This window comes from Paenibacillus taichungensis (genome assembly GCF_013359905.1).
GTDB lineage: Bacteria > Bacillota > Bacilli > Paenibacillales > Paenibacillaceae > Paenibacillus > Paenibacillus taichungensis.
Genome location: NZ_JABMCC010000112.1, coordinates 1 through 57,671, shown reverse-complemented (window position 1 = coordinate 57,671; position 57,671 = coordinate 1). Strand labels below are relative to the sequence as shown.

Below are 57,671 nucleotides of genomic sequence, written 5' to 3'. Positions count from 1 at the left end.
ATGCGAATGGAACTAATTTGATCGGAGGCGTATATGTTTGTTTTCTACTTTTCTTGCTTGCATCATCTTTTTGATCACGTTAGTGCTCGTCATCTGGCAGCCTAAAAACCTGTCCATAGGGTGGTCTGCTTGCGGCGGAGCCATTCTGGCGTTACTTGTAGGCGTAGTTCATTTCCAGGATGTATGGGATGTTACGCAAATGGTATGGAACGCCACGCTTGCTTTTGTGGCCATTATTATCATCTCATTGATTTTGGATCGTATCGGTTTCTTCGAATGGGCAGCTTTACATATGGCCAAGGCAGCTCATGGCAGAGGGGTTCGGATGTTTGTATATGTCTCCATCTTAGGAGCTGTAGTTTCTGCTTTCTTTGCCAATGACGGGGGAGCACTGATTCTGACCCCAATTGTTCTGGCTATGGTCCGCGCACTGAATTTTGATGAGAAAAAAGTGTTTCCCTTCATTATTGCCAGCGGATTTATTGCGGATACAACTTCATTACCACTGGTTGTAAGTAACCTGGTAAACATCGTATCTGCCGATTTCTTCGGTATTACGTTCATGGAGTATGTAGGCAGAATGTTTATTCCGAATCTGTTTTCACTGGCTGCAAGTATCGGTGTATTGTATCTCTTTTTCAGGAAAAGCATTCCCAAACGGTTTGATGCCAGTGAACTGAAAGCACCTGTAACAGTGATCAAAGATCTGAAGATGTTCCGGTTGTCATGGATTGTACTTGGTATCCTGCTCGTCGGTTACTTTGGCAGTGAATTTGTTGGTGTGCCTGTATCTATTGTGGCAGGAGTCGTGGCTATATTCTTCCTGATTATGGCTTCTCGAAGCTCTGCTGTACCGACTAAAGTAGTCGTTAAGGAAGCGCCTTGGGCAATCGTATTCTTCTCTATTGGTATGTATGTCGTGGTCTATGGCTTGCGTAACGTGGGTCTGACGGATCTGCTGGCCGTAGCCATCCAGGCCGTTGCAGATCAAGGATTGTTTGTCGCAACGGTTGGTATGGGCTTTATTGCTGCGATCATTTCATCTCTGATGAACAATATGCCTACGGTTTTAATTGACGCACTCGCCATTGATGCAACAACGGCTACGGGAACCGTTCGGGAGGCATTGATCTACGCCAATATTATTGGTTCCGATCTAGGTCCCAAGATTACACCGATTGGTTCACTGGCAACACTGCTCTGGCTTCATGTGCTCAGCACCAAAGGCGTCAAGATTTCATGGGGCACCTACTTTAAGACAGGTATCATTATCACAGTTCCGACTTTACTCATTACGCTAGTGGGTCTATATCTGTGGTTAAGCATTCTATAAATTCAAACAACAAGGAGAAGATGATGAACATGAGCAAAAAAATACTTTATTTCCTATGCACAGGCAATTCGTGTCGGAGCCAAATGGCTGAAGGTTGGGCTAAGAAGTACCTGAGTGAGGACTGGAACATTTATAGCGCAGGAATCGAAGCACACGGTTTGAATCCAAAAGCTGTGGAAGCGATGAACGAAGTAGGTATTGATATTTCGAGCCAAACTTCGGACATCATTGACTCCGAGCTACTGAACAGTGCAGATTTCGTCGTCACATTATGCGGGGATGCGGCAGATAAATGTCCAATGACCCCTCCACAAGTGAAGCGAGAACACTGGGGATTCGATGATCCCGCGAAAGCGCAAGGTACAGAAGAAGAGAAATGGGCTGTATTCCAAAGGGTTCGTGACCAGATTGGGGAACGGATACAGACATTTGCTGAAACTGGAAAATAACACGAAAAGCCGGGAGTAACTTTTCCCGGCTTTTCGTGTTTGAAAGGAATATTTGAAATGAAAATAATATGGATTTACTCAATATGCGAATCACATAACGGATATTCTACGGAGAAAAGTTAAGGTTTATGTCATATTTCTAATGATTGTTCGGTTTTTCTTCCTCTTTCTCGGTATGATATAAAGTGTTCCATCCTCACCATATTCCGCGTAAGCTATATCTTTAATATTGTCATATCCCTGCTTTTGCATCTCGATTCTTACCTTATCCGTATCCATTTCCTTTCCTTTCATCGACATCTTCAGCAATTCCCCTTTATCAATCACTGTAATAGCAAAACTATCGGAAGGTGTTTCGAGTCCCAAATCTTGGGCAGATGGTGGTTCATATTCAGGTTTGCGAAGGACGGACAGAGACCCATCTATTTCTAAAACGGCATGTTTGACCTCTTGAAGCGAAAAAACACTCTGCTTTCGAAGCATGGAGAGTAATTGTTTATACTCAATATCATATTTCTTGAGCAAGCTCTGATTTACCTCTCCATTATCAATTAAAAGAGCAACCCGTCCTTCTGCTACATAGCCGAATTTTACAAATCGGGTGGTTACTTTCTCAAAAAGGTAAGAGAGGGCACTCCAGACTGCCAATGCATATATAAGTTGAGATATGTTTACCTGATCATCGTAAAGCGTATTTCCTACAATTTCACTGAGTACTAAGGAAGATAGGAAGTCTAGTGGTGTAAGTTGGCTGAGCGTTTTTCTACCAGTTATAAAAGTGATGGCCCATAGCCCAAAAAAGCTAATTACTAGCTTGATAGTTAATTCCATAAACATAATTACCTAGCCTCCCAAGTGAACAGATCATTGATGAATATATACCCGGTCGATTAGATTGAAAACATACATAACATGTAAGTTTAGAGGAGAGAAAAAATGGAGCCTGCTATCTTAACGATAGTAGGCTCCATTTTTATTATATATTCTTTAATTTAGTTTCTTATTTTGGCTGCGTTCTGTTTTGATCAATTGCTTGTCATTAATTTACTGCGGGTTTTGTTTTAGTTTTACCCTGCTGATTTTTTAAAGCCTCGACAGGTTCATCTTTGACTTCCGCTCGTTTAATGAAGAAAACTAATATTAATGCGACAATATTAATGCCAAGAGCGATATAGAATGAATATTGGATTCCGGCTAATAACGCTTCTTGGGTTAATAAAGCTTTATTGGCTGCTGTCAAAGTTGTTGGATCAACACCAGTCATTAAATCTTCAGCTTTTGTTTTTGTCACCGAATTCATAATCGTAATCAGAATAGCCGTACCAATTGAACCGGACACTTGCTGAGCTGTATTGTTGACAGCTGTACCATGTGGATTTAAGCGTGTTGGTAATTGATTCAGGCCGTTAGTCATAATAGGCATCATCACCATTGCCATACCAAACATACGCAGAGTGTACACAAGGATAATATAAGTGTGAGTCGAGTCGATTTGCAGGTTTGCCAACATGTACGTTGAGATCGCTGTAATCGTAAGCCCGATTATGCCAAGAACACGTGGGCCATATTTATCAAACAGTTTACCTGTAATAGGTGACATAATCCCCATGATTATCGCACCTGGCAACATCATTAAACCTGAATCAAGTGGTGTAATACCCCTTACGTTTTGTACGTATGCCGGTGTTAAAATCATTCCGGAAAACATCGCTACTGCGTTTACAATCGCAATAACAGAGCCAAGGGCAAACATCGGATACTTGTAAACTCGTAAATCCAATAATGGTGTTTCCATTTTCAATTGACGGACAACGAAGGTGATCAGGGCAATAGCTCCGACGATTAAAGTGATTAAGACAACTTGATCTGTCCAGCCATCTGAACTTGCAGAGCTGAACCCATATAACAAACCACCAAAACCGATGGAAGATAATATGATCGAGAAATAGTCCAGTGTTGCATTTTTGTTTTGCTGCATTACATTTTTGGATTTCCAAATTCCTAACAGTAAACTAATGACGGCTAACGGTAAAATCATTTCGAAAAGTAAACGCCAGTCATAATATTCTACAATGAAACCTGATAATGTTGGCCCGATTGCCGGGGCGGTAATCATAACTAACCCGAAAATACCCATTGCTGTTCCGCGTTTTTCTCGTGGGAAACTTACCAGCATAATATTCATTAACAGTGGTCCCATTACTGAAGAGCCTGCTGCTTGAACCATTCTTCCTGTAAGCAATAAACCAAAGTTTGGGGCAACGGCTGCTATGGCTGTACCTAAAGTGAAAATGGTCATGGAAGTAATGAACAAACTTCTATTGGAGAAACGTGTTAATAAAAATGCTGACGCCGGAATTAATATACCACTGACCAGCATATAACCCGTAGACAACCACTGGATCGTGGAATAATCTTTAATGTTCAAATCCACCATGATGGATGGCAGCGCTACATTTAAGAGCGAGTTATTTAGAAATGAAACAAATGCACCGATAAAAAGAATCGCAATCATTAAATATGGTGGTTTTTTTTCGTGTAAAGCTGAATCCATATATGTCTTTTCTCCTTTTTTGACACTTCATTTAATCCCTTAGCTCGTTTAAATATATGTGTATAAATATTTCTATCTATTAAATTTTTTTAAATCCTCTTTTTAGCAATTCCATTTGCTCACCATAATTTTTTAAAGCTTCTTCATAGGTTAAATCCTTTACGAACACTTGAATCAGGTTATCAAAGGTTACAGCTATAATGATTTTTAAAATATGCTGCAATTCTCGTTCCCCTTGTATATTCAAAGTTTCCGTATTCATTAACCCAATGATAGGTAAAAGATGGTTATCCCGATTTTCTTCATAGATGTTCTTCGTAAATGTTTTTTCCGTTTTATAATTCATATTTAAAAAGGCATTTCTAAAAAAGTTTTTGTGTTCTTGATTGGTGTGATTCTGAATCATAAATTGAAATGAATCAATAAAAGCTTCGAATACATCTCCGTTTTTCTCCTTTAAAGCTGCAATAAATCGGTCACTATTTTTTTGTGAGGATTGGTTCAACAGATAATAATATAGGTCCTCTTTTTCCTCGAAGTATTGATAAAAACTTCCTCTAGAGATCCCCGCGTCTTTGATGATATTGGCAATGGATGCTTCGTGTAATGGAACTCGAGAAAATTCCCTTTTGGCACATTGAATTAACGTGTCCTGTTTATCTTTCGATAAGTGAAAAAATGTTTTTTTTGGCAAATATGATCCTCCAATCTTAATAAGTGACACCGTGTCACAATTGCTCGTTAATGAATTATATATGACACCAATGTCATACGTCAACAATAAAATGACACCGTGTCATATGTTGAAAAGGCACCCATGATGCATGGGCTCGGAATCCGACGTTTCGTATAAAAATTCAATCTGGAACTGGAAACACCGCAATAATCAGCTATTCCCACATTGAGCAGGAGTAAGAGTTAACGGCTACGAGTGGGGATTAAAGCCCGCATTTTCGTAACTAGCGTGGACGCCTACAATTCCTATTTTTTTGAAATTATGAAGGTATTTCAATAAAGTTGAAGAATACCCTATTAGAGATAGAATATAAATTTTTAAAAGGGGAATGAAATGATTAAACGGCTTACTAAGAATATACCGATATGGTTTCTTTTTGTCGGGATCGTGGTATTTATTCTACTGTGTATTAACTTTTTTGAAATGAATACTAGAATTAATATGCTTGCATTGGCAATTTTGAGTATTGCTAATACATTTCGATTGTGGAAGAGTGAACGTCAGTCAGCAATGATGTTTCTATTGCTGGGTGTTCTGTGTACGTTCTTTCTTCTCAGATCTTTAATTTTATATTGATTCCGAAGAACGTGAATCATTTATTCATGATATAAGGCCAATTACAAAAGCCGATAAACACCACAGATCTGTGTGTTTATCGGCTTTTCTTAAATGTCTTGATAGTACTGGATCTAATAGTATTTGATACGACATTCTACTGATTCTAAGTGGAAGTTAAACAGGGGAATGAAAATATTTTGACATCTCAATTTAAATATCGTAATATTACGATATAACGATTCAGGAGGGGTATTTTTGAATACAGAAGCTTTTGATAGCACTAATTTAAAACAGTTCGATGAACCTGCTAATTTACTGAAAGCTTTATCTCATCCAATTCGCCTGTGCATTGTGCGCGGGTTGATGCGAAAAAAGAAATGTAACGTTTCATACATGCAGGAGTGTCTGGACCTTCCCCAATCAACAGTGTCTCAGCATTTGCAGAAGCTGCGTAGTGCAGGTATTGTAGCGACTGAGCGCAATGGCCTTGAAGTAAATTACGTGCTTGCCGACCAACGGATTGAACAAATAATACCTATTTTGTTTGGAGAGGAAGATTGTGAATCATGAGTAAAAAAGTACTGATTGTGGGCGGAGTAGCGGGTGGTGCATCAGCAGCTGCCCGTCTGCGCCGTCTGGATGAACATGCCGAAATTATCATATTCGAAAAAGGACCCTATATATCGTTTGCCAATTGCGGCTTACCTTATTATATTGGTGGCTCGATCGAGGATCGAGAGCGTTTGCTAGTACAAACTCCCAAAGGTATGGCTGATCGCTTTAATATTGATGTACGTACTCGAAGTGAGATCATCGCTATTGATCCGCATACTCGTACAGTTCAGGTACAAAGCCAGGAGCGCGGTCAATATGAAGAAAGCTATGACGAATTAATTTTGTCACCGGGTGCCAAGCCAATCATTCCCGATCTGCCGGGTACGGATAATCCACTGATTTATACAGTGCGCAGCATTCCAGATATTGATCGGATCAAGAAGCAAATAAATTCATATAACAACGCATCATCAATTGTTATTGGTGGAGGATTTATTGGTGTTGAAATGGCAGAAAATTTGAAGGAAGCCGGATTGGATGTAACGTTAGTAGAGGGCAATGGTCAGCTGCTCACTCCATTTGATGCTGAACTGGCCGCAGCATTGGCACAGGAAATGGAGCAAAATGGGGTAAAGCTGCTGTTTTCCCAACGTGTTCAGGGCTTTCAGGAACTTGAGCAGGGAATTGGTGTTGAGCTTGCAGATGGTCGTATTCTGACAGCTGACCTGGTTATTCTTGCGATAGGAGTAACTCCAGATACAGCTTTTCTGAGAAATAGCGGAGTTTCCCTAGGAACACGTGGACATATTATGGTCAACGAAGCACTCGAAAGCAGTGTGCCACATATTTATGCTGTTGGCGATGCAATCGAAGTAACTGAAACCATTCATGGCACAAAGACAGCTATTCCGCTTGCTGGACCTGCCAACAAACAGGGACGCATTGTTGCAGATCGAATTGCTGGACTAAGTTCCATCTACAAAGGAACACAAGGGACAGCCATTATTAAAGTGTTTGGAATGACCGGGGCAGCTACAGGCAGTAATGAGAAAACACTAAAACGTCTCGGCATCGAATATCGAACTATAATCGTGCATCCTGCATCTCATGCATCGTATTATCCGGGTTCCAGCGCGATTACTCTTAAACTGCTGTTTACACCGACAGGTAAAATTTTAGGCGCACAAGCAGTTGGTTATGACGGTGTGGATAAACGGATTGATGACATTGCTGTAGCCATTCATTTTGGGGGCCACATCAGTGATCTGACAGAGCTCGAGTTGAGTTACGCGCCACCGTATTCTTCTGCGAAAGATCCAGTTAATATGGCTGGTTATGCAGCTGAAAATATTACGGCTGGACGTGTTGAAACGTTCACCTATGATCAGCTATCTGAACGCCAGCTGGAGCAATCGATATTGTTGGATGTACGCAGTGAGCTGGAGCATCGCAATGGGAATATTCCGGACTCCATAAATATTTCAGTGGATGAGCTTCGTCAGCGGTTAGATGAATTAGACCCAACCAAAGATATTTGGGTATACTGCCAGGTTGGTTTACGAGGATATACAGCTTCGCAGATTTTGCGTCAGCATGGCTTTGATGTGAAAAATCTGAGCGGAGGTTATAAGACATACCGCCAAGCACAATTTCAGCCTGCTCCAATTCCTATCAGAAACGATGAAAATAATGACGGGCAGGATCAGAACAATAATCCGATACATGCTGTAAAGGAAACAGAGCGCTCCACTCCAATCTCTGCAGAGCCACAACGTATCGATAATGAGTTGAACGTGTGCGGTTTAAGTTGTCCCGGTCCGCTGATACAACTCAAGCAGAAAATGGATCAACTATCGAATGGAGAGACCCTGCGGGTGAAAGCTTCCGATCCAGGATTTTATGAAGATGTGAAAGCATGGACAACGATGTCTGGTTCCTCACTTCTACACTTGGAACGATCCAAAGGCGGTACTATTGAAGCGGTAATTGCCAAGAATACTGCGCAGACCGCATCTTCAGCTATGGAAACTCCTAAAGAGGAGCCTGCGAGCACGATGGTTGTCTTCAGTGGTGATCTAGATAAAGCGATTGCTTCTCTGATTATTGCAAATGGGGCAGCAGCAAGTGGACGTAAAGTAACCATGTTCTTCACTTTCTGGGGATTAAATATTATTCGTAAGCATCAGCCACAGCCTGTATCCAAAACAATGATCGGCCGCATGTTTGACATGATGTTACCGCGCGGCAGCCACAAGCTTGGCATGTCCAAAATGAATATGCTCGGAGTTGGACCAAAGATTATCCGCGGCGTTATGAAGAATAACAATGTTGCTTCTTTGGAAGAACTGATGCAGACCGCAACTGAGCAGGGAGTTGAGTTTGTCGCTTGCCAGATGTCCATGGATTTAATGGGGATTCAGCGTGAAGAATTAATGGATTCGGTTAACATCGGTGGAGTGGGTTACTATCTGGGGCAGGCAGCTCATGCAAATCATAATCTGTTTATATAAATCGGTTTGTTAGTAAACCATTCAGCTGTTCAGTCACATGTGTTATCTTAAAAAGCAAAAGTCCCTTCATTGCTGAAGGGGCTTAGTTTCATTTATTACAATGTCCATTCGATGAAACGTAGTTGGCTATTTATGCGGACTCAGTCCCGCCAGTATCTACTTCACTTTTAGGTTCCATCAACATGATATGACATTCCTTTTCGGCGGAGGGTTTGATCTCGAGTCCCTTCGGGACAATAAACATCTCATCCTTGGAAATCCTCACCTGACCATCACGAAAATCAATGATCATCTCACCCTCAATCACGAAGAATAACTTATCGGTTTCGGGATGAACATGCCATTCATAATCCCCGTCAATTTTAACGATCTTAAATTCATGGTCATTCAATTCACCAATTAGTTGGGGTGACCAATTATCTTTTATTTTAGATAGTTCTTCGCTTAGTTTAATCGCTTGATAATGGATAGTAAGCCCTCCTTATTTTTCACCTTCGATATAATGCTGTATACGCAACTCAAGCCATGATGATGTTTTTCTTGGTCTCCCATAAGTATACTGATTTAATTTTGGCTTTAAAATGGATGCCTGTTGAAGTTAACATGGATTATTGATGAACTTTTGTCGATATTCAGTAGGAGAAAAGCCAAATTGTTTCTTGAACACTTTACTGAAATAAAAGGGGTCAGCAATTCCAACCGTTTGTGCAATTTGCTGTACGGGCACATCACTTGTAAATAGCATATTTTGCGCCCTGTTGAGACGGTGTTTTAATAGATATTCTGCCGGTCCCATGCCTGCATGTTTTCTGAATATGTAAGAAAGTCGATTTCGATTAACGTTATATTGTTCTGCGAGTGATGTTATGGTAAGGCCATGATAGTAGTATTCATGAATATAATTAGATACCCGTTCGAATAAAGCCTGTGATTCACTACTCATTTGTCTATTTGCCACACTTATTAAGGCTTCGTTCAGCACATCGCGAAAAAGCATTTCAGTCTGAAACATTGAAATGCCGCCACCCTGATTGTACACATGCCAAAGCTGCATAATTAGTTCGATAAGACGAGGGGATTGTCCCGTTGATAATTCAAAATGCTGATGGGAAAAGCTTGACTCTTCTAATTCTGAGCTGCATATCCGGTATAAAACAAGGATATATTCCCAATTGGAGTTATCAAACGTTTTTTCATCCAATTTCATTTTTGCCCCACCATGCACCACTTTTCCTGGCGAAAGGATATAAGGCGTATCATTAAATTGAAATTGTATCTTTCCTGTAAGGGGAAATACAAATCCAGGAAAGGAATCGGTATAGTCAGCGTGAGTCACTCCTGGATTTGTAGCATATCGATATATTCCCTCTACTTGAAAAGGAATATGTGCAAAATGTTGTGCTAACTGATTCACGTCTATTTTCACGTTGTGTACCTCATTTCGATAGTATCTCACTTCACATTATTGATAACAATTCTCATTGTCAACCTGTTTAAACAATAGTTTGATTAAGCTAACGAGCAGGTGAATTTTTCTTTGTGGATAGATGGTATATGTTAATCTTTAGTAAGATAATGACTAATAGAAAATATAAAGGGAGATCGATGTTGAAACTTTAGCTTATGCGAACTATAGCTAAATAAAATGAAGAAGGCAGACGATCAAACGTGATCGTCTGCCTTCTTTGGGTTCAACGTTCTAATTACATGAAATTCAAAAGTTTTGTCTTTAGGAAAAGACTTATCTTAATAATTTTCTCCCCGATAATAGCGCTCCAGTTTATGGTCCAAATGAACGAGCTGCGCTTTTTTCTCCTCAATATCTTCCAGCAACTTTTGCCTTTGATCTTGAATCAGTTTGGTTCTTTCCGGCAAGGTTGAGGTTCCTTCATTTACTTTGTCATAATACGTTTTGATATCCTCCACACTCATCCCGGTTTCGCGAAGACATTTGATAAAAACCAGCCAGTTCAGATCATCTTCGGAGTAAAGACGGTTATTCTGCTCACTTCGCGCAGCAGGCGTCAACAGTCCCTTTCTTTCGTAAAAGCGTATCGCGCCAATATTGATACCGACTTTTTTCGCTACTTCTCCAATCGTTAACATGCTAACCCTCATTTATCGAAATTTATGGTTGACCTACACTAAGTGTAGCATAGTAACTTATACATTGTTAATGAAATCAAATTAGAGAAAAGAGGATTCACATGAAGAAGACCGCTTTTGTAACTGGAGCAAATAAAGGTATCGGATTCGAAATTGTTAAGCAATTAGGTCAAGCCGGCTGGAAAGTCCTCCTTGGTTCACGTAGCGCTGAACGGGGCGAAGCGGCTGTTTCCGAGTTAACTTCCGAGGGGTTAGACATAGAATTTGTGCAAATCGACATGAGTGACTTGAAAAGTATCGAACGGGCAGCTACTACAATTACTAAGGATTATCCGGACTTAACACTTTTGATCAATAATGCGGGTATGCCGGGTGCTTTCTCGGGTTCATTTACGGATACCAAAGAGGAGAATCTGAGGAACGCTTTTGAAGTCAACTTTTTTGGAACCTTTCGTCTGAACCAGCGTTTGTTCCCGTTAATCAAAGATAATGAAGGCACAATCGTTAATGTATCGACCGACATGGCTTCTCTGGATCATATGCAAAATGCTGGATTTGCTTTAAATGCTTTCGATTATAACTCATCCAAAACGGCCAACAATGCTATGACTGTTTCGATGGCTTATGAACTTAAAAGCAGCAGGGCTCAAGTATTTGCGGTAACGCCTGGATTCACATCAACAGACCTTAACGGAAATGCTGAAGGCGGTAAATCAAAAGAGGCAGCTGCTGCGATTATCGTGGGTTATGCGACAGATGGCAAACATCATAACGGCGAATTCTTGAATGAGCAAGGTGTGTACGCCTGGTAATCCACATCTTCAAAACAATGGTATCCAAATGTATTTTGGTTAGAGTAACATTCAACGGCTAATCAAGGAGTGAAATGGCGCGAGTTAATTTGGAAGGACAAGAACTAAGTGTTAGAATGCTTTGTCATTATGTTGTGGTAAAGCTATATACTTGTTAAGTAACAGACATATTAAGCCGGGGCACCCGCTTAGTATGTCTGTTTTTCCGTAATCCTCCAGCTAATTCTTGTTATTTGTAAGCTAATGTTTTATATTGACATAAGAGTAGGTCAAAAATAAAAGAGGTGAGCCGACGAGATGACTCCACGCACGAAAGAACAAAACGAAGAGATCCGGCTGCGGCGTCTGGCGCAAATCCGTAAAGCTGCTGCCGATGTGTTTTTGAATAAAGGGTCTTTACTCGAAATCAGAGATGTGGCCATTGAGGCGGGACTCGGATATGGCACGGTATACCATTATTACAGCAATAAAGGCGATTTACTCCATGATCTGCTGTGGGACGCTTTGGAGCGGGTCGGGGGAGCACCAGTAGCCCCGCACACTTCGACTTCGGGGGAGGAGCCAGCGAATAGGCCCCTCGCCTTTGCTTCTGCGGTAGATACTAGGAACTTAGCTGTCGCGGATTTCCAAAGCGGAAGCCACGAAACGACCGCTTCCGCAGAACTTGGCCCCGTCGCGGCGGCCAGCGTGCGGTTGCTGCAGCTCTGGGCGGAGGACCACGCCCTATACCTGCTGTATAAGCTGGCTCTTGAGGGCTTTACCTCGCTACCTGAAGCACGCTCGACCAAGCTCACGGCTGCTTTTCAGGATGAGGTGCTCGCTCCGTTTGCTGCGCTTATGGACACCGAGCATGCGGCGGACGAGGATGCCGCTTCCGGCGGAAATGTGGCGGAGCAGCCCTATCGGCTGCAGCGCGCGGAAATGCTGCTGGCTGCCTTGGTTGGCTGCGCCTCGCTATCGATGCGTCGCGAAAAGCTGTACGAAGAGGCAAGGGATATCGTCCGGTTCTTAAAATTATAGGATGCCTAAGGAGTGAATAAACACAAGATGATCATTATAAAATCACCTAAGGAAATTGAAGAAATGAAGCCGGCGAGCCAAATCGTTGCGGACTGCTACCGCGAGGTGACCAAACTAATCGAGCCCGGCATTACCACGCTAGAAATCAATGATTTTGTTGCCAGGCACATCACTAAGCTGGGTGGCAAGCAGTTTACGAAAGGCTATAATGGTTTCCCCGCCGAAACTTGCATTTCGATCAACGATGTGGTGGCCCACGGCATTCCTTCGAAACGGGTAATCATGGACGGAGACTTGCTAAAACTCGACATCGTCGTGGAATACGGGGGATGGTTCGGCGATTCGTGTGTGAGCTATGCGGTAGGCAATATTCGGCCGGAAGTGCAAAAATTAATGAAGGTGACAAAGGAATGCTTGGATCTGGGAATTGCTCGGGCTATACCCGGAGGCCGGCTCGGCGACATAACCTCGGCGATTCAAAAGCATGCGGAAGCGCATGGGTACTCGGTGGTACGTGATCTGTTGGCACACGGGATCGGGCGGAGCCTGCATGAGGAACCGACCTATGAGCATATCGGCGTAGCCGGCAAAGGCATTCGATTAAAAGAAGGCATGGTGTTTACGATTGAACCGATGATCAACGAAGGAACGTTCCGTATCACGATCGACGACGATCAGTGGACGGCGAGAACGGCCGACGGCAAGTTGTCGGCACAATATGAGCATACGATCGCAATCACGTCGAATGGACCGCTGATTTTAACGGCTCAGTAATAGTAAATTTACGAAACTAAGAAAACCGCGTTGTTATGCGGTTTTTTTATTATGACTTGGGTATCATGTCCAGGATAGCGCAATTGTTAAGTGTTAATATCATTAGTAATATAGAAGAATACTAGCCATACTTAATACTTAAGTTACATGGGGATTTCTTACAAGGAGGCAACTTGCAATGCATTATGACGTAATTGTAATAGGAGCAGGATCAATGGGGATGGCGGCGGGTTATTTTTTATCCAAGAGTGGGAAGAGTACAGTATTAATCGATTCCTTTAACCCGCCCCATAACAAAGGCAGTCATCACGGAGAGACAAGAATTATTCGACATGCGTATGGTGAAGGTGAAAATTATGTTCCGTTAGCGCTCAAGGCTCAAGAATTATGGAATGACTTAGAGAAAGTGTCGGGAAAACAATTATTTCTCCCTACCGGGGTTATAAACGTGGGTTATGAGAAAACAGATTTTATCCAAAATATTATTTCAAGCTCAAAAACCTATTCATTGCCACTGGAGATTTTAGATTCCATTGAAGTAAATAAGCGCTGGCCTGGCATCAATTTACCGAACAATTACATTGGTTGCTACGAACCAACCTCTGGAGTGCTGAAATGTGAGGAATGCATTGAAGCATATCGAGAACTCGCAGAGCAAAACGGAGCTACCATCATAACCAATAGTAAAGTAATAGAAATCATGGTTCATGATGATAAAAGAGTTACCATCAAGACCGAAGATCATACTTTTAGTGCTAATGCGTTAGTAGTTTCAGCAGGGGCCTGGTCAGGAAGTCTCCTTTCCATGTTGGATCTAAATCTTCCTCTTAATCCTATTAGAAAAACATTTGCCTGGTTTGATACTAAAGATGATTTATATGATCATAAGGAGTTTCCAGCCTTTTCGTTTGAAACATCTCACGGGCATTATTATGGTTTCCCAAGCATCGATGGTTCCGGATTAAAATTAGGCCGACATGATGGAGGAGATACAATCGATCCAGATGAAGCCATCCTGGGATTTGGTGAACTAGAGGAAGACACGACAGATTTAAAACAATTTTTACAACACTATATGCCCTTTGCACAAGAATTGAAGTTCGGTAAAACGTGTATGTATACAATGACTCCTGACGAAGATTTCATTATCGATACACATCCTAACTATCCTAACGTTGCCATTGCATCAGGTTTCTCAGGACATGGCTTTAAATTCAGTAGTGTAGTTGGACAGATTTTAAGTGATTTGATTATATCAGGGAAAACGGAACATAATATTTCTCCATTTTCAATTAATCGATTTTAAGAATCCATTCAAGAGAAAATTTATGTGCTGCCACTCGCATGCAGTCCGAAAACAATCTAGCGATAAAAAGATAAAAAGACCGGTCTTCTTTTAATAGAAGCTCGGTCTTTTTTGCATTTACAGAATATTAACACGATGCAGATACGGATCTGATTTTTTCCGCGTAACATAAGTATTAGATGTGGGAACGGTCCCACATTAAGCAAAACGTTCATAACGTAAGTCATGAAGATAACGGATTAATGAAAGGTGGTGCGGCGCAATGAAGCTGCTGGATCTACAAGGATACGCATCTCCGGAGGATTCCAAAACACATATCCGCATTCCTTTTGAATTGGATGAGGGCTGCGTGAAGCTGAACCTGCGTTTACAATATACGCCGAAGACGCTCGAGAATCGGGAGAAGGCGCTACGGCTGCTCAAGGACAGCTACGATCTATACATTTTGCCGGAAAATCGGGAATACGCAATTGCCAATGCTGACCAGCATCTCCCCCTGAAAAATCTGATCACACTCTCGCTGGACGATGCGCGGGGATACCGAGGGGCGTGCCACCGCCAAGACGAGGTGCAGGATCTATACGTATCGGATCGAGAAGCTTCTCCCGGCCTTATGGCGGGCGAGCTGGTTCCGGGGCCCTGGAGCGTCACATTAAGCCTGCATTGTATCGTGACGGATACATGCGCTTATCGGCTGGAAGTCTGGACGACAGAGGAGGACTCGATATGAAGTGGTTCGCCTGTGAACTACATACACATACGCTGCACAGCGATGGCAGTCAGACACTGGGAGAACTGGCAGCGGGAGCAGCCAATCTGGGCTTCGATGCCATCGCACTGACCGATCACAACACGATGTCCGGCTTGAGCGGCAAAGCGGAAATCGAGCAGAGGTACGGACTACGAATCATCCCCGGTATGGAGTGGACAACTTTTTACGGCCATATGGTGACAATAGGACTGAGCGCTTTTGCCGACTGGCGTCAAGCGAATCGGGATGGAATCGATGAGGGAATACAGAATGTGCATCGCCTCGGTGGAATCGCTGGGCTTGCTCATCCCTTCCGAATCGGCAGTCCGGCCTGTACCGGTTGCTTCTGGGAATACGAGATTGGGAACTGGTCCGCTGTAGATTACATCGAAGTCTGGTCCGGCACGTTCCCTTCCATTCAGACGAACAATCGGCGTGCTTTTGATCTGTGGACTCACAAGCTGAATGAAGGATATCGGATTGCAGCCACTTCAGGCAGGGACTGGCATGCGCAGGGCGAGACAGACGATCCGATCTCTGTTACTTACCTCGGCATCGAGGACGACGCAGTGACGGGGAACGGGGACTCGACAGCTCTTTGGCTCCATGAAGAAACGCTTATCCAAGCGCTGCGGGAAGGGCGTGCGTCCGTAACGATAGGTCCTCTGCTGACCCTGACGCTGGAAGCTGGAGGTGCATTCTATGCAATTGGCTCTACCGTTCCAACGGTAGTCGAGAGAAGGGAAGCTGCAGAGGAGCCGATCCGGGCGAACTTGATGCTGGACTTCTCGGCCCGTGCCGGACTGTGGTCGCTACCTAAGCAGGTTTACAGATTGAAGTTGTGTTCCAATCTGGGCGAGGAGTTTAATCTTGAAGTTCCGTCTTCGTCGGACGAACAGATGATGCAATTTGAAGCCCAACTGAAGGAATCCACTTCAGATGTCCCCCGCAGGTGGATTCGCGCCGAGCTGTGGGGAACTGTACGAGGCGTCCATGTACTGATCGCCTTTACCAACGCGATCTATTTCGAAGAAGGAGGATACCCGCGATGAACAAATTCCCGCTGATCACGGCCCATACTGGCTGCATGGGCCATCCCGATCATTCTTTCGAGTCACTTCAGGCAGCCCTAACACTTGGCGTAGATATTTACGAAGACGATATCCGTTCGACTCAGGACGGCGTGCCGGTGCTCGCCCACGATGACGACATCACTTTGGCAGATGGAAGCTGCGGCAGTCTTGCAGAAATGACACTGAAGGAGTTGAATACCGCTAGACTAGCGCCAATTACGACGCTTCAGGATGTGCTTGAGCAGATACGCGCAGCCGGCAAAATGATGAATCTTGATATCAAAACAGATAGCGCTCTGGAGCCGGTCTCCACTCTGGTGAATCGGATGGGTATGGCGGAGAGGGTGTTTCTCAGTGGCTGCGATTACGGGTCAGCGGTTAAAGCAAGTCGTTACGCTCCAAGCATACGCAGGCTTCTTAATGTGAACAAGCAAAGCTTCGGGAGTCTGAGTTACGGCGAGGCAGTGTTGCAGGCGTGTGAAAATGCTCGCGAAGCCGGCTGCTTTGGGATTAACATGCCGTATCAGGTCGTTCAACCAGAACTTATGGAAGCTGTGCAGCGGAGCGATCTGGCTATCTACGTCTGGACGGTTTCGGAGGCGGACGATATGCGGCGACTTGCACAGTTGGGCGTCGACTCGATAACAACCCGTGATCCGGCGAAGCTGATTGCCGTCCGGGAAGAGACGGATTTTGCAAAGGAGAATAGGGATTGGACAATAAGCTGAATCATAGTTTGCGGGAGCTGGCCCAACTGGCTGGTGTATCGAAATCGACTGCTTCTCGGGTTATCTCCGGGAATGGATATGCAAGTCCTGAAGTTCGGGATCGCGTTCTCAAGGCGGTAGAGCAGCTTCGCTACAAGCCGAGCGCCGTCGCCCGGGCGATGGTTGCCAAGCGCACGTACAACATCGGAGTCATCGTTTTCCGTGACCGGCTTCCGATCGTGTCTCACACGCTGTATGGCAGAATCATTGACGAGATACTGATGTCCGCTGAAGAGATGGGCTACTCAATTTTTCTGAAGACCGATAGGGAAATGTCGCTGCGCTCCACCGATTATATGCTGGAACAGCGGGTGGATGGACTCATCCTGGTCAGTCGGCTGCAGAAGAACGTCATCGATTACGTCAAAAACTTCAATATCCCTTATCTGATGGTGAATGGATCGACGGAAGATCCGGACGTCGTGCATCTCGTGAGCAACGATGAAGCCGGTGGAGAACGGGCGGCACAGCACTTATATGACTGTGGACACCGCAAATTCTTTATCATCGCCGGACCGGGCGAACATCGGAGCCACTCGCTGCGATTGAAGGGCTTCCGAAAACGGCTGGAATCCCTCGGCGTTAGTTCTGAACAGGACGGATTTACCGTTGTCGAGTCATCGGAATCGAGCTTCGACTCCGGTCGGAAGTTGATGGAGGAGCATTATGTGGCGTTCCGGGAGGGACGATACAGCGCTCTGTTCAGTACAAATGACATGCTTGCACTGGGTGCGATGAAGGTGCTGATGGAGCGCGGAGTCCGCGTTCCGGAGGAAGTATCCGTTATGGGCTACGACAATACCGAAGTGGCCGGCATGTACCACCCATCGCTGACTACCGTCAGCGTGGATGCATCTGGTATTGGCCGAGACGCGGTATCGATTCTGGATCGCCTGATTAGCGGCGAGGGGAGCGTACCGCGCCTGATTGAATACGAAAGCGAAGTGATTGTTCGTCAATCGACGAATGGAAGGGAGGACGGAACATGTCTTGGTACTGGAAACACGTAGGTCCGAGAAGAATAATCGAATTTGTGTTGCTGACCGTGTTCGCCATTTTTTTCGCAGGTCCGCTGGTCAACCTGCTAGTGCTTGCCTTTAGTGAAAAGTGGAATTATCCGGATATTCTGCCCCAGGTATGGGGCTTCAAATGGTGGGAGTTCGTACTGGCAAAGGACGATATTGTCTCGTCGATCTCACTGTCGTTCCTTATTGCTACTCTGGTGACCCTGCTGTCCATCGTCGTCTGCATCCCAGCAGCGTATGCCTTCGCAAGACTCCAGTTTCCGCTGAAGCGGATGTTCCTGTTCTCGTTCCTGCTGACGCACGCTTTTCCGAAAATGGGGTTGTATGTTTCCATCGCAGTTCTTTTCTACCGGATTGGACTGATGAATACGCTGCTCGGCGTTGTGCTGATCCATATGATCAATGTGTTGATGTTCATGACCTGGATTCCGACCTCCGCCTTTCGCAACGTGCACCGGGCGCAGGAAGAATCGGCGCGGGACGTTGGGGCAAACCCGTTCAAAGTGTTCCGCAGCATCACCCTGCCAATGGCGATGCCCGGCATCATGGTCGCTTCGATCTTCACGTTCCTCAATTCACTAGACGAAGCACAGGGCACGTTCCTGGTCGGTATTCCCGATTACAAAACAATGCCAATCGTCATGTACTCCATTATTTCCGACTTTCCGAGCAGCGCGGGAGCCGTATTCTCGATCATCCTGACGCTGCCGACTATTATTCTGCTGGTGGCAGCCCAGCGGCTGGTGAGCGCGGACGTGCTGGCGAGCGGTTTTCAAATGAAATAAAAATGTTTCGGTCGATATACCGAAGCAAAGGGAGGCAGAAGAATGCAGTTGTCTGTACGAGAGTTAGCCAAACGCTACAAAACGGGTGACGGGGTCAGCGGCATCAACATCGATATCAAAAAAGGCGAGCTGGTCACCCTTCTTGGTCCCTCCGGGTGCGGGAAAACTACTGTACTCCGAAGCATCGGCGGGTTTCTCGAACCGGACTCCGGTGACATCCTGATCGAGGGCAAGAGTGTCATTCAACTGCCACCGGAGAAACGGCCGACCTCGATGGTGTTCCAGAGCTATAACCTGTGGTCGCATATGTCGGTATATGACAATCTGGCCTTCGGCCTGAAGATCCGCAAAATGCCGAAGGAAGAGATCCGCACAGCGGTCGAGGATGCGCTCAAGCTGGTCCGACTGTCGGGTTTCGAGAAGAAATATCCGGCAGAGCTTTCGGGTGGACAGCAGCAGCGGGTTGCGCTTGCGCGGTCTCTGCTACTGAATCCGGCAGTACTGCTGTTGGACGAGCCTTTCTCGGCGCTGGACGCCAAGCTGCGGCACGAAATGCGTGAGGAGCTGCGTGAGATCCAAATGAAGACCGGGCTGACAATGGTCTTTGTCACGCATGATCAGGAAGAAGCACTGTCGTTGTCCGACCGCATTATCGTCATGAATCACGGGCGCATCGAGCAGATTGCTCATCCGCAGCAGATTTACGATGAGCCCGCTTCATTATATGTCGCCGGTTTTATAGGCAAAATGAATTTCCTTAAGGGGGTGGCGGAAGGGGAGAGCATCCGGATTGGACATCTTCGCCTGCCGAACGAGAAGGGATTAAATGGACAGGTGACGGCTGCGGTCCGACCAGAAGACGTACAGGTGAGCAGTACTACGATGGGAGAAGGTGCTTTGGCGGGTAAGGTCAAGCAGGTCATGATTCTTGGACATTACGCCGAAGTTACCGTGGAATTGGTGGAATTCGGCATTATACGTGCTTTTCTGAACAAGGAATTCGTTGAGCAGCTGCAGGTAGGAAAAGACGTCGGCGTCTCGATCTCGAAAATGACCGGATTCCCGGTCGATGAATCGAACTGAGGAGGATGAATGATATGCGTATGAAAAAGCCATTTTTATCATTGTTGACTGTTGTGGGATTATCAGTGTCATTGCTGGCCGGGTGTGGAAACGGAAGTGAGATAAAAAGTACAACCACCACCGAGGGGAGCGCTGCTGCATCGAGCGATCAGGTGAAATTTAACTTCTACTTTACGGGCTCTCAGAACGTCAAGGATCTGTGGGATTCGCTGGAGCCAATGTTTGAGAAGCAGCATCCGGATATCGACGTGAATCTGGTCTATATCCCGTCCGGTACTGGTGCTGAGCCGACCTACGACCGGATCGTGGCCGCCAAGAAAGCCGGTAAGGGCTCAGGAGACATCGACTTGTATGAAGACGGAATCACCTCCGTTGCGCAGGGCACCAAGGATGGTATTTGGGAGCAGCTGAACGAGAAGAACATTCCTAACCTGAGCAAAGTCAACACAGATACGATGAAGGATGTGGACAACTTCGCTGTTCCGTATCGCTCGTCCGCCGTCGTTCTGGCCTATGACAGCAGCAAAATCTCCAATCCGCCAACTACGCTGGACGAGCTGTTGCAGTGGATCAAAGCCAATCCTGAGCAGTTCGCCTACAATGATCCGTCAACGGGTGGTTCCGGCAGCTCGTTCGTGCAGACGATTGTCTACAAGGACCTGCCGGAAGAAGACATCCACAACTCTGATCCGGCGATCATGGAGAAGTGGGACGGTGGTTTCGACACGCTAAAAGAAATCGGACCTTATGTCTACGGGCAGGGCATCTATCCGAAGAAAAACCAGGGCACGCTGGATCTGTTGATGAATGGGGAAGTGTCTTTAATTCCGGCCTGGTCCGACATGGTGTTGCAGCAGCTGAACGAAGGCTTGTTGCCGGATACAATTAAGATGCAGCAGATCACACCGGGCTTTAACGGCGGACCAACGTACCTGATGGTCAACCAGGAGTCGGACAAGAAGGAAGCGATCAATGAATTCCTGAACTTTGTCCTGTCCCCTGAAGCGCAGGAAGTGATCGTTGACAAAATGAATGGCTTCCCGGGCATTGAGCTCTCCAATATGTCACAGGAAATGCAGAATAAGTTCGACGGTGTGGCCGAAGGCTTCCGCACGTTCAACATCGGGGATCTGGGCACGGAAATTAACAAACGCTGGCAGAGCGACGTTGCTGCGAAATGAGTAAGGAAGCCAGACAGTCGATCACAGGCCTGGCGATGGTGCTCCCCTCCTTCGCCATCCTGTTGATCGTCGTCATTATCCCGATTGTTCAATCCTTTATCATGAGCCTGAGCAACGGCTCGGGCGGATACGATCTGAGCCGCTATACGTATCTGTTCACTGATAAGGGGATGCGCAGCAATATCGTATTTACGCTTCGAGTGACTGCCATTACGTGCGTTGCCGTGATCTTGGTCAGCTACACCCTGGCGATCTATATGCGCTTCAACCAGGGGCCGATCGTCAATCTGATTCGTAAAACGTACATGATCCCGCTGTTCATCCCTGGAGTCATTGCAACATACGGTCTGATCAACTTGCTTGGCAACCATGGCTGGCTGGCCCGTATGCTTGAGGTGGTCGGGATTACGCTGCCACGCATCATCTTTGACGAGAAAGGAATCATCATCGCCAACCTGTGGTTCAACATTCCATTTACGACGATGCTGCTCAGTTCCGCACTTTCGGGTATTCCTTCATCGATCATTGAGAGTGCAAAGGACGTGGGTGTAGGCAGGCTGACGCTGTTTACCCGGTTTATTTTCCCTCTGTCGTATAAGACATTTCTTGTTGCCCTGACCTTTGTCTTCATGGGGGTCATCGGCTCGTTCACTGCGCCCTATCTGATCGGAGCCAACTCTCCGCAGATGCTTGGTGTCTCCATGCAGCAGGTATTCAGCGTTTTTCAGGAGCGTGAACAAGCCGCAGCGATTGCTTTCTTCTCATTCCTGCTCTGCTCGGTGCTGGGTGCTTTCTACATCCGGTCGATGGCGGAAGAGGAAAAGGCGAAGATTTAGACGAGTTCCAAAAAGCTGAAGTGCTCCTTTATAGGGAGCACTTTTCTTTTTTTTTGATTGAAAACAGGATCAGTGCTTTCTCTATTTGGCAAAGTTGAAAATTAACAACCCGTTTACATCACAATGATACATAACGAATACTTTAGCTTTAACATTTAAGATGACAAACAAAGGAACGAGGACTCACACATGAAGAATTATCCGATCATAGCCTCCATCACGACAGATGAACAAATTTCACAAGCGATAGCAAGCGATGTGCAGCGAGTTATTCTGATGACAGGCAACATTACCAATCTGGGTTCAATCATAGAGAGTTTGCATCAAAGTGGCAAAAAAGCTTATGTGCATACCGAGATGGTATCCGGGATTGGACGAGATGCCTCAGCAATTCAATATCTTGCAGATGTGTTCAAAATCGACGGGATCGTGACGACAAAGAGCAACGCAGTTTCTGCGGCCAAGCAAGCGGGCATATTAAGCATTCAGCGCATATTCGCCATTGATACAGCAGCAATTACGACTGCGGTTCGTATGATTATGAGCTATAAGCCTGATGAGGTTGAACTGATGCCGGGGTTAATGCCTCGAGTTATACAAGAACTGAAAGAACGCATCTCGCAGCCTTTGATTGTGGGTGGCCTTATCCGGTATGAGGAAGAAATACAACAAGCATTAAAGAGCGGGGCAGATTTTGTTTCAGTAGGCCATGAGAAGTTCTGGAATTAATTAATTTCATACATTTATCCTTGGGTGGAGACGACGAGAAAACCCGGTGGTAAGTAAATCAATACAACCTTGATGTTGAAGGAGGGTGATTTGCTGCTGGGTTTTTTGTGTTGTCCAAAAATATATAACAGGAGGTAACAGAACATGATCATTCAAGCAGTTGCGCATCGCGGCTATCCAAGTAAGTATCCTGAAAATACGATTTCTTCCTTTTTAAAGGCGGTAGAGCTTGGGTTCACACATCTCGAACTAGATGTTCATCTCAGCAAGGATGGAATTCCAGTGGTGATTCATGACCATACGCTTGACCGCATGACAAATGGAACAGGCAGAGTGGCTGATTATACTGCTTCGGAGCTGCAATCTTTAGAAATCAGGCAAGGTGAACATATTCCAACCCTTGAAGAGGTACTGCGTGCTTTGAAGGGTAAGATTCAACTTAACATTGAGCTCAAGCAGATGGGAAGCTATTACCCTCATCTGGAGGAAAGGGTACTTGAAGTTATCGAGGAATTGAGCATGCTGAATCAGGTGGTAATTACGTCTTTTGATTTCGATGCCCTAGAGAAGATCAGGGAACGATCTGGCGATGTACGCATTGGTCTCATTACTTTCGGCTGTTCGAAAGCTATTCTGGACTGGTCATTAGAAATGGGTGCGACGTTCTTGTCCATACATCATGCTTTTGTGACCGAGCATTACATTCATCAATGCAAAGAATTAGGAATCCAATTGATGGCGTGGACAGTCAACGAGACTTCCGTCATGAAAAAATTTCAGGAGTATCCGTCCGTATGGGTCTGCACTGACGAACTGGAAAGCTTCATAGATGTATTGGAGTTGTCCAGCTCACTGTGAGCGGGCAGGAGTAATGTCATGGAAGATGTATATGCTTACGATGCTTATTGCTTTGATCTAGACGGGACCATCTATATTGGCCAGATGAGACTCCCTGGCGTGAATAGCTTTATAAACAACTTGCGTTCACGAGGCAAGCGCCTGTTGTTCCTTACCAATACTCCCGTTCATACCAAGGAAGATTGCTACCAACGGCTGCTGAGTTTGGGCATTTCGTGCCAGCCTGATGAAATTCTGACTGCAGGTTACCTTTCGGGAATGTATTTTGCAGAGCATGCGCCGGACGCCAAGGTGCTGGTTGTAGGTGAGGTGGCTTTACGGAGGGAACTTCAGGCACTTGGGATAGCCATTACCGAGGATCCATATCAATCAACACATGTATTAGTCGGAATGGATCGGAAATTTAACTATGATAAGCTCCATCTGGCGGCAAAAGCAGTGCGCCACGGAGCGGCTCTGCTCGCAACTAATCCGGACAGCTGTTGTCCCGTTCAAGGGGATATCATTCCGGATACCGGAGCCATTCTAAGTTCGATTGAGGCGGCCAGCCAGCAGAAAGCATCGGTCGTGATTGGCAAGCCTTCCCGCTATTATGCAGAGAAGGCGCTTCAGCTATTGGACGTGGATCGCAGCAGATGCCTCATGATAGGTGACAGGCTCGAAACAGATATTTTATTTGGACAGCAAAATGGAATGAAGACTGCGCTCGTGCTTACGGGGATCTCTTCAAGAGAGGATATCGGAAAGACAGATATCGTTCCGGATTATATATGGCCTTCATTCAACGAATTCATCATGGAGCAGCAGGCCCATCCAAAGCCTTCAAATGTGTTGCAGGTGGAGAAGGCTTGAACCGCTAGGTATCCAAAATAAAGATGGAGGTGGCGTTTATGCGTCTGGCATTACTTGGTGATCTTCACTATTCATGCATGAGTCACGGGACGGAAGAAATGAGGGCTGCAAGATTCCGGGCATACGAGCATATGCTCAAGGCTTTTCTGAAGGAGGATGCGGACTATCATATCTCAATTGGTGATTTAACGCATGAAGGGACAGCTGAGGAACTTCGATCCATTTTCTCCATGCTTACAAAAAGTGAACGGAAATTCATTCATGTGCTGGGTAATCATGATACGTATTCACTGCCAAAGCATGAAATTTACACGCTATCAGGACAGGAGCGCTACCGGGCTATTGATACACCTCACGTCAGGCTGATTTTTCTGGATACTACCCAGGAAATGAATCGAGAGGATTGGGGAGGAGAGCTGGACGAAGAGCAGCTGACATGGATTAAAGGCCAACTTGCCAATTCACATGAAAAGCAAGTGCTCGTCTTCGGGCATCATCCGGTATTCGATACAACTGCGCGCTCAACACTAGATAAGCTTTACATCCGTCCGCAGAATGAACTGAGGGGTATATTCAATAGTCGGCCAGGTGGAGGCATCTATTTTTGCGGGCATAACCACATGAACTCCATCGTTAAGCAAGAAGAATGGCATTATGTACAAACTGCAGCTTGTCTCGATGTACCAGCATACCGTGTTATTGAAGTTCATGAGGGCGAAGTAGTCGTTGCTCACCAACGAATGCTGGATGCTGATCTCATGAATGATATTCAGAGCTTTTGTCATGATACGCCGGGCTTTGGACCTGTCGCTAATGCAGTGGGTGAAGAAAGCGACCTTATCTTATCCGTTCGAATAACATCGGCCGCACAATAATGTGAAGAAAAAGGAGGGAATGTCATGGCTCAAATTGTGTTAAAGCAGATCGAAAAAAGCTTCAAGCAGGATAAAGTCATCGAAGGTCTTGATCTGACCATTAAGGATGGTTCCTTTACGGTATTGGTCGGTCCGTCTGGCTGTGGAAAATCGACGACACTCCGGATGATCGCAGGACTTGAGAAAGAAACAGGCGGTGAAATTTGGATTGGGGACCATCGTGTCAATGGAGTAGAGCCAGGCAAGCGTAATGTGGCGATGGTATTTCAAAACTATGCATTGTATCCAATGATGACAGTCAAGGAGAATATTGAATTCGGATTAGTAAATCGCAAGGTGCCTCGGCCCGAACGTGAGCGTCTTATAAAGGAGATCACTGAGGTCGTCGGCCTGGCAGAGTATTTGCATAAGAAGCCGCAGGCTCTGTCCGGAGGTCAACGTCAGCGGGTTGCCTTGGCTCGGGCCATGGTTAAAAGTCCCGCAGTCTTCCTGATGGACGAGCCATTGTCGAATCTGGATGCCAAGCTACGCCATCAGATGCGCACGGAACTGATTCAGCTTCACAAACGGCTGGGCGCAACCTTTGTTTTTGTAACTCATGATCAGGTTGAGGCCATGTCGATGGGAGATCGCATCGTCATCATGAATAAAGGGCGTATTCAACAAGCAGACAGTCCAATGAAAATCTACAATGATCCGGATAATGTTTTCACAGCGCAGTTTATCGGTACACCGCCAATGAATGTGATAGATCGTGAACGTATCCTGCCTTTTTTGAATGGACAGCTTCATGATGATATTGGCCATATTGGCTTTCGACCAGAAAAAGCAACGATGACGCTTGAGAACAGACCGCAGACCGGGCATATTCAGTTCTCGGCTCATATCATGACACGCGAGACACTGGGAGCAGAGATCATCTATCAACTGGATTCCGCGCTTGGACTTATCGCCGTGAAGAGCTTCTTGAAACCGTTGGAGTCAGCCTTTGAGGTAAACATCAACGTGTCTATGCAGGACCTGTACTATTTTGATCGGAAGGGTGAACGTGCTCGTCAGCATGAGCTGGCCGAAGCGGGAGAGCTGATTGTCCTGGGAGGAGGATATTCATGACCGTCTGGTCCAAGCTCCGTCCCTATGTGTTGGTGGCACCCTCCATCACAATATTCTCTATTTTTTTCCTTTATCCGATCTTCTATATGATCTTCTTAAGCTTTTACAACTGGGATTTTATTAATCCGGTCAAGGAGTTCGTGGGCTTCAACAACTTTGTTGAACTATTTAAGGATAGTGCATTTCTTCAGGTGTTAAGCAATTCCTTGAACTATACGCTTCTTTCCGTATCCTTATCCATTGTGATCTCGCTTTTGCTTGCGATCTGGCTGAATCGGGAAGGGGCATGGTACGGGTTTGTTCAGGGGGCACTTTTCAGTCCGCATATTGTTTCACTTGTATCGGTATCCCTGGTGTGGATGTGGCTGATGGATCCCAAATTCGGTTTGCTTAACGGTTTGCTTGATATGGTTGGCTTGCCTAAGCTGGCATGGCTGAGTAGTCCAGACAGTTCATTGCTGTCGCTTGTGCTTGTATCGGTCTGGAAAGGCGTAGGCTATAACGCCCTCATCTTCATCGCAGGCCTCCAAAGCATTCCCAGGGATGTGTATGAAGCTTCAGCTCTGGACGAGGCCAATTGGTGGCGCAAATTCTACAAAATTACGCTTCCCATGCTTTCGCCGACACTATTTTTCTTAATAATCATCAATCTGATCAGTTCATTCCAGGTGTTTGAGACTATTGCCATTATGACCAACGGGGGTCCGATCAATTCAACCAATACGCTCGTCTTTTACATCTACGAGTATGGATTCCGCTACTTCAAGATCGGTTATGCATCGGCAGCAGGAGTTATACTGCTCGTTGTCGTTGGTCTGCTTACGCTAGTCTACTTCAAATTGCTGAGCCGCAAGGTTCACTACCAATAGAGAGGAGAAGGGGAATTTTATGGCAAGGAAGTCATTGCTGCGTACGTTCAATATTACTGCCACAATAGCATTGGTTGCGATTTTTGCTATCCCTTTTCTATGGATGATTTCAACATCTTTGAAGTCTTACCCGGAGACGGTGATTTTTCCACCCAAGTGGATTCCATCCAAGGTGATGTGGAGCAATTTTCAAGCGGCGTGGGAATCGGGGCCTTTTTTGAAATATCTAATGAACAGCGTTGTTGTATCGGTCAGCATACTCGTTCTTCAATTCACGACAATAATATTGGCAGCCTATGCTTTTGCAAGATACTCCTTCAAAGGAGACAAGCTATTATTCGGGATAACGATGGTGACCTTGATGATTCCTGGTCAGCTCATTTTCCTACCTGTGTATTTGTTGATGAGCAAGTGGGGACTCATTAACAATTTGCTGGCACTCATTTTGCCCTTCTCTTCAAGCGCATTTGGCATATTCATGCTCAGGCAGTCCTTCAAGCAAGTACAGGAAGAGCTTATTGAAGCGGCGCGACTTGACCAGGCGCCGGAATGGAAGATCATTCTTAAGATTATGGTACCAATGGCGCGTCCTACGTTAGTAACATTTGCATTGTTCAGCTTCATTGCACACTGGAATGATTATTTCTGGCCGCTCGTGATGACAACCTCCGATGCAGCAAGAACGCTTCCGATCGGGATTTCTAAGCTGCGCGAGGTTGACGGAGGAGCTGCCTGGCATATTTTGATGGCTGGAAACATGATTTTGGTCGTTCCGATTCTTATTGTTTTCTTATTTGGACAACGTCAAATTATTAAAGCATTTGTCTATTCGGGTGTTAAATAATCAGATTAACAGGAGGGTTTAGTCATGAAAAAATTTGGATCTGTTTTGTTAGCGGCAACGCTTGCTCTTACGATGACTGCTTGTGGTGCTTCTAATTCTGATGGTTCAACCGGAGCTGCTTCCGGGAGCAATTCCAATGATACGGCCAACAAACCAATAGAGATTACATATTGGTACTCTTGGGGAGACAAGATCGCTGAGAACAATGAGAACTTGGTAAAGATGTTTAATGAATCCCAAGATGAAGTGATCGTGAAGGCGGAATATCAAGGGACGTATGCAGATCAGCATTCTAAGGCACAAGCTGCTTTTGCAGCGGGCAATGCCCCCGAAGTATGGCAAAATGAAATTGCTTCAGTGGGTGTGTTTGCGGAATCAGGCATGACGCAGGAGTTGACTTCTTTTGTGGAGAAGGATCAGCTGGATATGGAAGATTTTATTCAAGGGCTCATGGGGAATTCCTATGTGAATGATAAACTGTATGCTCTTCCTTATTTACGCAGTACCCCGATCCTGTACTTTAATCGTACGATGCTGAAGGAGGCGGGCCTTGATCCTGCTGGACCTAAGAATTGGACAGAGTTTGAAGATTATGCACGCAAGCTAACGATTAATGATCAGCGCTACGGCATCTCGATGCCTGTCGATATTTGGCTTTATGAAGCTTTTGTGAGACAGAGTGGAGGCACGATGATCAGCGAGGACGGAAAAAGTGCGGCATTCGATAATGAAACCGGCATTGAACCTGTGAAGCTGTGGCTTAAGATGAAGGATGAAGGCATTATGAGCATCGGTACGACCGATGATGCAGGTACGCAAGCCAAAACGGATTTCCACAATCAGCGTTCAGCGATGCTGTTCTCCTCAACTGCGGATCTGACCAATAATATGAAGGTTGCAGAAGAGCAAGGCTTTGAACTCGGAACGACATTTATGCCTGCAAATGATACGTATGGAGTGCCGACAGGCGGTGCCAATTTGGTTATGACTTCTGGCCTGTCGCCCGAAAAACAGGAAGCGGCGTGGAAGTTTATCAAGTGGATGACCTCCAAAGAACAAACGATTTATGCAAGCTCCTTCACGGGCTATTTGCCTAGCCGAATCAGTGCAGTGGAGAGCGATGAAATGAAGAAGCTTTATGAGGAAAAGCCGCTGTTCAAGGTGGCGGTAGACCAACTGGAATATGCGGGTCCACGTCCAATGCAGAAGGTTTATCCAGAAATTGGTGAGATGATCAAGAATGAGATTCTGCGTGCGGTTGTTGATTCTTCCGTTTCGGCAGAGGCCGCTGTAGCTGAAGCGGCGAAGAAGGCCAATGCCTTGCTGAATAAGTAGAGTTATAATTTAAAGAGACCAAGGAGCTAAGCGGCATATGTCCTGCTTAGCTCTTTGCTTTTGTTGGTGGTAGGCTCCGTGAGATATGTAGTTATATTTCCATTAGGATCATTTAAATTGATGAATTGACCTATAGCGAATACCGCACGTATGTCTCATTCGCACAGGCAAGTAGTCCACTTCTCGCGTAAACTGAAGTAGATTCAGTAGAGCGAGGTGAAAATCCATGGCTAAAACCAACGAAATACGCCTAAAGGCAAAGCGGTATAAGGCCCGGCCCGTCTGCGTGACTCTTCATAATGGTGAAACGTACATCGGTTACATTTCTGACGTGAATAACGGAGGCGTGGTGCTTACCGGGGGAGGAAAAATATCGCGCACGGCGACCACAGGGGACAGTTCCCAGCGTACCAATAGAAAGGTCGCTTCACGCAGCAAAAACGGTCGTTCTCCGAATCGGAAACGGGTAAATGGTACACGCAAGCCGTCTACCCGCTCGCGCGCAGTGTCACGTGCGCAGGTTTCGTCCTTTCTACCGATGATGGGCTCGCTGTTTGGCGGGCTTGGTGGTGCGGCTTCGGCTGGAGGTATACTTGGCGGCGGCATGCGGCTGTTTGGCATGATCCAGCAATTCATGCCTGTCATGAAAATGGGCTACGGCATGATCAAATCTATCCATCCATTTATGGGTGCCGTCAAAGGTCTGATGGCTCCGCCTAGTCAGGCCGAAGAAGAAGAGGTATAATGCGATATTCAGCCCCTTTGAAGACGGAAGGGGCTTTTCTTTTTTTAGTGTCAAGGTGTTATTGATAAATCGAGTTTTCAAAAAAAGTTGCGAAGCTTTGACCATTTGGATATGATTATCTAATTGGTTGTTTCAGCTTATACATTTAATTGATGATAAAAGATAGTGAGGTCAGAAAACAATGATTGCAAAAACAGAAGAAGACTTTAATGGTTTGAAGGAAATTGGCAGAATTGTTGCCTTTATTAGAGATGAATTGGTACAAAGAACTGTTCCTGGCATAACGACGAAGGAACTTGATGATATAGCTGGAGAGCTTTTTGAGAAAGAAGGCGCAGTCTCAGCTCCAAAAAGTGCATATAATTTCCCTGGGTATACTTGCATTAGTGTTAATGAAGAAGTGGCACATGGTATTCCGGGGCAACGGGTTATTCAAGAAGGAGATCTAGTCAATATAGATGTCTCTGGCTCGAAGAACGGCTATTTCGCTGATACAGGAATCTCGTTTGTAGTAGGCGAAGGAGAAGAAGTGTTAACGAAAATATGCGACGTTGCTAAACTAGCATTTGAAGCAGGTCTTAAGAAAGCAAAACCTGGTTCCAAAAAAAGCGGCATCGGAAAAGCGGTATTCTTAACAGCAAAACAGCATGGATTAACCGTTATTAAAAACCTTACAGGACATGGTGTTGGACGTAACATACACGAAGCACCTGACCATATTTATAATTATAACGATACATCGGATGATGAGTTATTAAAAGAAGGCATGGTTATTGCATTTGAACCATTTATCTCAACTTTAGAAGAACAAGTGTATCAAAAAGAAGACGAATGGACCTTTGCTACAGAAAAAAGCTATGTAGCTCAAGTGGAACATACGATTATCCTTACTAAAAATGGTCCGATCATTGTCACACAATAATATCAAGACCATTGTCTAAGGTCGATTTCCCAAGTGGGAAATCGGCTTTTTTTTGATGCCCCTTAACAAAACGGTTCGAGGAAGGAGGGAATGAGCTATACGGAATGATGTACAATAATAATATTGAGGAACAAAAACTACAATTGTTAAATTGTGTTGAGGAGCGGATGAGTTTGAACAGAACAGTCATACTGGAGCGTCTTCAATCACAGCTGTGCGAGGGAAATCACATCATCGGTGTCTCGACAGGCACGGGGATTACGGCGAAGTATGCAGCTCAGAGTGGAGCGGATTTTATATTAATGCTGAACTCCGGCAAGTTTCGCCAGATGGGGAGGAGCTCTCTAGCCGGCTTTTTGCCGTTTTGCAACAGTAATGATATGGTGATGGATTTTGCATCAAGAGAAATAGTGCCGCTGGTGAGGCATTCTCCCGTACTCTTTGGACTGAATGCGAATGATCCAACCATAGAAATGGCTGATTATATAGAGGTAATCAAGAGGAGAGGTTTTTCGGGAGTCAACAACTATCCTACAGTTGGCCTAATCGACGGATTGTTCAGAGAGGCTCTGGAGGAAGACGGGATTAGTTATGACATCGAGGTTGAGGCCATACGCCTGGCCCATCGACAGGATTTGTTTACGGTGGCGTTCGTATTTGATGAGCTTCAGGCGGCCCAGATGATTGAAGCGGGAGCAGATGTAATCTGTGCTCATCTCGGTCTGACCGAAGGCGGGTTATTGGGTGCACGGAAGGTTGTATCCTTGGAGGCCGCCAAATCAAAGGCACTGCGTATTTTTGATACCTGCAATCAGCTTAAGCCGGATTTGATCAAGATGATTTATGGCGGTCCGGTAAAGACGCCGGTCGATGTCCAGTACATGTATAGCGACAACACAGACATTATGGGGTATATTGGCGGGTCTGCTTTTGAACGAATTCCTTCCGAGAAGTCGATTACGGCAATTACTCGCGATTTTAAACGCCTGGGTAAACTGGATGAGGACGATTTTATGGTCAAAATGCTGAAAGGCATTACCCAGCATTATGATTACGTTGAGTTTGTCAAAGAGTATGTGGCGCAAAACTATAGTAGTGAAATTGTTTTTTCGGATCTTGCCAAAGTTGCTCATGTTTCCCGCAGCTATTTGAGCAGTTTGTTTAAAAAGGAGGTTGGCTGCAGCTTTCAGACCTATCTGGTGAGCTTCCGCATCAATAAAGCCGTCACGCTTCTTCATGCGTCGCAGCTTCAATTATCCGAAGTGGCTGGGATGGTTGGGTATCCCAATTACGCACAATTTAGCAAAATGTTTAAAAAGCTCAAAGGCTGCTCTCCCAAAAAGTACAGATCTAACCTAAACACAAAAACACAGAACATAAAAGCGTTTTCATAAATAAACAGGACCAGTATGATGAAGTTATAGCGATCGTACTGGTTTTTCTGTTAGCGAAAAAATCAGGATGCTACCTGCGATCGAGCTTGGTTTCTAAAGAGTCATACGAGGAGGCCGTGGAATGAAGACCGTCGCAATCATTGGAACGTTTGATACGAAGGGCGATGAATACCTTTACATTAAAAGCATTGCAGAGGAGCTTGGGTTGGGGACATTGATGATTCATACAGGTGTATTCGAATCTTCCTTTGTTCCGGATGTGTCCAATCAGGAAGTCGCCCACGCCGCAGGCATGGCCATAGAAGAACTTGCGGCAAAGAAGGATCGGGCTTTGGCTACAGAGGTTTTGTCCATAGGATTGAAGAAGCTGGTGCCACAGTTGTACAAACAAGGTAAATTTGACGGAATCATTTCCTTTGGTGGCACTGGTGGGACCTCACTGGTCACACCTGCCATGAGAGCTCTGCCGATTGGAGTCCCTAAGGTGATGGTATCAACCGTTGCTTCTGGAAACACAGCTCCATACGTAGGCACGAGTGATATTGTCATGATTCCGTCGGTGGTGGATGTAGCCGGATTGAACTCCATTTCTACGAAAATATTTACAAATGCATTATTTGCGATGGCGGGCATGCTCAAGTTTGAGCATAAGCACAAACCGGATAAGAAGCCGCTGGTTGCAGCTACGATGTTTGGAGTGACAACACCATGTGTGACAGCGGCAAGAAAATATTTGGAGGAGCGGGGCTACGAGGTGCTTGTGTTCCACGCCACGGGCATCGGAGGGCAGTCGATGGAGGCGTTGATTGAAGCAGGCTTTATTGAAGGGGTATTGGACTTGACGACGACGGAGTGGGCGGATGAAATCATCGGCGGTGTCTTAAATGCGGGGCCGAATCGCTTAGAGGCTGCAGGCCAAAATCGCATTCCGCAGGTAATCTCGGTGGGCGCTTTAGATATGTGCAATTTTGGGCCGAGCGATACTGTGCCGGAGAAATTCAAGGATCATAAGTTTTATCAGCATAATCCGACGGTAACCCTGATGAGAACCACAGTGGAAGAGAATGAGCAGATCGGCAGGAAGCTTGCGGAGAAGCTGAACATGGCAAAGGAACGCACCGTGCTAATGCTACCGCTTAGAGGCGTATCCGCAATTGATGTGGAGGGGGAGCCTTTCTACGGACCGGAGGAGGACCGGATGTTGTTTAATACCCTGCGCCAGCATATCGATCGCACAATTGTTGAAGTGATTGAAATGGATTGCGCCATCAACGATCCAGCCTTTGCAGAGGCCGCATCACAAAAGCTGATCGCTCTCATGACATCAAATTCCTAACCAATCCAATAAGGAGGATATACGAAATGAATAAGCTGAACAGATCAGAAATTATGGACAAATTTAGGGGAGAGGTAAAGCAGGGTAAAATTCTACTAGGTGTCGGGGCAGGCACAGGGATTACGGCCAAGAGCAGTGAAGCGGGCGGAGCAGATATGTTAATCGTATACAATTCCGGTCGGTACAGAATGGCGGGCCGCGGCTCGCTGGCGGGCTTGCTCTCCTATGGGGATGCCAATCAAATCGTCGTTGAGATGGGAGCCGAGGTGCTGCCCGTCGTCAAACATACGCCTGTTCTGGCAGGGGTGTGCGGCACCGATCCTTTCCGAATAATGGAGGTTTACCTGAAGCAGTTGAAGGAGCAGGGCTTCAGCGGAGTTCAAAACTTCCCAACCGTTGGTTTGATTGATGGGGTGTTCAGACAAAACCTGGAGGAAACCGGTATGGGGTACGACCTGGAGGTTGAAATGATCCGTATCGCCCATGAATTGGATTTGCTGACTACGCCGTATGTTTTTGATCCTGCTCAGGCAAAAGCTATGGCGGAGGCGGGGGCTGACATTTTGGTTGCGCACATGGGGTTGACGACCAAGGGCTCCATTGGTGCAAAAACAGCACTGACCCTGGACGACTGTGTACAACGAATTGAGGCTATTATTGAAGCAGGGCGGGCTGTGAACCCAGAGATCATGATTATTTGCCACGGTGGACCCATTGCAGAGCCGGAGGATGCGGCCTATGTCATTGAGAGAACGAAGGGCATCGATGGATTCTTCGGCGCATCCAGCATCGAGCGCTTTGCGGCAGAGAAAGGCATTACACAGCAGACGGAGTCCTTCAAGTCAATTCGGACATAGTATTCAACCTAACGACAGTCAATTATTTGGCTGTCGTTTTTTTATCCATAGGGGAAGAGGAGACTCTCAACTCCTCATATGAGCGCTTACAATTTACTGTTGCGATCAGCCTTAATGTTCAGTAAATTGGGAGGTATACACCGATGGGAGGGCTGAGCAATAATCATGTTGACCAGATGGCTGCGACGAATAACGCCAGGCACGTTTAAACACCGAATACTATTTTCGTTTCTGTTATTCCTCCTGACGCCTATAGCCATATTAGTTCTCTACAACTTCCGAGAAACGGAAGTTATGCTCCAGCGGGATGCTTCTGACATTAACGTCAAGCAACTCGAAGGCATCAAAGCCGATCTTATTGATTTGATGAGTCTTGTGATGAAGACTGGGATGCTGTTGGATCAGGATTCTGTCCTCCGCGAAGTGATGCAGAAGCCGGAATTATATGATGCCATCCATCGAAAGCGAATTGTGGAAAATAAATTCGCTAGTATTGAAAACAGCTTTTTCCTTACGGGAGCTACCGTATTCTACACATTGATCGATTTAAAAGGAAACGCTTACACTTCCTATACGCCAGAGAATTCTCTGAATTATGCCCACATCAGTTCCGAGCCCTGGGTACAGGAACTGAAGAGGACTGAGGGACAACGGTACGTATGGAAATCCAATGATTTGACGACCGGCGTTCGTGAGAGAAAAGGAAATCGGATGCTGAGCCTTTACGAAGTGCTGCGTGACGACGGACTAAAACCATTTGCTTATGGACGGTTTAGTATCGATTATGAAGCATGGTTTCAGGAAAAAACAGAGGAAAATACATTCGGCAGCGATAGGGAAGGAGCCTATTTTCTAATGGATGGATATGGGAATATTATGCTTCAATCCAAGTCGGGAGACAATGTACCCTCTACCGTGTCATCTGCCATTACAGCAGCAAGTCAGAGTCAGGGACAGGATACCTCCTCCCAATCCATTGTGAACAATCATATGATGTATACCTATAGCAAAATTCAAGAGCTTGACGGTTATCTTGTGAAAAAGATACCCCTGTCCTTGTTATTTGAAGAAGTGAACAAACAGAAGCTAAGGTTCTATACCGTATATGGGGCCATCCTGCTGCTGTTTGTGCTGCTGACTTACTTCATTTCTTCAACCGTTACCGGTCCTTTAAAGCATCTTCAACGAAAGATGGAGACAACCGTAAAATTGAATTTGAAGACAAAGCTGCCGGAACAAGGAAGAGGTGAATTGCTGGCGCTAACCCGAAGCTTCAATTTCATGATCGCAGACATCAATAATCTGTTGGAACAGTTAAAGCTTGAGGAGCGGCAAAAGCAGTTTGTCCGATTTCAGGTGTTACTTGGTCAGATGAATCCTCATTTTTTGCTGAATACGCTGAATACAATCAAGAGCATTGCACTGGATAAGGATGATGATGAGATTTATGAGATTTGTGTATCGCTAGGAAAAATATTAGAAACTACGCTGAATTTGGAGGTTGATCTTATTCTTCTGAAGGAGGAGATTGTGCTAATCGAATCCTACATGGATATCCAACGGAAACGATTTGGACATGGCATCGAGCTCCACTATGAAGTTTCCAGGGATCTGGAGTATGCACTGATTCCGAAATTTTGTCTGCAGCCGCTGGTAGAAAATTCGTTGATTCACGGGTTTGGACAATCACAGCTTGAGGGGCGGATCGACATTCGTGCATCAATCCACCATTCGCTGCTTATTTTGGAGGTTGCGGACAATGGTATAGGAATCAAAAAATCCCAGGCGAATCAGTCCTACCGGAAAAGAAAAAGCATTGGCGTACAGAACCTTCGCGAGAGCTTGGAGCTTATGTTTAAGAACCAGCCAACAGGACTTCGGATAGAGTCGACGGAGGAAGGAACGCAGGTCATCATGCATTTTCCATTATTGTTATCCAAACCATATTTGAAGGAGGGGAGCACCATTGTGGCGCACATTGATCGTTGAAGATGAACAGTACGCAAGAGCAAGCTTGCGCAAATTGTTTACAAAGGCGAATATCCCGTTTGAAATTGTCGGTGAGGCGGTAAATGGCGAGGAAGGTTTGCAGTTGATTCGGGAACTGCAGCCCGATGTTGTCATTTCCGACATTTTCATGCCGTTAATGGATGGCATCCGTTTACTCCAGCTCACGAGAAAGGAAGGACATGAATGCCGATTCGTTATGTTGACGGCAGTAAGTGAATTCGAGTATGCCAGACAAGCATTGGAATACGGGGCTTCAGGTTATTTGATGAAGCTTTCTCTGGATTTGAAGGAACTGAAGCAAACCATGGACAAAGTAGCCGGAGAGCTGACGAGAATGGATAAGCTTCGCCTGGCAGATAAATGGTTTCCAGACAAGACTGCCCTAGAACCAACAGATCATCCAGAGCTGAACCGAATGATTACCTACATTGAGGAGCATTTCGCCGAGGATGTGACATTAAAGAGATTGGCTGAATATGTTCGCATGGATGCCAGTTATGTCAGTGACTTATTTAAGAAAAAGATGGGGATCACGATCACGCATTTTATTCAGAACCGCCGCGTTCAAGCAGCGAAAATGCTGCTGACAGAGACGGAGAAAACGGTGAGTGAAATAGGCAGGTTGGTAGGCTTTGAGAACGACAATTATTTCATTAAAATATTCAAGCGGTGGTGCGGGTTGACCCCGAACGAATACCGAAAAGAACAAAAAATCGTTCTATGAATATCCAAACACCGTTCATACCCCCAATGTCAGGCTGGTGATAAAGTTAAAGACGTAGTAAGCAGCCTATCAACTTGATAAGGGGGACTGTAAATGAAATATAGAAATTGGTTAAAGGTTGCTTTGATTACGACTTTGACAGCTTCGATGCTCAGCGCATGCGGAGGGGCTAACAACGAGGGAGCGAGTGCAGGATCGGCGAATCAAAATGCTGGTGAGACCATTAATCTCACGCTTTGGGGAGCTGTTCCTGCTGAGGCTGGACCTCAAGAAGTGATTGACAGCTGGAACAAAGAAAATCCTGACATTCAGGTCGAGTACTTCCGTTATGTAAATGATGACCCCGGCAACCTGAAGCTGGATACGGCGCTCATGACGGGTCAGGACGCAGACTTGTTCGTCAACTACACGATTAACCGGTTACAGAAACGTGTTGATGCAGGAGTCGCTTTGGATCTGAGCAGCAGAACAGATTACAACATCGACGAGCAAATGGGGGTAGACGCCGCTCAATGGAAAATCGGGGATAAGTATTATGGTATTCCGACAAAGAAAAACATGTTATTCATCTGGCTTAACAAAAGCATGCTGGATGAAGCCGGTCTTCCGATTCCTCCCGTTGATTGGACGTGGGATGACTTGAGAGAATATTCGAAAGCGCTAACAAAATCGAATGTGTACGGTCTTATGCAGCATGATGCTGCCTTTACCGCTGCAATTGACGGTACCATTGCGGGCCTTGGCGTAACCACGCCGGAAGGCACATCTAACTTCAATAATGATCTTTGGAAAAAGCAGCTTCAAATCGTGCATGACATGATGTTTGTGGACAAATCGACACCCGAATATGGAGAACAAGTAACAAGCAAGATGCCAGTAGACACAATGTTCCTCAAAGGGGAGGCAGCTATGTTAGCGGCAGGAGAATTTATTTTCCGCAACGCCAATAACCTGAAGGAATTTCCTCATGACTTCAAAATCGCATTCGCTACAATTCCGAAAGTATCTGCCGATCAAAAGGATTATAAATATGCTGGCGGTTTAGGTGATATGCTCTCGGTTAATGCAAAATCCAAGCATCAGGATGCGGCATGGAAATTCGCAAAGTGGTATGCGGACGGCGGAATGTTGCCAATGGCAAGTGGAGGACGCCTTCCATCCTCGAAGAGCGTTGATAACAAGCAGGCAATGGACCTGCTGCTCAAGGGTGTTGAAGACAAATACGATACAGAGTCGATGAATAGCGTTGTGTTCGGAGAGTTCCCATCATTCCAGCTAAATGTACCGCAGCAAGCGCTGGATGCCCGCAAGGAAGAATACGAGAAATACTTCCTGAATGAGCAGGATATCGATACAACGCTTAAGAATATGGCCAAACGCCATCAGGAATATATCAAATAATCAAATAATCGAATATTGACAATATCCCTAAGAGAGAAGAAGGATTCTTCGCTTCCGTCTTCTCTCTTTGCTGTATTTAAAAGTTCCATACGAGAAGAAAGGCGGCGTTTTCTGTGAAAAGGAACAGCTGGATTCGGAAACAAGGCTGGGTTGGCTACGTATTTATTTTGCCTAATATGCTCGGTATCCTCGCATTTTTTATTCTGCCAGCCTTGTACTCCTTCTTTATGATGTTCACGGACTATCAATTCGCCAATCCGAATTGGACGTTCACCGGATTAGATAATATCAAACGCCTTTTTGGTGATGATCAGTTCTATGCTTCAATCAAATACACGATCATATTCCTGATGTCCGTTCCGGTCTCATTGGCAATTGCATTTCTCGTTGCTCTTGTGCTTAACCGGAGCGTGTATTTGAAAGGATTGCTTAGAGGTATGTTCTTCCTGCCATATATCTCTAGCGGTGTTGCTGTTGCTTTTGTATGGATGTTGCTGTTCCAGCCGTCCCAGGGGCCGATTAATGAAGTGCTTCGCTTTATCGGCATTGTATCGCCTCCGGGCTGGTTCGCTGATTCGAGTTCGGCGATGTATGCCATTGACGTCGTGCAAATATGGTTTATGTTAGGCTACAACATGATTATCTATCTGGCAGCCCTGCAGGAGATTTCGACTGAGCAACTTGAAGCGGCACGTATTGACGGTGCAGGGAAAGCAACTATTACATGGAGGATTGTATGGCCGCTTGTTAGTCCAACGACATTTATGCTATTGATTACGGGGCTGATTATGACGGTCAAATCCTTCTCTCTCATCCAAGCGATTACGGGCGGCGGCCCAAGCGGAAGCACCACGATTCTGTCGTTGTTCGTCTACAAAACGGCATTTAGCTATTATGAGATGGGCTATGCATCAACCATTTCCTGGTTCCTGTTTGCGGTTATTCTTGTCATTACCATCATCCAATGGGTCGGCCAAAAACGCTGGGTCCATTACTAGAGAGGAGCTGACCCAATGTTTAGAACAACGAAGACACGCTCGGTTAAGCTTTCTGTAACGATCCTTATGTTAATTGCAGGGTTGTTTATGATTGTTCCTTTTTTATGGATGCTCAGTACTTCCTTCCAGACCCCGAGCGAAGTATTCCGCCAATGGCTTCCTTCGAAGCTGGACTGGACCAGCCATAAGCGAATCTGGACGGGAAACTATAATTTTCTCCCTTATTATTTGAACTCAATTAAGATTGCCGTGATTGGTACAGCTGGTGCCGTTTTTTTGTCGGCCTTTGCTGCTTATGGCTTCGCCCGTACGGAATTTAAAGGACGTAATACCCTCTTCATCGTGTATCTATCCATGATGATGATACCTCCACAAGTTGTTTTTGTTCCGAAGTTTATCCTGTTTAACTGGCTTCATATATATAACACACATTGGGCATTAATTCTGCCAGCCATGTTCTCGATATTTGGTGTATTTATGCTCCGTCAATTCTTTCTCAGTATACCGAACGAGATTACAGAATCTGCATTACTCGATGGTGCGGGTCATTTTCGAATTTTCTTCAAGCTGGTGTTACCGTTAGCGAAACCAGCGCTTGCAACGTTTGCGATTATCGATTTTTCCTGGCAGTGGAATGATTATGAGAATGCTCTGGTTTTCCTGCAGAGTCCAAAGCTTTATACGATTCCGCTTGGTCTACAAAATTTCGTTTTGGAAAACAACGTTGATTATAACGGAATGATGGCAGCTTCTTCGGCAGCGATTATCCCTATGATTTTAATCTTTCTGCTTGGTCAGAAATATATTATTCAAGGTGTATCCAGTTCAGCTGTAAAAGGCTAATTCAAAGGAGGTTTATATCATGAGACGCGAAAGACTATTATTCGATGTTACGGTCATTGGCGGAGGACTTTCCGGGATTTGTGCCGCTATAGCAGCGGCAAGATTAGGTCAAAAGGTTGCACTCGTGCATAATCGTCCTGTACTTGGCGGCAATTCCAGCTCCGAGGTACGTGTATGGGTATGCGGTGCAACGGGGCATGGCGTGAATCGTTATGCACGGGAGACCGGCATTATGGGGGAATTGTTCATTCAGAATCAACAACGGAATCCGGAAGGTAACCCCTATTTGTGGGACGTTACTTTGCTGGAGGCAGTAAGAGCCGAGCCTAATCTCACTTTGTTTATGAATACAGATGTTAGAGAAGTAGAAGCAGACGGTGAGAAGGATGCAAGGATAATTCGTAGCGTGAAAGGCTGGATGATGGGCTCCGAGCGTGAGATTACGTTTGAAAGTGAGATGTTCCTTGACTGTACTGGTGACGGACTCGTCGGATTTCTCGCTGGAGCAGCATACCGGATTGGCCGTGAAGCCCGTCATGAGTTCGGGGAAGAATGGGCACCGGAAGTTGCTGATGATATTACGCTTGGCAGCACACTGCTGTTCTATACGAAAGATACCGGGAAACCGGTACGGTTTGTAGCCCCATCGTTTGCTAAAGACATTACGACAACCCCAATTCCGCTAAAGCGTGTGATACGCAGTGGAGATTCCGGCTGTCACTACTGGTGGATTGAATGGGGCGGAGAGCTGGATACGGTACATGAGAATGAGCAGATTCGGGATGAGTTATGGTCTGTTATTTATGGTGTCTGGGATTATATTAAGAACTCCGGCAAGTTTCAGGCCGAGGAGATGACTCTGGAATGGGTAGGCTCGATTCCAGGCAAACGCGAATACCGCCGCTTCCTTGGTGATACGATCCTGACGCAAAATGATGTTATCTCTCAGCGTCCATTTGAAGACCGCGTCGCCTTTGGCGGTTGGTCCATCGACCTGCATCCCCCACAAGGGATGTATGCAAGCGAGAGCGGCTCCAAGCATCTGCATGCAGATGGCATTTATCATATTCCGTTTGGGTGCCTGTACTCCCGAAATGTCAGCAATCTGCTGTTTGCGGGACGTAATATCAGTGCATCCCATGTTGCATTCGGAACAACCCGCGTCATGGCAACTTGTGCGGTAATGGGAGAAGCAGCAGGTGCAGGCGCTGCCTTGTCGGTAATCAAAGGCATCACGCCTCGTGAACTGCGAGAGCAGCATTTGACCGAATTGCAACAAACGATGTTGCGGACCGATGCCTCAATTATAGGACTGAGAAATATGGATTCTGCTGACCTTGCGAGAAGGGGAACCATCACGGCTTCAAGCACGATGAGTCGAATTTTGATCAACGAACCTTCCGAGGAGTACCGGTTGGTCGCTGACGTTGGATGGCTGTTCCCGACCGAGGGTGGAATTGAAGGATTTACTCTGTTGGTCTCTGCCCGGGAAGCGACAAGTCTGACTATAGAACTATGGGATACAGGTCGCCATGAGAATTATGTACCGGCAAACTTCAAGCAAGCTGTGGACATCCAAGTCGATGTAGGTGAAAAACAATGGTTGGATGTGCCTGCAGACAGTGCAATGTTTGGAGGCGATCCTTGTAATGTATTTGTCATTGTTCGTGCGAATGAAGCAGTCAGTCTCTACACATCAGTTGTCCCGATCAGCGGTGTCCTTGCGTTTGAGCGGGGAGTCAAGCCAATAGTCAGCTCTGATCTGGAGGATCATCAGCCGAATCAGCCCGTTATCGAATGGTCGATGAAGCGCCTTGTCCGAAAGCCATTCTGTTTTGCAGTTGAGACTGGCGCGTATTCACCTGATAAAGTCATCAACGGCTATGTCCGTCCGTTTGGCGGTCCACAGCTGTGGGTATCAGAACCCATCGCTAATGGCCGTGAAGAATGGGTTGAAGTCAACCTTCCAGAGCCAGTGGATATTCGGGAAATTCACCTTACCTTTAATGACGATGTTAATGAGGATTTGATCAATTTGCATCATCACGAGACACCGTTTCTGATCATTCCGGAGTTGGTTAAGAGCTATGAGTTGCAGGCATATATTAATGAGGAATGGGAACGTTTTGCTGGTGATAGCCATAACCTTACTCGCAAAAAGATTCATCGTCTTGAGAATCCGATACACTCAAAACGGATTAGGGTCATCATCAAGGAAACGCACGGTGGCGATCGGGCAGAAGTGTACGAAATTCGACTATATGATTCTCATAGATGACGGCCCTGCGGGGATCTACTAAGAGTTAGCTCATCTTAAATAATAACCTCCTACCTAAAGCAAAACTGTAATTTGCTCTAGTAGGGGGTCTTATTTTTGTTTTTAAGCGAACTTTGGTTTCCAACATGAAGCGAATAAGAGAATCTAGTGGTTAAGCCCAACTCTTTTTTAAGATAAATGATTTGACTTACAGTTAACTCTATGTCTTATACTCCAAATAGGAAAGAAAAATAAGTGGCTTTTCTGGAGTAGGGCAGTTACAATTTGTTAGGATCAATAGATGTGGGGTGTGGACGGGGGATAGGGAATGCATAATGGGTTGTAATGACGATTCAAATAAACTAAATTACGTAATGAATTGGAGATTTAATCAATAATGATAAAGAGTAAAAATTGGAATGTATTTGGCCTGGCATTGTTGCTGGGTTTATTTTCAACGTTAGGTCCATTTACGATTGATATGTACTTACCGGCTTTTCCTGAGATTGCAAAGAATTTCAATACAAGTGCATCACTTGTTCAGTTTAGTCTTACTGCTTGTTTATTAGGTCTAGGTGTGGGGCAGCTCGTTATGGGTCCTTTGAGTGATGCTCACGGTAGACGTAAACCGTTGTTAATCTCCATGGCAGCCTATATTATTTGTTCCTTGGCGTGCGCTTTTGCTCCTAATATCGGACTATTAATTTTGTTTCGTTTCACTCAAGGATTTGCGGCTTCAGCAGGAATTGTCATTTCTCGTGCGATAGCTAGGGACCTTTATAGTGGACATGAACTCACTAAATTTTTCTCTTTGCTGTTGCTTGTAGGGAATTTGGGGCCTTTGGCAGCACCGATCGCTGGAAGTGGCATTCTTTCATTCACGACATGGATTGGTGTGTTTATTTCACTCTCATTTTTGGGCATTTTCTTATTAATAATGACCAAATGGGGTTTGAAGGAGTCTAACCCGCCTGAACGACGCACGGCTCCCAACTTCAAACAACAGTTGGGCAATTACAGAACGCTACTACGTGATCGCAAGTTTGTTGGCTATATGCTTGCACAGGGAATCATGACGGCTGGGGTATTTGCATATGTAGCAGGAACACCATTTATATACCAAAATATTTATGGAGTCACACCAACTGTATTTGCTATATTGTTTGCTTCGAACGGGATCAGCTTGATCATCGGTTCCCAAATTGTGGGTCGGTTAGCACAACGTATACCTGAGCAGACTCTTTTATTATCTGGACTGTGGCTTGCTTTAGCGGCAAGTGTTGCAGCTTTGGTGGTAACCTTAGTTCATGGCCCGCTGTTCGCATTGGTCATTCCATTGTTCTTCTTTGTTTGCTCCATCGGTATTACGTCTACTGCGGCATTTCCACTTGCGATGGAGAGCCAAGCCAAGATGGCTGGAAGTGCAGCAGCACTGCTCGGCGTGGTTCCTTTTCTTTTGGGCGCCCTGGTTGCTCCTCTGGTTGGTATCGCAGGTGAAGACACTGCCGTCCCACTTGGACTCACTTTATTAATGACCAGTCTCGTTGCGATTCTTACGTACTTCCTACTCGTTAAAAAAATATCGCATCACACACCTCAACATGCTCAGTCTGATTCTAACTTTTAATTGAGAATATGAGGGATTGATTCTATTAGATATAGAAAACCGTTGAACTTTAATTTAAAGAATCAACGGTTTTTTATATTGTGGTAATGGAAAGACGGCAAAGAAACTTTTGAAAGTCTAGCCTTTCGGGATCTTCCGGTAGCTGGAAGGGGAGAATCCCGAAATCTTCTTAAAGAGTCGGGAGAAATAATAGGGATCGCTGATGCCCACTGTAGAGCTGACTTCCTTGATGCTCATTTCGGTAAGATCCAGAAGATGACCTGCCCGCTGAATTTTGAGCCGTAGGAAATATTCAATTGGAGCGACTCCCGTTTCAGAATTAAACAGAAAGATCAGATGCTGTTTCGACACCCCGACATGATTAGCCAACTCCGTAAGAGAAATAGAGCCACTCATATGAGCATTCATGTATTGAATCGCCTGTTCCAGATAAGTTTCACGTTTCTTCTCTTGTGCCGATTTGACGGCATTTAAACCAATTCCGGAGAGCAACTGTCTTGTAGTTTGGGCCACATGTACATGGGTAGTCAGGGCATATGTCCGCTCGGCCAGCATTTCATAGGTGGGTGCGAACCATTCCATTAAACGGGCTTTGCCGCTTGGGGATAAAGCGAGTGATGCGTTAGACAAACCAAACATCTTCACCAATTTATTCGCATGGCTGCCTTTGAAATGAAACCAGAAGATACTCCATGGATTTTCCTGCATTGCCCCGTAACGATGTGCAGTTTCGGGGGGGATTATTATCATATCTCCTTGTTGCATGAGTATTCGTTCTCCATGATTCAACTCAACCCATCCTTCTCCCGCTTCGCAAAAGATGAAAATATGTGAGGGGCTGCCTTCCAGGCGCTCCCTGAAATGATATAGAGCGTTAGAGAAATAGCCGATGTCCGTAATAAATAAGGTAGAGGTTAGTTCTTCTTGTTCCAGTTCTTTCATCCAGTATTCTGGAAGTACATATAGCTTCTCCTCTAGAAATCCTTCACGCTTGCGTATGTGGTCAGGACTCATTCCAGTTACCCCCGTAATTCATAATCCGAATAAGAATATAATCCATCACTTCCCGCATTTCGTCAATTGGAACCTTCCTTGACAGAATATACAGTATAACTATCAAGACAAGGGAGGCAGTTCTAACATGAAGCATGAGGCTGTGGATCACAAGCTGAAGGCGGATCCAACCGGATCCAGTCAGGTACAAGTGTGGGAGACAAACGTGTTGATACCTACATATGAGGCGGGTGAAGCTGACCCAAATCCTATGTTTCTGGAGAAAAGAATCTATCAGGGAAGCACCGGCCGTGTGTATCCGCATCCAGTGATCGAGAGTATCTCGGATATGAAGCATGATAAAAATTACAAATTGGTTATTCTGGAGAATCAGTATATCCGTATTGAGATCATGCCGGAAATCGGTGGTAGAATCTATCGTGCGCTTGATAAAACGAACAATTATGATTTTGTCTATTATAACCGCGTCATTAAGCCTGCACTGGTGGGGCTTGCTGGTCCTTGGATATCCGGAGGAATTGAATTTAACTGGCCACAGCATCACCGTCCTAATACATTTGGTCCGGTTGAATACAAATACGAAGCAACTGGTGATGGCAGTGCTACAGTCTGGGTTAGTGAGATCGACCGGATGTACGGTACAAAAGTCACAGCAGCCTTCAAACTCTATCCGGATAAGGCCTATGTGGAGATCCAAGCTCAATTATACAACCGGACACCTGAGCCGCAGACCTTTCTGTGGTGGGCAAATCCGGCCGTAGCGGTTAATGAATATACGCAATCCGTGTTTCCTCCAGACGTAACGGCTGTATTTGATCATGGCAAAAGGGATGTCTCGCGTTTTCCTATCGCTACCGGAACTTATTACAAACAGGATTACTCGGAAGGCGTTGATATTTCCCGGTATAAAAACATCCCGGTTCCGACTTCGTACATGGCTTATAAATCCGATTATAATTTCGTCGGCGCATACGATCACGGCGTAGAAGCCGGATTGCTGCATGTGTCGAATCATCATATTTCTCCCGGCAAGAAGCAATGGACGTGGGGGAATGGGGAGTTCGGTCAGGCGTGGGACCGTCAATTGACCGATGAAGATGGCCCGTACATTGAACTCATGACTGGAGTGTACACAGACAATCAGCCTGACTTCACTTGGCTACAACCCTACGAGGAGAAGACCTTTACCCAGTATTTCATGCCATACAAAAACATCGGTGTCGTAAAAAATGCCTCCATCGAAGCAGCCATCAATCTGGAAGTTGATGCTGAAGCCGGAGAGGCAGTGATCAAGGTATATGCAACATCTAATCTCGAACATGCCGTTGTGGAGTTGAGTGGGGCGGCAACCCGGTATTTGCAGGAAACGGTTGAATTGTCCCCTGTAGATGTATATCAGAAGGTTATTCCGCTGGAGAGTGGGGAGCAGGAGCATGATCTGAAGCTTTTGGTTCGAAATAGGGAAGGCAGAGTGCTGATTTCCTATCAACCGAAACGTCCGGATATTGAACAGATTCCTGAAGCTGCTAAACTACTGGCAGCACCAGAAGAACTGCGTTCGACCGAAGAACTGTATCTGGCAGGCCAGCATCTGGAGCAATATCGGCATGCTACGTTTGAGCCTGAAGCGTACTATCTGGAAGGATTGAAGCGGGATAACGGTGATATCCGGTTGAATGTAGCTTATGGAACTTTACTGCTTCGTCGTGGATTATATATAGACAGCGAACAGTATTTCCGCAAAGCGATTGAGCGGTTGACCTGGCGAAATCCGAACCCATATGACAGCGAGGCCTACTATCAGCTGGGAGTAGCACTTCGTGGTCAAGGCCGTTTGGAGGAGGCTTTTACTGCTTTTCACAAATCGGTATGGTCGGCAGCGTGGCAGGATGCAGGGTACTTCTCCCTTGCTCAGATTTCCAGCTTGAAAGGCCAGTACACTGAGGCTCTGGAGCATGTTGATCGTTCACTCATCCGCAATTCACGAAACTATAAAGCACGTAATCTGAAAGCCGCCTTGCTGCGCAAGCTTGGTCTGATTGATAAAGCAAAGGCCTGTGCGTTTGAAACCCTTGAATTGGATGTTGCGGATTTTGGAGCTTATAATGAGTTGGCTTTGGCTCATACAGCTATGGGAGACAAGGATGTTGCACAAGGTATTCTGATTGAATTGCAGCAATTGATGAGAAATGACGCCCACAACTATCTGAATGTCATCGCAGACTATATGGACAGCGGTTTTTATGAAGAAGCCATTGGAGTAGGGAAAAGCATAGTGGACCTGGAGAATTCAGTCTACCCGATGCTGCATTATGCACTAGCTGAATTATATGAACGTACCGGACAACATGAACATGCTCAAGAAGCTCGCCATAAGGGACAATTGGCCAACCCAACCTATTGTTTCCCGAACACCTTGTATGAACTTGAGCTGCTGGTAAGTGCAGTTCATGCTAATCCGAAGGACGACAAGGCTCATTACTATCTCGGAAACTTTTATTATGACAAAAAACGGCCTATCGAGGCGATTGCGAGCTGGGAGAAGTCCCGCGAACTGCGGGATGATTTTCCGACGGTACACCGAAACTTGGGGTTGGCCTATTATAATAAACACAACAATCCGCAAGCGGCCCTAGCTTCGCTTGAACAGGCCTTTGCTTGTGCACCGGATGATGGTCGTATTTTCTTTGAACTGGATCAGCTGCGTAAGAAACTCGCGTGGTCAACAGACAAACGCCTCCATATCCTTGAAGAGAGGCGAGATCTGGTTGAGAAGCGGGATGATCTGTATGTAGAATACGTAACCCTGTTAAACAATCTTGAACGTTATCAAGAGGCAATCGCTGCCTTGTCTCTGCGCAATTTCCATCCGTGGGAAGGTGGAGAGGGGAAAGTGACCGGGCAATATAAGTTGGCTCATACCGAGCTTGGTAAACAATCGCTGCAAAACGGTCATTATGAATCAGCAGCTCAGCATTTACAACAAGCATTAGTCTATCCGTTGAATCTGGGAGAAGGTAAGTTGGAAGGAACTCAGGAGAATAATATTTATTATTATCTCGGCATGGCTTACGAAGGTCTGCAGCGGGAATCAGAAGCCATCGCTAGTTACACCATAGCTTCACAAGGTCTAGCCGAGCCGACAAGTGCGTTGTTCTACAACGATCAGCCGCCAGAAATGATTTTTTACCAAGGGTTGGCCTGGTTGAAGCTCCGTAACGTGAAGGAAGCTAAGCGTCGTTTTAATAAACTGATCGATTATGCTGAAAAGCATATTTTTGACGACATCAAAATGGATTATTTTGCGGTATCCTTGCCGGATTTCCTGGTATTTGAGGATGATCTGAACCGGCGCAATGTAATCCATTGCCGGTACATGAGGGGGTTAGGACTTCTGGGGCTAGGCCGTGACAAAGAAGCCGGAACCGAACTTGAGTTGGCTCTGGAAATGGATCCTAATCATCAAGGGGCAATGGTTCATAGACGGTATTCCCGGCGACTGCGCGAAGGATGTCAACCTTAATGCTCCATCATCAAAGAGATGTAGAGATTTTGTCCATTGACTGTATTATAAAGAATAAACCTGTATTGCTAAAAACAAAAAGGAGGGTGTAATGATAATGGATGTAGGGCGTAGGGAGTTGCCGCGCAAACTGACCATCACGATGTGGGATTTTTCCTGGTACACCATGACCTTACCGGGAGAACCCTATAGCGACCTTGAGGCGAGATTTAAGGAAGCGGTGGAGAGGGGCTATAATACGATCCGAATCTGTGCGATGCCCTTTTTATTGTTCACGGCGGAAGGCAAGCGGCCGGGTCCGTTACACTTCGGCAGCCTTGGAGAGATCGGGCAGCGGACACGCTGGTATAACTGCCGGGGCGGCGCCGAGCTGGATGGACATGCGCATTTACTGGAGTTGTTCAGACAGGCCAAGGCACATGGCTGTTATATCATCTTGTCTTCTTGGGAATATCAGCAGAGCCCCAGCTTTCTGGCCTTTCCCGGGTTGCGCGATGAACTGGCTGCCATAGCTCCCGAGGAGCGATTTATGGCTATTGCGAGATCCATGGATCAGCTTATCCGGTATATAAAAGCGGAAGGATATGACGAACAGATCGTCTACACAGAGTTGCATAATGAGGTGGAGTTCGGGCAACTGACCGAGATTGGAAACGCTCAAGGCATTGCTCCGTCCAATGTACCGGCACTGGTGGGAGCCATGCAGCCTTATATTGAAGGGGCCGTAGGTTATCTTAGAAGTGTCCACCCGGATATCCTGATGACAGCAAGTTATACACTAAATGAAGCCTATCCCAAATCCTATGTAGCGGGAAATTTACAGGTTGCACATTTCCATCTCTATATCAAAGGGGTATTGAATGAATTAACCGAAGCGGCTGGAATTGATGATCAACATACGCCTTTTCCCGGCTCATTCGTCCAATCGCTCCTGCGAGAGGATGCGCCTGCATTTGAAGAGTATACGCTACCGCGTGACCAGGAATGGAGGATGGATGGAAATCCGGTAGGGTTAAGGCTGCTCTATCTTCATGACTGGGTGGAGCCCGATAAATGGGATCTTTTTTTATACGACAATTATAGTAAACATAAGCTGGCTATGCTGCAAAAGGTAGATATGCGCTTCGAGGAAGCTCACGAATGGGCTGCTCATTCTGGCTTGCCGGTCGTTATTGGGGAAGGATATGTTGGTTATACGCCGTTGTTAGCGGGATTCGAAGAGGGGCCAATAGGGAAATTTATTGCAGAGTACGCACTGCGTAAAGGAATGGCTCTTGGCTTCTGGGGAATGACTCTATGCTCCAACTGTGCACCACATCATCCTTTCTGGGACGATGTCGCCTGGCAGCAGAAATGGAATCGATATATTCTTGCATCGCAATAATTGTTATGTTGGCAAGAATCAAGCTTTATGTTCTCTTCTTTTTAGAAATGTCGTACATCAGAGTGAATACTTTACTATATCCGTATACTACGACTAAAGGAAGAAAGTAAGAAAAGAAAGTCCAATAGATGTTCCAGCCATTAAAATATATAACTCTACCCATCTCTTTAGCCAACCATTCGATCAGCGTTAATGTAAAAGATGTGATTAGAATTGCTAGCCATGACTTCGTATTTTTTTCAAGAATCATGTATATCATGAGGCACCCGGCAACAGGGTATATACCTAAGTCGAAAGGGAGGCCTGCATATGACTGGTTGTGAGTGTTTGGAAGTATATTCCAAAAGAAATTAAAACCCACACCGTTTAGACAAGAAGAGGTGGCTACTCCCAGCGGATAATAAGCTAAGAGGATGTTGACGTTTCTGCGTAGAATCCAACCACCAATTAAGATGGGGATAACCAAACCAAAAATGACATTCCCCAGCATCAAATCACTCCCATAAGTTTTCATCTGAATAATTTCTTATTATTAACCAAATTTAAAATTTCATAAGGGATGCATCTCACTTTTGTATTAGCAGGCTAGCCAGAATCTTCTGGTTGGCCTTTTTGTCGATTGAATAACGTGGTACTAGATGATAATGTGAAATAAGGGCGAGGTTTCCTCATTGGGGAAATATATTATTTGAATCGAGGTTTTGAAAATGAGGGTAAAACGAATTGTCACCAATATTAATACACAAAACGTTCCAGCAGCAAAAAACTTTTACCAGGATGTGCTTGAACTAGATTTATTGATGAATCATGGTTGGATTGAAACATACGGATTAATTGGGGAGGAGAACGTTCAAATAAGTATAGCCACACAAGGTGGCTCAAATACATCTACACCTGACCTTTCAATTGAAGTCGATGATGTCGATGAAGCGTACGAACGCATGAAAAGCGCTGGTTATACAATAGAATATGATCTTACGGATGAGCCCTGGGGAGTTCGTCGATTCTATGTCCGTGATCCATTTGGTAAGTTAATCAATATCCTTGCTCATATACATTAAATCAGTTGTCAGAGAGTGTGTACAAGCAGAGTTACTGTTTAAATTAAAGTTCTTTCTTTAAAAATTATTGTATATTGGTTTGAAGTATTGGCATTCTTTTCTCGGATGTTATGATTAACTAATAGTCGCAAATTCAAGGTGTACAATGACAAAATTGAACCAGAATCATCGCCAATGTGGTACATAAAGCTGCTGAGGTGTGGTGCTGAAAAAGTTCGCTATCATAAAATGAGAACTATACCAAAAGCTATAAAAGAGTAAAGCTTTGGATACTAAATCAAGTATTGTCTATTGTATAAGAGCTGAAAGATCTGAATAATTATATAGGTACACATTTTCCAATGTGCAATGTTCCACGTTTGTGTCCAAGGTAAAAGCAGATTATTCATCACTATTAACGGGGGGAACTAAGAATGATGAATGTTTTGTTGGTGGATGATGAGCCATGGGTACTTGAAGGTCTGCGAACAATGGTAAATTGGAATAAATACGGTTTTCAAATTTGTGGAGAGGCAGAGAACGGAAACGCTGCTTGGTCCATTATTGAGAACCTTCGGCCAGACCTGGTGTTTACAGATATTCATATGCCATCAGTGAGCGGACTTGAACTGATTGACCGTTCGATACAAAATCTAGCCAAACCGCCGCGTTTTGTCATATTAAGCGGATACGATAGCTTCGATTATGTGAAAACAGCGCTGGAACAGCGTGTGGAGGATTATTTACTCAAGCCCATTGATGAGGTTGAGATTGAAAACGTATTAGAACAGATGAGTCGTAAAATTCAGAACGAGCTTGTCTCGGAGAAGCTGTATCAACATGAGCGTAATTTATATGTAAACTGTTTGTTCAACCGTCTGTTTGAGGGTGAGGACAGCAGTGAACTGCAAGCCGAAGTGGAAAGTATATTGCAAATGGAGGGTCATGAGAACATGGCCTGTCTTTTAATTGAGGCGGATACTTGTAATGCGGACATACAATCACACGTACAGCGTTTTGCTAGCGCTCCTCACTACGAATTTTTTATGGATGCTGACGGAAGAATGGGTGTATTTGCTGCTGAAATTGAAGATTCCCTGAGTTGGCTTGAGAGGCTAGGGAGAAACCTGTTTGAGATGTACTCCGGTCATGCATCAATCATAGCGGCATTTGGATATCACTCAGGTGGAGTAGTCGCTATGCGGCCGGCATATGAAAAAGCATTTTCTGCCTTGAAATGGAAGCGTTATCAAGAAGAGAGTGGCATTATTTGCGATCAAGACTTGCCAAGGAATGGTATCATGGCGACTGTGAACCAAAAGACTTTAACTAACCTGTTTAATACCATTTTAACGGGTGAAGAGGGCGGGATCGAGAGAGAGGTAAACGAGCTGCTTGCAAATCCAGGTTCAGGACTGCCTGTGTCGGATATAGAATATGTTCGGGTACAATTACTTGCCCTTGAGATGGGAGTTCTCAAGCACCTGAAGGAGCTGGATGGGGATGTAGACAGGTTTAAGTTGCAGCTACAACATATGTTGGGCGGCTTAACCGACATTGATTCCTATCCTGCATTTCGGGAATATGCACTGGTATTAAGTATCAACGCTTTGAGAGCTCTGCAGGAGCAGCGAAAAGAAAAGGAATGCAGCACGATTTTTCGTGTAGTGCAGTATGTTAACCATGAGTTTCGGCAGAAGCTGCAGCTCCAGGAACTTGCACAGAAATTTCATATGAATGCCAACTACTTGGGGCAAGCCTTCAAACAGCAGACTGGCAAGTCTTTTCGGGAATATCTGAATGATAAACGGATCGAGGAGGCCAAGAGACTATTACGTCAGAGCTGTTCCAGCATAGCCGAAGTTGCGGTCAGTTCAGGGTACCCCAATGCTGACTATTTTGTAAGTCAGTTCAAGCGAATGACGGGTATGGCTCCTTCTACTTACAGAAAACAATCATAGGTCTGATATGACAAGTAACAAATGAAGGATGGCGATGGAAGACATGTTTAGGAAATTCCGATTTCGCGGTATCGTGAACGATATTCCTTTGAACTACAAGTTTATACTGATATACGTTATTGGTATTTTGCTTCCAATCATAGCAAGCAATTATTTGTTCATGGATCGTATGTCTGGGCTGATCAAGGAGCGGGAAGAACAGAATTTGCAAATCTCGCTGGAGCGAGCCAGAAAGGACATTCACACCATGATTGACGGGGGAATCGCTGTCAGTCACGCATTAATCACGGATAAGCTATTGTCCGAATCCATGGATCGTGTATACAATGGTCAACTGGATTTTTACAATACGTTCGATGAACAGCTTCGCCATCGGGTGACTTCCTATATTCCCGTGAACAATCAGATTCAGCGAATTGGCATTTACACGGATAACCCAACCATTGTCTCAGGAGGGGATTATTATTATCTGGACAGCTCAATGAACACCAGTACTTGGTTCAGGCAATGGGAAACGTCAGGGGAGTCACTGAGTGTGCTTGCATACCGCGATAAGGCAGCAAATGATCGCGCGGCGATCTCGTCGTATTTTAGCGTAATTGAAAAAATGGACTATTATAACTCGGACAACTCTTACAAGAAGCTGGTGCGCATTGATTTTTATCTTAATCGATTCTATGACGTTATTGCGAGAGAGAAAAGTTCGCTGGATCTGTATTTGGTCAACGCCAAAAATCAGATTATCGTATCCACAGATGACAAGTATCAGGGCGAGGTCGATAGTGATTATGCGTTATTCAATATGAGCAAGGCATCGGACAAGGATCTACATATCGTTCCAATTGGCAATGCCAGCTATGTGAAAGGTTGGAAGCTCATTGGTGTGCCTCAAGAAACACGTGTCAAACAAGCGATGCTTTCCATGAAGCTTTATTTTGGCATGCTCGCTGGTATCATTACCTTGGTTACCTCTATCTTTATCTATGTCGTGCTGCGATCATACAATTATCGAGTAAAACGCCTTTCAAGACATATGCAAAAGGTGGGTAACGAGAAATTTGATCTAATCAACATTGATGGTGGAAAGGATGAGATAGGTCATCTAATACGTAATTTCAACATGATGACCGCTCAGATCCATTCCTTAATCAATAATGTGTACAAGCTTGAAATTCAACAGCGGAGTCAGGAGGCTGAGCGTATTCGTGCTGAGCTGAATTTGCTGCAAAGCCAGATGAATCCCCATTTTTTATTCAATACACTAAATGCGCTGTTGGTGGTTAGCACCAAAAACAATTATGCGGATGTCAAGGATATTATCAAGGACTTATCCAAGCTGCTTCGCCGTTTATTGAATTGGAAGGACGATTTGGTCACGCTGGAAGAGGAAATGAGTTTTACGGTCATGTATCTTGGAATTGAGAAATTTCGTTTTCGAGACAAGTTTGAATATTACATTGATATTAGCGATGAGGCGAGGCAGTATAGAATTCCCAAAATGAGTATCCAGCAATTGGCTGAGAATGCTTGCAAACATGGAATTCAGGCTATTGAGGGACTCGGCTATGTGAAAATTAAAGCGGAAGTTGTGAGCGAGCGCCTGCGAGTCGTTGTATCTGATAATGGTAAGGGCATGGATAAGGAACGCTTACAAGAGGTTCTGTACCATATGCGGAGCAAGGAGGAATGCGGAGGGAGTCATATTGGCATACGTAACGTATATCGCCGTCTTGAGTTGTATTATGACGATAAAGTGGATTTTAACCTGGTGAGCATAATAGGTGAAGGGACAGAGGTTTCCTTCGAAATTCCATTGCAACTGCTAGAGCATCAGGATAAAGAAGGAGGCAGGGACAATGGCATTTAAAGTACTGTTGATTGATGACGAGCCATTGGCGCTAGAGGGCTTGCAGCTGTGGATTCCATGGGAAAGTCTTGGCTTTGAGGTATGCGCTTTGTGCAGCAATGGTGCGGAAGGATTGCAACGAATGGAAGAGCAAAAGCCAGATCTTGTCGTGGTTGATATTCATATGCCCATTATGAATGGACTGGAAATGATTGAAGAATGGCGTCGTAGAGGAAACTGGTTGACCAAGTTCATTATACTTACGGGGTACAGCGATTTTGAGTTTGCACGAAAAGCGCTTAAATTCAAAGTTTCCGGTTATCTGTTAAAACCATTAGATGAGGAACAGGCGGAGTCCGAGATTCGTACAATGGGCATGGAACTGCTAAAGGAGCAAGAGCAGCTATATATTGGGCAGATTGCATGGAGAGAGCAGGAAATTCTGACGATGAAGGAGGCTTTATTAGGCAAAGTGCGATCTCCAGAAAGTACTCAACTAATTCAGTCCCTTTCCCAGTCAGCTGAATCCTGGTGTGTATGTCTGGTTCAGGTATCCGAGAAAGAGTTTGGCCAGTGGAGTAGTCTTGCTTCAGAAGTTCTGAACGGCAAACATGTCATTTATTTCATTCGTATGCGAAATGATCTCGTATCCATTGTGTTCGGCGATGTTTCCTCCGGACCGCAGAGAACGAGCGAGAATTTAAGAACATTATTAGAAGGACTGGCTCGCCGTCTGGCGGGCTTTCGTACATATATGGCGATTGGCTCAGCGGAATCCTCTCTTCATCGAATCAGCAACTCCCGAATAACAGCAGAGAAGGCGTTGCTGCACGCCTTTTATGAAGCGGAAGTGAACAGCATAATGGATTATGCTGATCTTCAGAACCGTGATTTTCAAAGACACAACAAACAGGTTGAACTGATTGAGCGAGTACTCGGAGCACTTCAGCTCATTGATTACGCCAATTACCAATCCGCTGTGGAGTTTATGGAGCAATCGTTTCGGCAGATGAGGGTCCATCCGGATGAGGCTCGAAAATTTGTCATTTACCTTCTTCATGAAATTCGGGCCTACGTGAGGTCGCAAATGGCAGAAGATTCAGAGAATTACCGTTTGTTCGAAATTCCGGATCTGGATGAAACACTGTTAACCTTTGATGATTTGATTGGCATGTTGCGTTCGTGCGGAAGAGTCTGCTTTGAGATTTTGCTTAAAGAGAGCGTCTTCGAAGCACAGGGTATTGTACAGGATATTAACGATTATATTCATGCGCATTTCCGCGAGGGATTGACCATTAAGTTGCTTGCAGAGCGTTTCTTCCTGCATCCAGCTTACTTGGGACAACTGTTGATACGAAAAAATGGAATCGGCTTTAATGAACTGCTTCATAACCTGCGGGTTGAAGAGGCATGTCGATTGCTGCATATGAATCAGTACAAAAATAGCGAGGTCTCGGAAAAGGTTGGATACGCTAATTACCATCATTTTTTAAAACAATTTGAGAAACGAATGGGCATGTCTCCTAACGAATATAAGAAAAACGTCTAGCGATGTATCTTCAAAGAAGCCCATTTCGATATTTTAAGAAAACCTGAGGTTTTCTCGGAAAGAGCTATAATTCGAATATAGTTTCCATGAAGATGTAAATTTATAATTAAATTATTCAAATGAAAGGGCTTTCATATAGTGAGATCAAACTTTGGAGGTGCTTTATGGGGGACAGTAAAAAATCATTTTTCCGTATGGGGGCAACGTTGTTATTATCATTGAGCGTTGTGCTAGCAGGTTGCTCAGGTAGCAATTCAGGCAGCGGAGAGGAGAGTAGTAAAGGTAGTGAGGTGGGGGCTGATAGTCCGTTAGAAATCTCGGTATTCCTGAACGAGGCCGGACAGCAGCCAACCGCTGACAACAAGATTTACAAAAAAATCAAGGAAGAGCTCGGCGTTACATTCAAATTCGAATTTCTGGCTGGTGACAAGAACCAAAAGCTCGGCGTCATGATCGCCGGTGGAGATTATCCGGATCTGATCTCAGCCGATACCAAACTTACGGCAGCCGGTTCAGTCATTCCGCTTGAAGATCTGATTGAAGAACACGCG

The 57,671-nt window shown here is 45.3% G+C and carries 50 protein-coding genes and 1 pseudogene; 43 read left to right on the top strand and 8 right to left on the bottom strand.

Going from position 1 to position 57,671, the window contains the following annotated elements:
• Positions 1-37 precede the first annotated feature (37 nt).
• On the top strand, positions 38-1,333 hold the full coding sequence (locus HP548_RS16335) for an arsenic transporter (RefSeq protein ID WP_175382248.1): 1,296 nt from the start codon (positions 38-40) through the stop codon (positions 1,331-1,333).
• Positions 1,334-1,362: 29 nt separating this feature from the next.
• Positions 1,363-1,782: an arsenate reductase (thioredoxin) gene (gene arsC, locus HP548_RS16330; protein ID WP_076289370.1), complete on the top strand. Its 420-nt coding sequence runs from the start codon at positions 1,363-1,365 to the stop codon at positions 1,780-1,782.
• Positions 1,783-1,908: 126 nt separating this feature from the next.
• Here arsC and HP548_RS16325 read toward each other — a convergent pair whose 3' ends face one another.
• From HP548_RS16325 to HP548_RS16315, 3 genes are all read right to left on the bottom strand, one after another.
• The gene (locus HP548_RS16325) at positions 1,909-2,619 is read right to left on the bottom strand and encodes a DUF421 domain-containing protein (protein WP_175382247.1); all 711 of its coding nucleotides are present in this window, start codon (positions 2,617-2,619) and stop codon (positions 1,909-1,911) included.
• Positions 2,620-2,821: 202 nt separating this feature from the next.
• A complete protein-coding gene (locus HP548_RS16320; RefSeq protein WP_076289289.1) occupies positions 2,822-4,336 on the bottom strand; it encodes a DHA2 family efflux MFS transporter permease subunit in 1,515 nt (504 codons plus the stop codon).
• Between the two features lie 79 nt (positions 4,337-4,415).
• Positions 4,416-5,030, bottom strand: a complete 615-nt coding sequence (locus HP548_RS16315) for a TetR/AcrR family transcriptional regulator (protein ID WP_076289290.1) — start codon at positions 5,028-5,030, stop codon at positions 4,416-4,418.
• 855 nt (positions 5,031-5,885) lie between these two features.
• Between HP548_RS16315 and HP548_RS16310 the strand changes: the two genes are divergently transcribed.
• Both HP548_RS16310 and HP548_RS16305 read left to right on the top strand, forming a co-directional pair.
• Complete coding sequence (locus tag HP548_RS16310; protein ID WP_175382246.1) at positions 5,886-6,200, top strand: ArsR/SmtB family transcription factor; 315 nt, start codon at positions 5,886-5,888, stop codon at positions 6,198-6,200.
• Positions 6,197-8,695, top strand: coding sequence for an FAD-dependent oxidoreductase (locus HP548_RS16305; protein ID WP_175382245.1), 2,499 nt, complete (start codon positions 6,197-6,199; stop codon positions 8,693-8,695). The genes HP548_RS16310 and HP548_RS16305 overlap by 4 nt, the downstream gene beginning before the upstream one ends.
• A 130-nt stretch (positions 8,696-8,825) precedes the next feature.
• Here the strand turns inward: HP548_RS16305 and HP548_RS16300 are convergent, their stop codons facing one another.
• The 3 genes from HP548_RS16300 to HP548_RS16290 all read right to left on the bottom strand — a co-directional run bounded on the left by HP548_RS16300 (position 8,826) and on the right by HP548_RS16290 (position 10,801).
• The gene (locus HP548_RS16300; protein ID WP_175382491.1) at positions 8,826-9,164 is read right to left on the bottom strand and encodes a cupin domain-containing protein; all 339 of its coding nucleotides are present in this window, start codon (positions 9,162-9,164) and stop codon (positions 8,826-8,828) included.
• 129 nt (positions 9,165-9,293) lie between these two features.
• The gene (locus HP548_RS16295) at positions 9,294-10,121 is read right to left on the bottom strand and encodes a helix-turn-helix domain-containing protein (RefSeq protein ID WP_175382244.1); all 828 of its coding nucleotides are present in this window, start codon (positions 10,119-10,121) and stop codon (positions 9,294-9,296) included.
• Positions 10,122-10,441: 320 nt separating this feature from the next.
• Complete coding sequence (locus HP548_RS16290; protein ID WP_076289296.1) at positions 10,442-10,801, bottom strand: MerR family transcriptional regulator; 360 nt, start codon at positions 10,799-10,801, stop codon at positions 10,442-10,444.
• A 101-nt stretch (positions 10,802-10,902) separates the two neighbouring features.
• On the opposite strand from HP548_RS16290, the gene HP548_RS16285 reads away from it, so the two are divergent.
• The 32 genes from HP548_RS16285 to HP548_RS16130 all read left to right on the top strand — a co-directional run bounded on the left by HP548_RS16285 (position 10,903) and on the right by HP548_RS16130 (position 44,803).
• On the top strand, positions 10,903-11,613 hold the full coding sequence (locus HP548_RS16285) for an SDR family NAD(P)-dependent oxidoreductase (protein ID WP_175382243.1): 711 nt from the start codon (positions 10,903-10,905) through the stop codon (positions 11,611-11,613).
• 297 nt (positions 11,614-11,910) lie between these two features.
• Positions 11,911-12,633, top strand: a complete 723-nt coding sequence (locus tag HP548_RS16280; RefSeq protein ID WP_175382242.1) for a TetR/AcrR family transcriptional regulator — start codon at positions 11,911-11,913, stop codon at positions 12,631-12,633.
• 27 nt (positions 12,634-12,660) lie between these two features.
• Complete coding sequence (gene map, locus HP548_RS16275) at positions 12,661-13,407, top strand: type I methionyl aminopeptidase (RefSeq protein ID WP_076289299.1); 747 nt, start codon at positions 12,661-12,663, stop codon at positions 13,405-13,407.
• A 178-nt stretch (positions 13,408-13,585) separates the two neighbouring features.
• Positions 13,586-14,713 (top strand): N-methyl-L-tryptophan oxidase, encoded by a 1,128-nt coding sequence (solA, locus tag HP548_RS16270; protein WP_076289300.1) that lies wholly within the window; start codon positions 13,586-13,588, stop codon positions 14,711-14,713.
• Between the two features lie 262 nt (positions 14,714-14,975).
• Positions 14,976-15,443, top strand: coding sequence for a hypothetical protein (locus tag HP548_RS16265; protein WP_076289301.1), 468 nt, complete (start codon positions 14,976-14,978; stop codon positions 15,441-15,443).
• Positions 15,440-16,516 (top strand): CehA/McbA family metallohydrolase, encoded by a 1,077-nt coding sequence (locus HP548_RS16260; protein ID WP_076289302.1) that lies wholly within the window; start codon positions 15,440-15,442, stop codon positions 16,514-16,516. Before HP548_RS16265 ends, HP548_RS16260 begins: the two co-directional genes overlap by 4 nt.
• 35 nt (positions 16,517-16,551) lie before the next feature.
• Positions 16,552-17,265, top strand: coding sequence for a glycerophosphodiester phosphodiesterase (locus HP548_RS16255; RefSeq protein ID WP_246318094.1), 714 nt, complete (start codon positions 16,552-16,554; stop codon positions 17,263-17,265).
• Complete coding sequence (locus HP548_RS16250) at positions 17,250-18,314, top strand: LacI family DNA-binding transcriptional regulator (protein ID WP_175382241.1); 1,065 nt, start codon at positions 17,250-17,252, stop codon at positions 18,312-18,314. The genes HP548_RS16255 and HP548_RS16250 overlap by 16 nt, the downstream gene beginning before the upstream one ends.
• Complete coding sequence (locus HP548_RS16245; RefSeq protein WP_175382240.1) at positions 18,290-19,114, top strand: ABC transporter permease; 825 nt, start codon at positions 18,290-18,292, stop codon at positions 19,112-19,114. Before HP548_RS16250 ends, HP548_RS16245 begins: the two co-directional genes overlap by 25 nt.
• Before the next feature lie 42 nt (positions 19,115-19,156).
• A complete protein-coding gene (locus HP548_RS16240; RefSeq protein WP_099856016.1) occupies positions 19,157-20,197 on the top strand; it encodes an ABC transporter ATP-binding protein in 1,041 nt (346 codons plus the stop codon).
• Between the two features lie 14 nt (positions 20,198-20,211).
• Positions 20,212-21,378: an extracellular solute-binding protein gene (locus HP548_RS16235; protein ID WP_175382239.1), complete on the top strand. Its 1,167-nt coding sequence runs from the start codon at positions 20,212-20,214 to the stop codon at positions 21,376-21,378.
• On the top strand, positions 21,375-22,214 hold the full coding sequence (locus HP548_RS16230; protein ID WP_076289307.1) for an ABC transporter permease: 840 nt from the start codon (positions 21,375-21,377) through the stop codon (positions 22,212-22,214). The genes HP548_RS16235 and HP548_RS16230 overlap by 4 nt, the downstream gene beginning before the upstream one ends.
• A 189-nt stretch (positions 22,215-22,403) precedes the next feature.
• Entirely contained in the window at positions 22,404-22,943 is a 540-nt protein-coding gene (locus HP548_RS16225; RefSeq protein ID WP_099856012.1) for a glycerol-3-phosphate responsive antiterminator, read from the top strand.
• Positions 22,944-23,087: 144 nt separating this feature from the next.
• A complete protein-coding gene (locus HP548_RS16220) occupies positions 23,088-23,801 on the top strand; it encodes a glycerophosphodiester phosphodiesterase (protein WP_175382238.1) in 714 nt (237 codons plus the stop codon).
• 18 nt (positions 23,802-23,819) lie between these two features.
• Positions 23,820-24,653, top strand: a complete 834-nt coding sequence (locus tag HP548_RS16215) for an HAD-IIA family hydrolase (protein WP_175382237.1) — start codon at positions 23,820-23,822, stop codon at positions 24,651-24,653.
• A 38-nt stretch (positions 24,654-24,691) separates the two neighbouring features.
• Positions 24,692-25,528 (top strand): metallophosphoesterase family protein, encoded by an 837-nt coding sequence (locus tag HP548_RS16210; protein WP_175382236.1) that lies wholly within the window; start codon positions 24,692-24,694, stop codon positions 25,526-25,528.
• 24 nt (positions 25,529-25,552) lie between these two features.
• Positions 25,553-26,641, top strand: a complete 1,089-nt coding sequence (locus HP548_RS16205) for an ABC transporter ATP-binding protein (protein ID WP_175382235.1) — start codon at positions 25,553-25,555, stop codon at positions 26,639-26,641.
• Positions 26,638-27,510 carry a carbohydrate ABC transporter permease gene (locus tag HP548_RS16200; protein WP_076289313.1) on the top strand — a complete coding sequence of 291 codons (873 nt, stop codon included), beginning with the start codon at positions 26,638-26,640 and terminating at the stop codon, positions 27,508-27,510. The genes HP548_RS16205 and HP548_RS16200 overlap by 4 nt, the downstream gene beginning before the upstream one ends.
• Positions 27,511-27,529: 19 nt before the next feature.
• Positions 27,530-28,354 carry a carbohydrate ABC transporter permease gene (locus tag HP548_RS16195; RefSeq protein WP_175382234.1) on the top strand — a complete coding sequence of 275 codons (825 nt, stop codon included), beginning with the start codon at positions 27,530-27,532 and terminating at the stop codon, positions 28,352-28,354.
• 24 nt (positions 28,355-28,378) lie between these two features.
• On the top strand, positions 28,379-29,689 hold the full coding sequence (locus HP548_RS16190; RefSeq protein ID WP_175382233.1) for an ABC transporter substrate-binding protein: 1,311 nt from the start codon (positions 28,379-28,381) through the stop codon (positions 29,687-29,689).
• A 226-nt stretch (positions 29,690-29,915) separates the two neighbouring features.
• The gene (locus HP548_RS16185; protein ID WP_175382232.1) at positions 29,916-30,434 is read left to right on the top strand and encodes a hypothetical protein; all 519 of its coding nucleotides are present in this window, start codon (positions 29,916-29,918) and stop codon (positions 30,432-30,434) included.
• A 181-nt stretch (positions 30,435-30,615) separates the two neighbouring features.
• The gene (gene map, locus HP548_RS16180) at positions 30,616-31,356 is read left to right on the top strand and encodes a type I methionyl aminopeptidase (protein ID WP_099855997.1); all 741 of its coding nucleotides are present in this window, start codon (positions 30,616-30,618) and stop codon (positions 31,354-31,356) included.
• Positions 31,357-31,523: 167 nt separating this feature from the next.
• A complete protein-coding gene (locus HP548_RS16175) occupies positions 31,524-32,750 on the top strand; it encodes a phosphoenolpyruvate hydrolase family protein (protein WP_175382231.1) in 1,227 nt (408 codons plus the stop codon).
• A 121-nt stretch (positions 32,751-32,871) separates the two neighbouring features.
• On the top strand, positions 32,872-34,086 hold the full coding sequence (locus tag HP548_RS16170; RefSeq protein WP_175382230.1) for a Tm-1-like ATP-binding domain-containing protein: 1,215 nt from the start codon (positions 32,872-32,874) through the stop codon (positions 34,084-34,086).
• Between the two features lie 26 nt (positions 34,087-34,112).
• On the top strand, positions 34,113-34,943 hold the full coding sequence (locus HP548_RS16165) for a phosphoenolpyruvate hydrolase family protein (RefSeq protein WP_175382229.1): 831 nt from the start codon (positions 34,113-34,115) through the stop codon (positions 34,941-34,943).
• A 165-nt stretch (positions 34,944-35,108) separates the two neighbouring features.
• Complete coding sequence (locus HP548_RS16160) at positions 35,109-36,932, top strand: cache domain-containing sensor histidine kinase (protein WP_175382228.1); 1,824 nt, start codon at positions 35,109-35,111, stop codon at positions 36,930-36,932.
• Positions 36,910-37,677 (top strand): response regulator transcription factor, encoded by a 768-nt coding sequence (locus HP548_RS16155; protein ID WP_099855989.1) that lies wholly within the window; start codon positions 36,910-36,912, stop codon positions 37,675-37,677. The genes HP548_RS16160 and HP548_RS16155 overlap by 23 nt, the downstream gene beginning before the upstream one ends.
• Before the next feature lie 93 nt (positions 37,678-37,770).
• The gene (locus tag HP548_RS16150; protein WP_099855987.1) at positions 37,771-39,078 is read left to right on the top strand and encodes an ABC transporter substrate-binding protein; all 1,308 of its coding nucleotides are present in this window, start codon (positions 37,771-37,773) and stop codon (positions 39,076-39,078) included.
• Positions 39,079-39,191: 113 nt separating this feature from the next.
• Positions 39,192-40,076 (top strand): carbohydrate ABC transporter permease, encoded by an 885-nt coding sequence (locus tag HP548_RS16145; protein ID WP_076289323.1) that lies wholly within the window; start codon positions 39,192-39,194, stop codon positions 40,074-40,076.
• Between the two features lie 15 nt (positions 40,077-40,091).
• On the top strand, positions 40,092-40,919 hold the full coding sequence (locus HP548_RS16140) for a carbohydrate ABC transporter permease (protein WP_064637560.1): 828 nt from the start codon (positions 40,092-40,094) through the stop codon (positions 40,917-40,919).
• Between the two features lie 19 nt (positions 40,920-40,938).
• Complete coding sequence (locus tag HP548_RS16135) at positions 40,939-43,197, top strand: FAD-dependent oxidoreductase (protein ID WP_175382227.1); 2,259 nt, start codon at positions 40,939-40,941, stop codon at positions 43,195-43,197.
• A gap of 376 nt (positions 43,198-43,573) precedes the next feature.
• The gene (locus tag HP548_RS16130) at positions 43,574-44,803 is read left to right on the top strand and encodes a multidrug effflux MFS transporter (protein WP_175382226.1); all 1,230 of its coding nucleotides are present in this window, start codon (positions 43,574-43,576) and stop codon (positions 44,801-44,803) included.
• 117 nt (positions 44,804-44,920) lie between these two features.
• Here HP548_RS16130 and HP548_RS16125 read toward each other — a convergent pair whose 3' ends face one another.
• Positions 44,921-45,817 (bottom strand): AraC family transcriptional regulator, encoded by an 897-nt coding sequence (locus HP548_RS16125; protein WP_175382225.1) that lies wholly within the window; start codon positions 45,815-45,817, stop codon positions 44,921-44,923.
• 127 nt (positions 45,818-45,944) lie between these two features.
• Between HP548_RS16125 and HP548_RS16120 the strand changes: the two genes are divergently transcribed.
• On the top strand, positions 45,945-49,340 hold the full coding sequence (locus HP548_RS16120; RefSeq protein WP_175382224.1) for a tetratricopeptide repeat protein: 3,396 nt from the start codon (positions 45,945-45,947) through the stop codon (positions 49,338-49,340).
• A 97-nt stretch (positions 49,341-49,437) separates the two neighbouring features.
• Positions 49,438-50,724, top strand: a complete 1,287-nt coding sequence (locus tag HP548_RS16115) for a cellulase-like family protein (protein ID WP_175382490.1) — start codon at positions 49,438-49,440, stop codon at positions 50,722-50,724.
• A gap of 25 nt (positions 50,725-50,749) precedes the next feature.
• Here the strand turns inward: HP548_RS16115 and HP548_RS16110 are convergent, their stop codons facing one another.
• Positions 50,750-51,214, bottom strand: coding sequence for a CBO0543 family protein (locus HP548_RS16110; protein WP_175382223.1), 465 nt, complete (start codon positions 51,212-51,214; stop codon positions 50,750-50,752).
• Positions 51,215-51,431: 217 nt separating this feature from the next.
• Here HP548_RS16110 and HP548_RS16105 point away from each other — a divergent pair, with 217 nt between their 5' ends.
• The 5 genes and pseudogenes from HP548_RS16105 to HP548_RS16085 form a co-directional block, all read left to right on the top strand.
• The gene (locus HP548_RS16105) at positions 51,432-51,785 is read left to right on the top strand and encodes a VOC family protein (RefSeq protein ID WP_175382222.1); all 354 of its coding nucleotides are present in this window, start codon (positions 51,432-51,434) and stop codon (positions 51,783-51,785) included.
• A gap of 413 nt (positions 51,786-52,198) precedes the next feature.
• A complete protein-coding gene (locus tag HP548_RS16100; protein WP_175382221.1) occupies positions 52,199-53,725 on the top strand; it encodes a response regulator transcription factor in 1,527 nt (508 codons plus the stop codon).
• A gap of 43 nt (positions 53,726-53,768) precedes the next feature.
• On the top strand, positions 53,769-55,592 hold the full coding sequence (locus tag HP548_RS16095; protein WP_246318093.1) for a sensor histidine kinase: 1,824 nt from the start codon (positions 53,769-53,771) through the stop codon (positions 55,590-55,592).
• Positions 55,582-57,120: a response regulator transcription factor gene (locus HP548_RS16090; RefSeq protein WP_175382220.1), complete on the top strand. Its 1,539-nt coding sequence runs from the start codon at positions 55,582-55,584 to the stop codon at positions 57,118-57,120. Before HP548_RS16095 ends, HP548_RS16090 begins: the two co-directional genes overlap by 11 nt.
• Positions 57,121-57,284: 164 nt before the next feature.
• Positions 57,285-57,671: pseudogene (locus HP548_RS16085) on the top strand (sugar ABC transporter substrate-binding protein); the annotation flags it as partial.

Bases quoted from the DNA above. Each gene is read 5' to 3' on its own strand.
- HP548_RS16140 (WP_064637560.1), top strand. From the start codon at position 40,092: ATGTTTAGAACAACGAAGACACGCTCGGTTAAGCTTTCTGTAACGATC.
- HP548_RS16170 (WP_175382230.1), top strand. From the start codon at position 32,872: ATGAAGACCGTCGCAATCATTGGAACGTTTGATACGAAGGGCGATGAA.
- HP548_RS16115 (WP_175382490.1), top strand. From the start codon at position 49,438: ATGGATGTAGGGCGTAGGGAGTTGCCGCGCAAACTGACCATCACGATG.
- HP548_RS16160 (WP_175382228.1), top strand. From the start codon at position 35,109: ATGTTGACCAGATGGCTGCGACGAATAACGCCAGGCACGTTTAAACAC.
- HP548_RS16210 (WP_175382236.1), top strand. From the start codon at position 24,692: ATGCGTCTGGCATTACTTGGTGATCTTCACTATTCATGCATGAGTCAC.
- HP548_RS16090 (WP_175382220.1), top strand. From the start codon at position 55,582: ATGGCATTTAAAGTACTGTTGATTGATGACGAGCCATTGGCGCTAGAG.
- HP548_RS16175 (WP_175382231.1), top strand. From the start codon at position 31,524: ATGAGTTTGAACAGAACAGTCATACTGGAGCGTCTTCAATCACAGCTG.
- solA (WP_076289300.1), top strand. From the start codon at position 13,586: ATGCATTATGACGTAATTGTAATAGGAGCAGGATCAATGGGGATGGCG.
- HP548_RS16190 (WP_175382233.1), top strand. From the start codon at position 28,379: ATGAAAAAATTTGGATCTGTTTTGTTAGCGGCAACGCTTGCTCTTACG.
- HP548_RS16095 (WP_246318093.1), top strand. From the start codon at position 53,769: ATGTTTAGGAAATTCCGATTTCGCGGTATCGTGAACGATATTCCTTTG.
- HP548_RS16150 (WP_099855987.1), top strand. From the start codon at position 37,771: ATGAAATATAGAAATTGGTTAAAGGTTGCTTTGATTACGACTTTGACA.
- HP548_RS16325 (WP_175382247.1), bottom strand. From the start codon at position 2,619: ATGTTTATGGAATTAACTATCAAGCTAGTAATTAGCTTTTTTGGGCTA.
- HP548_RS16320 (WP_076289289.1), bottom strand. From the start codon at position 4,336: ATGGATTCAGCTTTACACGAAAAAAAACCACCATATTTAATGATTGCG.
- HP548_RS16130 (WP_175382226.1), top strand. From the start codon at position 43,574: ATGATAAAGAGTAAAAATTGGAATGTATTTGGCCTGGCATTGTTGCTG.
- HP548_RS16185 (WP_175382232.1), top strand. From the start codon at position 29,916: ATGGCTAAAACCAACGAAATACGCCTAAAGGCAAAGCGGTATAAGGCC.
- HP548_RS16240 (WP_099856016.1), top strand. From the start codon at position 19,157: ATGCAGTTGTCTGTACGAGAGTTAGCCAAACGCTACAAAACGGGTGAC.
- HP548_RS16245 (WP_175382240.1), top strand. From the start codon at position 18,290: ATGTCTTGGTACTGGAAACACGTAGGTCCGAGAAGAATAATCGAATTT.
- HP548_RS16215 (WP_175382237.1), top strand. From the start codon at position 23,820: ATGGAAGATGTATATGCTTACGATGCTTATTGCTTTGATCTAGACGGG.
- arsC (WP_076289370.1), top strand. From the start codon at position 1,363: ATGAGCAAAAAAATACTTTATTTCCTATGCACAGGCAATTCGTGTCGG.
- map (WP_099855997.1), top strand. From the start codon at position 30,616: ATGATTGCAAAAACAGAAGAAGACTTTAATGGTTTGAAGGAAATTGGC.
- HP548_RS16105 (WP_175382222.1), top strand. From the start codon at position 51,432: ATGAGGGTAAAACGAATTGTCACCAATATTAATACACAAAACGTTCCA.
- HP548_RS16265 (WP_076289301.1), top strand. From the start codon at position 14,976: ATGAAGCTGCTGGATCTACAAGGATACGCATCTCCGGAGGATTCCAAA.
- HP548_RS16135 (WP_175382227.1), top strand. From the start codon at position 40,939: ATGAGACGCGAAAGACTATTATTCGATGTTACGGTCATTGGCGGAGGA.
- HP548_RS16290 (WP_076289296.1), bottom strand. From the start codon at position 10,801: ATGTTAACGATTGGAGAAGTAGCGAAAAAAGTCGGTATCAATATTGGC.
- HP548_RS16165 (WP_175382229.1), top strand. From the start codon at position 34,113: ATGAATAAGCTGAACAGATCAGAAATTATGGACAAATTTAGGGGAGAG.
- HP548_RS16280 (WP_175382242.1), top strand. From the start codon at position 11,911: ATGACTCCACGCACGAAAGAACAAAACGAAGAGATCCGGCTGCGGCGT.
- HP548_RS16230 (WP_076289307.1), top strand. From the start codon at position 21,375: ATGAGTAAGGAAGCCAGACAGTCGATCACAGGCCTGGCGATGGTGCTC.
- HP548_RS16255 (WP_246318094.1), top strand. From the start codon at position 16,552: ATGGGCCATCCCGATCATTCTTTCGAGTCACTTCAGGCAGCCCTAACA.
- HP548_RS16225 (WP_099856012.1), top strand. From the start codon at position 22,404: ATGAAGAATTATCCGATCATAGCCTCCATCACGACAGATGAACAAATT.
- HP548_RS16220 (WP_175382238.1), top strand. From the start codon at position 23,088: ATGATCATTCAAGCAGTTGCGCATCGCGGCTATCCAAGTAAGTATCCT.
- HP548_RS16100 (WP_175382221.1), top strand. From the start codon at position 52,199: ATGATGAATGTTTTGTTGGTGGATGATGAGCCATGGGTACTTGAAGGT.
- HP548_RS16195 (WP_175382234.1), top strand. From the start codon at position 27,530: ATGGCAAGGAAGTCATTGCTGCGTACGTTCAATATTACTGCCACAATA.
- HP548_RS16125 (WP_175382225.1), bottom strand. From the start codon at position 45,817: ATGAGTCCTGACCACATACGCAAGCGTGAAGGATTTCTAGAGGAGAAG.
- HP548_RS16205 (WP_175382235.1), top strand. From the start codon at position 25,553: ATGGCTCAAATTGTGTTAAAGCAGATCGAAAAAAGCTTCAAGCAGGAT.
- HP548_RS16235 (WP_175382239.1), top strand. From the start codon at position 20,212: ATGCGTATGAAAAAGCCATTTTTATCATTGTTGACTGTTGTGGGATTA.
- HP548_RS16285 (WP_175382243.1), top strand. From the start codon at position 10,903: ATGAAGAAGACCGCTTTTGTAACTGGAGCAAATAAAGGTATCGGATTC.
- HP548_RS16120 (WP_175382224.1), top strand. From the start codon at position 45,945: ATGAAGCATGAGGCTGTGGATCACAAGCTGAAGGCGGATCCAACCGGA.
- HP548_RS16260 (WP_076289302.1), top strand. From the start codon at position 15,440: ATGAAGTGGTTCGCCTGTGAACTACATACACATACGCTGCACAGCGAT.
- map (WP_076289299.1), top strand. From the start codon at position 12,661: ATGATCATTATAAAATCACCTAAGGAAATTGAAGAAATGAAGCCGGCG.
- HP548_RS16110 (WP_175382223.1), bottom strand. From the start codon at position 51,214: ATGCTGGGGAATGTCATTTTTGGTTTGGTTATCCCCATCTTAATTGGT.
- HP548_RS16305 (WP_175382245.1), top strand. From the start codon at position 6,197: ATGAGTAAAAAAGTACTGATTGTGGGCGGAGTAGCGGGTGGTGCATCA.
- HP548_RS16200 (WP_076289313.1), top strand. From the start codon at position 26,638: ATGACCGTCTGGTCCAAGCTCCGTCCCTATGTGTTGGTGGCACCCTCC.